The sequence below is a fragment of the Methanoregula sp. genome (genome assembly GCF_041663825.1).
Taxonomy (GTDB): domain Archaea; phylum Halobacteriota; class Methanomicrobia; order Methanomicrobiales; family Methanospirillaceae; genus Methanoregula.
The window spans coordinates 1-55,799 of sequence record NZ_JBAYLY010000012.1; the positions used below are offsets into that span (position 1 = coordinate 1).

At 54.1% G+C, this 55,799-nt stretch carries 59 protein-coding genes (1 of these 59 running past the window's edge); 25 read left to right on the top strand and 34 right to left on the bottom strand.

What is annotated here, in order from left to right; genetic code table 11:
* Nucleotides 1–278: 278 nt before the first annotated feature.
* Nucleotides 279–431 (bottom strand): hypothetical protein, encoded by a 153-nt coding sequence (locus tag WCX19_RS07165; RefSeq protein WP_373006601.1) that lies wholly within the window; start codon nt 429–431, stop codon nt 279–281.
* Between the two features lie 138 nt (nt 432–569).
* On the bottom strand, nt 570–701 hold the full coding sequence (locus tag WCX19_RS07170) for a hypothetical protein (protein ID WP_373006603.1): 132 nt from the start codon (nt 699–701) through the stop codon (nt 570–572).
* A 447-nt stretch (nt 702–1,148) separates the two neighbouring features.
* Here WCX19_RS07170 and WCX19_RS07175 point away from each other — a divergent pair, with 447 nt between their 5' ends.
* A complete protein-coding gene (locus WCX19_RS07175; protein WP_373006605.1) occupies nt 1,149–2,291 on the top strand; it encodes a Fic family protein in 1,143 nt (380 codons plus the stop codon).
* 39 nt (nt 2,292–2,330) lie between these two features.
* Here WCX19_RS07175 and WCX19_RS07180 read toward each other — a convergent pair whose 3' ends face one another.
* The 3 genes from WCX19_RS07180 to WCX19_RS07190 form a co-directional block, all read right to left on the bottom strand.
* Entirely contained in the window at nt 2,331–2,468 is a 138-nt protein-coding gene (locus WCX19_RS07180; RefSeq protein WP_373006607.1) for a hypothetical protein, read from the bottom strand.
* A 96-nt stretch (nt 2,469–2,564) separates the two neighbouring features.
* Complete coding sequence (locus WCX19_RS07185) at nt 2,565–2,690, bottom strand: hypothetical protein (protein ID WP_373006609.1); 126 nt, start codon at nt 2,688–2,690, stop codon at nt 2,565–2,567.
* A 371-nt stretch (nt 2,691–3,061) separates the two neighbouring features.
* On the bottom strand, nt 3,062–4,105 hold the full coding sequence (locus WCX19_RS07190; RefSeq protein ID WP_373006611.1) for a CPBP family intramembrane glutamic endopeptidase: 1,044 nt from the start codon (nt 4,103–4,105) through the stop codon (nt 3,062–3,064).
* Nucleotides 4,106–4,191: 86 nt separating this feature from the next.
* Between WCX19_RS07190 and WCX19_RS07195 the strand changes: the two genes are divergently transcribed.
* Nucleotides 4,192–4,776, top strand: coding sequence for a TspO/MBR family protein (locus WCX19_RS07195; protein ID WP_373006613.1), 585 nt, complete (start codon nt 4,192–4,194; stop codon nt 4,774–4,776).
* Nucleotides 4,777–4,928: 152 nt separating this feature from the next.
* Here WCX19_RS07195 and WCX19_RS07200 read toward each other — a convergent pair whose 3' ends face one another.
* The 3 genes from WCX19_RS07200 to eif1A form a co-directional block, all read right to left on the bottom strand.
* Nucleotides 4,929–5,105 (bottom strand): CxxC-x17-CxxC domain-containing protein, encoded by a 177-nt coding sequence (locus WCX19_RS07200; RefSeq protein WP_292427250.1) that lies wholly within the window; start codon nt 5,103–5,105, stop codon nt 4,929–4,931.
* Between the two features lie 158 nt (nt 5,106–5,263).
* A complete protein-coding gene (locus WCX19_RS07205) occupies nt 5,264–5,425 on the bottom strand; it encodes a hypothetical protein (protein ID WP_373006615.1) in 162 nt (53 codons plus the stop codon).
* Between the two features lie 95 nt (nt 5,426–5,520).
* Nucleotides 5,521–5,913: a translation initiation factor eIF-1A gene (gene eif1A, locus WCX19_RS07210; protein ID WP_373006617.1), complete on the bottom strand. Its 393-nt coding sequence runs from the start codon at nt 5,911–5,913 to the stop codon at nt 5,521–5,523.
* 111 nt (nt 5,914–6,024) lie between these two features.
* Between eif1A and WCX19_RS07215 the strand changes: the two genes are divergently transcribed.
* Nucleotides 6,025–6,804 carry a hypothetical protein gene (locus WCX19_RS07215; protein WP_373006619.1) on the top strand — a complete coding sequence of 260 codons (780 nt, stop codon included), beginning with the start codon at nt 6,025–6,027 and terminating at the stop codon, nt 6,802–6,804.
* A gap of 91 nt (nt 6,805–6,895) precedes the next feature.
* Here the strand turns inward: WCX19_RS07215 and dinB are convergent, their stop codons facing one another.
* Together dinB and WCX19_RS07225 are read right to left on the bottom strand one after the other, a co-directional pair.
* Entirely contained in the window at nt 6,896–8,059 is a 1,164-nt protein-coding gene (gene dinB / locus WCX19_RS07220; RefSeq protein WP_373006621.1) for a DNA polymerase IV, read from the bottom strand.
* On the bottom strand, nt 8,037–9,251 hold the full coding sequence (locus tag WCX19_RS07225; protein WP_373006623.1) for a hypothetical protein: 1,215 nt from the start codon (nt 9,249–9,251) through the stop codon (nt 8,037–8,039). The genes dinB and WCX19_RS07225 overlap by 23 nt, the downstream gene beginning before the upstream one ends.
* Nucleotides 9,252–9,412: 161 nt before the next feature.
* Here WCX19_RS07225 and WCX19_RS07230 point away from each other — a divergent pair, with 161 nt between their 5' ends.
* Nucleotides 9,413–9,937 carry a YeeE/YedE thiosulfate transporter family protein gene (locus tag WCX19_RS07230; protein WP_373006625.1) on the top strand — a complete coding sequence of 175 codons (525 nt, stop codon included), beginning with the start codon at nt 9,413–9,415 and terminating at the stop codon, nt 9,935–9,937.
* 7 nt (nt 9,938–9,944) lie between these two features.
* Nucleotides 9,945–10,508: a YeeE/YedE thiosulfate transporter family protein gene (locus tag WCX19_RS07235; protein ID WP_373006627.1), complete on the top strand. Its 564-nt coding sequence runs from the start codon at nt 9,945–9,947 to the stop codon at nt 10,506–10,508.
* Between the two features lie 39 nt (nt 10,509–10,547).
* On the opposite strand, the gene WCX19_RS07240 is transcribed toward WCX19_RS07235, so the two are convergent.
* Nucleotides 10,548–11,132, bottom strand: coding sequence for a hypothetical protein (locus WCX19_RS07240; protein ID WP_373006629.1), 585 nt, complete (start codon nt 11,130–11,132; stop codon nt 10,548–10,550).
* A 101-nt stretch (nt 11,133–11,233) separates the two neighbouring features.
* On the opposite strand from WCX19_RS07240, the gene WCX19_RS07245 reads away from it, so the two are divergent.
* From WCX19_RS07245 to WCX19_RS07255, 3 genes are all read left to right on the top strand, one after another.
* Nucleotides 11,234–11,527, top strand: a complete 294-nt coding sequence (locus tag WCX19_RS07245; protein WP_373006631.1) for a DUF1294 domain-containing protein — start codon at nt 11,234–11,236, stop codon at nt 11,525–11,527.
* 64 nt (nt 11,528–11,591) lie between these two features.
* On the top strand, nt 11,592–12,080 hold the full coding sequence (locus WCX19_RS07250; protein ID WP_373006633.1) for a cytidine/deoxycytidylate deaminase family protein: 489 nt from the start codon (nt 11,592–11,594) through the stop codon (nt 12,078–12,080).
* Between the two features lie 121 nt (nt 12,081–12,201).
* Nucleotides 12,202–13,020 carry an esterase/lipase family protein gene (locus tag WCX19_RS07255; RefSeq protein WP_373006635.1) on the top strand — a complete coding sequence of 273 codons (819 nt, stop codon included), beginning with the start codon at nt 12,202–12,204 and terminating at the stop codon, nt 13,018–13,020.
* A gap of 5 nt (nt 13,021–13,025) precedes the next feature.
* Here WCX19_RS07255 and WCX19_RS07260 read toward each other — a convergent pair whose 3' ends face one another.
* The 6 genes from WCX19_RS07260 to WCX19_RS07285 all read right to left on the bottom strand — a co-directional run bounded on the left by WCX19_RS07260 (nt 13,026) and on the right by WCX19_RS07285 (nt 18,926).
* Entirely contained in the window at nt 13,026–13,541 is a 516-nt protein-coding gene (locus tag WCX19_RS07260) for a hypothetical protein (RefSeq protein WP_373006636.1), read from the bottom strand.
* A 22-nt stretch (nt 13,542–13,563) separates the two neighbouring features.
* The gene (locus tag WCX19_RS07265; protein WP_373006638.1) at nt 13,564–14,307 is read right to left on the bottom strand and encodes a hypothetical protein; all 744 of its coding nucleotides are present in this window, start codon (nt 14,305–14,307) and stop codon (nt 13,564–13,566) included.
* 698 nt (nt 14,308–15,005) lie between these two features.
* On the bottom strand, nt 15,006–15,332 hold the full coding sequence (locus tag WCX19_RS07270; RefSeq protein ID WP_373006640.1) for a hypothetical protein: 327 nt from the start codon (nt 15,330–15,332) through the stop codon (nt 15,006–15,008).
* A 162-nt stretch (nt 15,333–15,494) separates the two neighbouring features.
* Nucleotides 15,495–17,477, bottom strand: a complete 1,983-nt coding sequence (locus WCX19_RS07275; RefSeq protein ID WP_373006642.1) for a helix-hairpin-helix domain-containing protein — start codon at nt 17,475–17,477, stop codon at nt 15,495–15,497.
* Nucleotides 17,478–17,484: 7 nt separating this feature from the next.
* Nucleotides 17,485–18,255 carry a PP2C family serine/threonine-protein phosphatase gene (locus WCX19_RS07280; RefSeq protein WP_373006644.1) on the bottom strand — a complete coding sequence of 257 codons (771 nt, stop codon included), beginning with the start codon at nt 18,253–18,255 and terminating at the stop codon, nt 17,485–17,487.
* Nucleotides 18,252–18,926, bottom strand: coding sequence for a VWA domain-containing protein (locus WCX19_RS07285; protein ID WP_373006646.1), 675 nt, complete (start codon nt 18,924–18,926; stop codon nt 18,252–18,254). The genes WCX19_RS07280 and WCX19_RS07285 overlap by 4 nt, the downstream gene beginning before the upstream one ends.
* A 275-nt stretch (nt 18,927–19,201) precedes the next feature.
* Between WCX19_RS07285 and WCX19_RS07290 the strand changes: the two genes are divergently transcribed.
* The 3 genes from WCX19_RS07290 (at nt 19,202) to WCX19_RS07300 (ending at nt 21,695) form a co-directional block, all read left to right on the top strand.
* A complete protein-coding gene (locus tag WCX19_RS07290; protein WP_373006648.1) occupies nt 19,202–19,618 on the top strand; it encodes a protease inhibitor I42 family protein in 417 nt (138 codons plus the stop codon).
* 733 nt (nt 19,619–20,351) lie between these two features.
* A complete protein-coding gene (locus WCX19_RS07295; RefSeq protein WP_373006650.1) occupies nt 20,352–21,191 on the top strand; it encodes an N-formylglutamate amidohydrolase in 840 nt (279 codons plus the stop codon).
* A 42-nt stretch (nt 21,192–21,233) separates the two neighbouring features.
* Nucleotides 21,234–21,695, top strand: coding sequence for a GNAT family N-acetyltransferase (locus WCX19_RS07300; protein ID WP_373006652.1), 462 nt, complete (start codon nt 21,234–21,236; stop codon nt 21,693–21,695).
* Nucleotides 21,696–21,705: 10 nt separating this feature from the next.
* Here WCX19_RS07300 and WCX19_RS07305 read toward each other — a convergent pair whose 3' ends face one another.
* Together WCX19_RS07305 and WCX19_RS07310 are read right to left on the bottom strand one after the other, a co-directional pair.
* Complete coding sequence (locus tag WCX19_RS07305) at nt 21,706–22,476, bottom strand: DUF169 domain-containing protein (RefSeq protein ID WP_373006654.1); 771 nt, start codon at nt 22,474–22,476, stop codon at nt 21,706–21,708.
* Between the two features lie 117 nt (nt 22,477–22,593).
* On the bottom strand, nt 22,594–23,907 hold the full coding sequence (locus tag WCX19_RS07310; protein WP_373006656.1) for a hypothetical protein: 1,314 nt from the start codon (nt 23,905–23,907) through the stop codon (nt 22,594–22,596).
* A 199-nt stretch (nt 23,908–24,106) separates the two neighbouring features.
* Here WCX19_RS07310 and WCX19_RS07315 point away from each other — a divergent pair, with 199 nt between their 5' ends.
* From WCX19_RS07315 to WCX19_RS07330, 4 genes are all read left to right on the top strand, one after another.
* On the top strand, nt 24,107–25,000 hold the full coding sequence (locus WCX19_RS07315) for an alpha/beta hydrolase (RefSeq protein WP_373006658.1): 894 nt from the start codon (nt 24,107–24,109) through the stop codon (nt 24,998–25,000).
* Between the two features lie 669 nt (nt 25,001–25,669).
* Nucleotides 25,670–26,524: a DUF6159 family protein gene (locus tag WCX19_RS07320; RefSeq protein WP_373006660.1), complete on the top strand. Its 855-nt coding sequence runs from the start codon at nt 25,670–25,672 to the stop codon at nt 26,522–26,524.
* Nucleotides 26,525–26,697: 173 nt separating this feature from the next.
* A complete protein-coding gene (locus tag WCX19_RS07325; protein WP_373006662.1) occupies nt 26,698–28,833 on the top strand; it encodes a SpoIIE family protein phosphatase in 2,136 nt (711 codons plus the stop codon).
* 89 nt (nt 28,834–28,922) lie between these two features.
* Nucleotides 28,923–30,683 carry a CHASE4 domain-containing protein gene (locus tag WCX19_RS07330; protein ID WP_373006664.1) on the top strand — a complete coding sequence of 587 codons (1,761 nt, stop codon included), beginning with the start codon at nt 28,923–28,925 and terminating at the stop codon, nt 30,681–30,683.
* A 2-nt stretch (nt 30,684–30,685) separates the two neighbouring features.
* On the opposite strand, the gene WCX19_RS07335 is transcribed toward WCX19_RS07330, so the two are convergent.
* From WCX19_RS07335 to WCX19_RS07345, 3 genes are all read right to left on the bottom strand, one after another.
* Complete coding sequence (locus tag WCX19_RS07335; RefSeq protein WP_373006666.1) at nt 30,686–31,411, bottom strand: YkgJ family cysteine cluster protein; 726 nt, start codon at nt 31,409–31,411, stop codon at nt 30,686–30,688.
* 256 nt (nt 31,412–31,667) lie between these two features.
* Nucleotides 31,668–31,955, bottom strand: a complete 288-nt coding sequence (locus tag WCX19_RS07340) for a hypothetical protein (protein WP_373006668.1) — start codon at nt 31,953–31,955, stop codon at nt 31,668–31,670.
* A gap of 229 nt (nt 31,956–32,184) precedes the next feature.
* On the bottom strand, nt 32,185–32,664 hold the full coding sequence (locus WCX19_RS07345) for a hypothetical protein (protein WP_373006670.1): 480 nt from the start codon (nt 32,662–32,664) through the stop codon (nt 32,185–32,187).
* A 221-nt stretch (nt 32,665–32,885) separates the two neighbouring features.
* Here WCX19_RS07345 and WCX19_RS07350 point away from each other — a divergent pair, with 221 nt between their 5' ends.
* Nucleotides 32,886–33,341, top strand: coding sequence for a Holliday junction resolvase-like protein (locus WCX19_RS07350; RefSeq protein WP_373006672.1), 456 nt, complete (start codon nt 32,886–32,888; stop codon nt 33,339–33,341).
* A gap of 220 nt (nt 33,342–33,561) precedes the next feature.
* Nucleotides 33,562–34,308 carry a TrkA C-terminal domain-containing protein gene (locus WCX19_RS07355; protein WP_373006674.1) on the top strand — a complete coding sequence of 249 codons (747 nt, stop codon included), beginning with the start codon at nt 33,562–33,564 and terminating at the stop codon, nt 34,306–34,308.
* A gap of 211 nt (nt 34,309–34,519) precedes the next feature.
* On the opposite strand, the gene WCX19_RS07360 is transcribed toward WCX19_RS07355, so the two are convergent.
* Nucleotides 34,520–35,023 carry a hypothetical protein gene (locus tag WCX19_RS07360; RefSeq protein WP_373006676.1) on the bottom strand — a complete coding sequence of 168 codons (504 nt, stop codon included), beginning with the start codon at nt 35,021–35,023 and terminating at the stop codon, nt 34,520–34,522.
* A gap of 378 nt (nt 35,024–35,401) precedes the next feature.
* Complete coding sequence (locus WCX19_RS07365; protein WP_373006678.1) at nt 35,402–37,000, bottom strand: DEAD/DEAH box helicase; 1,599 nt, start codon at nt 36,998–37,000, stop codon at nt 35,402–35,404.
* Between the two features lie 196 nt (nt 37,001–37,196).
* Here WCX19_RS07365 and WCX19_RS07370 point away from each other — a divergent pair, with 196 nt between their 5' ends.
* The gene (locus tag WCX19_RS07370; RefSeq protein WP_373006741.1) at nt 37,197–37,769 is read left to right on the top strand and encodes a flavodoxin family protein; all 573 of its coding nucleotides are present in this window, start codon (nt 37,197–37,199) and stop codon (nt 37,767–37,769) included.
* Between the two features lie 104 nt (nt 37,770–37,873).
* Here WCX19_RS07370 and WCX19_RS07375 read toward each other — a convergent pair whose 3' ends face one another.
* The 4 genes from WCX19_RS07375 to WCX19_RS07390 form a co-directional block, all read right to left on the bottom strand.
* Complete coding sequence (locus tag WCX19_RS07375) at nt 37,874–39,874, bottom strand: DUF4118 domain-containing protein (protein WP_373006680.1); 2,001 nt, start codon at nt 39,872–39,874, stop codon at nt 37,874–37,876.
* Nucleotides 39,875–39,883: 9 nt separating this feature from the next.
* The gene (gene kdpB, locus WCX19_RS07380; RefSeq protein WP_373006682.1) at nt 39,884–41,983 is read right to left on the bottom strand and encodes a potassium-transporting ATPase subunit KdpB; all 2,100 of its coding nucleotides are present in this window, start codon (nt 41,981–41,983) and stop codon (nt 39,884–39,886) included.
* Complete coding sequence (gene kdpA / locus WCX19_RS07385; protein WP_373006684.1) at nt 41,976–44,402, bottom strand: potassium-transporting ATPase subunit KdpA; 2,427 nt, start codon at nt 44,400–44,402, stop codon at nt 41,976–41,978. Before kdpA ends, kdpB begins: the two co-directional genes overlap by 8 nt.
* A gap of 248 nt (nt 44,403–44,650) precedes the next feature.
* A complete protein-coding gene (locus tag WCX19_RS07390) occupies nt 44,651–45,019 on the bottom strand; it encodes a hypothetical protein (protein WP_373006686.1) in 369 nt (122 codons plus the stop codon).
* 267 nt (nt 45,020–45,286) lie between these two features.
* Between WCX19_RS07390 and WCX19_RS07395 the strand changes: the two genes are divergently transcribed.
* Entirely contained in the window at nt 45,287–45,478 is a 192-nt protein-coding gene (locus WCX19_RS07395; RefSeq protein ID WP_373006688.1) for an ATP-binding protein, read from the top strand.
* Nucleotides 45,479–45,546: 68 nt separating this feature from the next.
* Here the strand turns inward: WCX19_RS07395 and WCX19_RS07400 are convergent, their stop codons facing one another.
* The 3 genes from WCX19_RS07400 to tuf are packed head-to-tail and all read right to left on the bottom strand — an operon-like array spanning nt 45,547 to nt 48,797.
* Complete coding sequence (locus WCX19_RS07400; RefSeq protein ID WP_373006743.1) at nt 45,547–47,187, bottom strand: flippase activity-associated protein Agl23; 1,641 nt, start codon at nt 47,185–47,187, stop codon at nt 45,547–45,549.
* A gap of 2 nt (nt 47,188–47,189) precedes the next feature.
* Entirely contained in the window at nt 47,190–47,498 is a 309-nt protein-coding gene (gene rpsJ, locus WCX19_RS07405) for a 30S ribosomal protein S10 (protein WP_373006690.1), read from the bottom strand.
* Nucleotides 47,499–47,516: 18 nt separating this feature from the next.
* On the bottom strand, nt 47,517–48,797 hold the full coding sequence (gene tuf, locus WCX19_RS07410) for a translation elongation factor EF-1 subunit alpha (RefSeq protein ID WP_373006692.1): 1,281 nt from the start codon (nt 48,795–48,797) through the stop codon (nt 47,517–47,519).
* A gap of 163 nt (nt 48,798–48,960) precedes the next feature.
* Between tuf and WCX19_RS07415 the strand changes: the two genes are divergently transcribed.
* Nucleotides 48,961–49,257 (top strand): hypothetical protein, encoded by a 297-nt coding sequence (locus tag WCX19_RS07415; RefSeq protein ID WP_373006693.1) that lies wholly within the window; start codon nt 48,961–48,963, stop codon nt 49,255–49,257.
* A 4-nt stretch (nt 49,258–49,261) separates the two neighbouring features.
* Here WCX19_RS07415 and WCX19_RS07420 read toward each other — a convergent pair whose 3' ends face one another.
* From WCX19_RS07420 to WCX19_RS07430, 3 genes are all read right to left on the bottom strand, one after another.
* Nucleotides 49,262–50,113, bottom strand: coding sequence for a 4Fe-4S binding protein (locus WCX19_RS07420; protein ID WP_373006695.1), 852 nt, complete (start codon nt 50,111–50,113; stop codon nt 49,262–49,264).
* Between the two features lie 89 nt (nt 50,114–50,202).
* Entirely contained in the window at nt 50,203–50,913 is a 711-nt protein-coding gene (gene cobS, locus WCX19_RS07425; protein ID WP_373006697.1) for an adenosylcobinamide-GDP ribazoletransferase, read from the bottom strand.
* Entirely contained in the window at nt 50,910–51,344 is a 435-nt protein-coding gene (locus tag WCX19_RS07430; RefSeq protein WP_373006699.1) for a phosphatidylglycerophosphatase A, read from the bottom strand. Before WCX19_RS07430 ends, cobS begins: the two co-directional genes overlap by 4 nt.
* Nucleotides 51,345–51,446: 102 nt before the next feature.
* On the opposite strand from WCX19_RS07430, the gene cobT reads away from it, so the two are divergent.
* The 5 genes from cobT to WCX19_RS07455 form a co-directional block, all read left to right on the top strand.
* Nucleotides 51,447–52,457 (top strand): nicotinate mononucleotide-dependent phosphoribosyltransferase CobT, encoded by a 1,011-nt coding sequence (cobT, locus tag WCX19_RS07435; protein ID WP_373006701.1) that lies wholly within the window; start codon nt 51,447–51,449, stop codon nt 52,455–52,457.
* 40 nt (nt 52,458–52,497) lie between these two features.
* Nucleotides 52,498–53,052, top strand: a complete 555-nt coding sequence (locus WCX19_RS07440; RefSeq protein WP_373006703.1) for a GMP synthase subunit A — start codon at nt 52,498–52,500, stop codon at nt 53,050–53,052.
* A 554-nt stretch (nt 53,053–53,606) separates the two neighbouring features.
* Entirely contained in the window at nt 53,607–54,566 is a 960-nt protein-coding gene (locus WCX19_RS07445) for a DUF3821 domain-containing protein (RefSeq protein WP_373006705.1), read from the top strand.
* A 55-nt stretch (nt 54,567–54,621) separates the two neighbouring features.
* Complete coding sequence (locus WCX19_RS07450; protein ID WP_373006707.1) at nt 54,622–55,128, top strand: nitroreductase family protein; 507 nt, start codon at nt 54,622–54,624, stop codon at nt 55,126–55,128.
* Nucleotides 55,129–55,368: 240 nt separating this feature from the next.
* A protein-coding gene (locus WCX19_RS07455) for a bifunctional hexulose-6-phosphate synthase/ribonuclease regulator (RefSeq protein WP_373006709.1) crosses the window boundary here: on the top strand, nt 55,369–55,799 show its 5' end (the start). 856 nt of this gene lie beyond the right edge of the window; only the first 431 of its 1,287 coding nucleotides appear in the window; the start codon lies at nt 55,369–55,371; its stop codon lies off the right edge, out of view.

The following is a 55,799-nucleotide window of genomic DNA, read 5'->3' on the forward strand; positions in this document are numbered from 1 at the left end:
ATTTAGCCTCCTCCCTGCGTGCGAATGCACGAGAGTATTCAAAATGCAATGCCACGCACATCGAGTTAAAACTCTTTGTGGTTAGTGTAAAATTAGTGAGATCTTGATTAAAAGGTTTCGAAACAGCATTCGGAAAATCTGGGTATTTAAAGCCCGAATTATAGAACCGGGGCTCATTGTGGATTATTTCACATGTGAGGTTGTGTTAATGAAAGATTGGTTGTGTTGGGGGCAAGCGGTCTTGTGCTGGCCGGGGTGAATCGGCGGCGCTCATCGCATTACATCATTCGTGCCGGGAAATCCCGGGGGTTAATCCGGTAGTTGTACGTGGCACCGGATACCCTCGCGCCCGGTGCAATCACGTCCTCGTGGGTTGTTCTTGTGTCTTCCCTACGGTGCTTTACTTCCTCTGAAATTCTGGCATTTGTCATGCGATGCGGGGAAGAGCGCATCCGCTTATCTGTAAAACGTTTCAAACGCCGGGCCGGAAAAGAGATCGACAGCCCCGGCCCCTTACCAGAAACCATCACCCGTTAATCAAAGCGGTGCGCGATCAGTTTTCGCACTATCTAATACATGCACGTACCAGCCACGACCGGACCGGCGGTCACCGACATATACAAGAAGAGGCGGGCGATCTTCTTCTCGTACCCGGGCTTCGCGATCTGTCTCGTTGTCCGTGTGCAGAAATCCCGGGTCATTTGGGATTATTATCAGGGATATTTCATGGTGTATGCTCTGCGGTGGATTCGAAAAATCTGGAGGTTATTGGGGGAATTGGGGGCTTGTGTGGGGCCGGAGGGGTATAATCTGCGAGTTATCTGATTGACCCGCGGAGGGGTGGGTGGGAGACGGGATGAGCACGACCATTTTGTTGACTCCAACAAAATAATCTAAAATCGGGCCGTTTACATTTTCGCATGATTTTAGGGGTTTTTTAACAATTGCGAAAAGACTCTGACGGGTATTGATACTCCCGGCTCTTGATTACGTCCCGGGTTACTTACGCAAAGAAACCTCTTCTAAGTATCTACATCGTATACGCAGAGCATTTTGTGCACGATTGAGTAAACCCCAGTTAACTTAGAACCGTGGTTTTATTGTAGATGAACCAAGTGTATAGTTAGTTGTAGGAACTTGGGTGAATTATGGGAAGAAAAGCCGGGGAACTTGTCCGATCTGATCGAGGGTATGATGTATTCATCCCGAATCCTTTGCCGCCGGAGATTGTATACGATGACGAGCTGCATTTCCTCCTTTCAAAAGCCGATGCGGCCCTGGCCCGTCTTGACGGGGTTACCGAAGTTCTCCCGAATCCCGATATCTTTGTTGCAATGTACGTGAAGAAGGAAGCGCTGCTCTCTGCCCAGATTGAAGGGACGCAGGTTTCGCTTCAGGGCGTGCTGGAGTTCGAGGCGAACCTCAAGCCAAAGGAGGATATCCGGGATATACGGGAAGTTATCAACTATATCCGGGCGATGAATTTTGGTATTGAACAACTTCGGAAAGACGACCTGAATCTTGTATTGATCAACGAGTCCCATAAGACGCTCATTACCGGGACACGGGGTTCGGATAAGAATCCCGGGAAATTCAAAGACAAACAGAATTTTCTGGGAACTCCGGGAGGGTCGATTTTTCAGGCGGCTTTTATTCCTCCACCTCCGGAAAAGATCGAAGAGCTCATGCGTGAACTCGAAGCGTTCATCCAGGAAAAAGACAGACTGCCGGTCCTTATCAAAACGGCACTGATCCATGCACAGTTTGAAACCATTCACCCGTACCTTGACGGCAACGGGAGGATGGGCCGGCTTCTCATCACCTACTATCTCTACTGGACAAAATCGCTGTCGCGACCCCTGCTGTACCTGAGTTTCTATCTCAAGAAATACAAACCCGAATATGCGGAGCACCTCAACAGGGTACGGTTCCATGATGACTGGGAAGCCTGGCTAAAATTTTTCTTAAAAGGGGTCATCGAAGTATCAGAGAATGCGATCCAGTCGGCACGGGAGATTATCGCGTTAAAGGAGAATTCGATTAAAAAACTCATCGAGAATAAGGTGGGTGGCACACATGCGATCCAGTTACTCGATCTGTTATTCGATAATCCGACCGTTTCGATTCGGGAAGTGGCGGATAAACTGAAGATCAGTCCGGTTGCCGCAAACAAGCTGGTCAACAGAATGGTTGTGTTGGGAATCCTGCAGGAAATTACCGGAAAAGAGCGCTACCAGATGTTTGCATTCGTGGATTTTATCAGGATCATTGAGAAAGGGACAAGAGTGTGATCCTCTCCCACCCACTCCTTCATCCCGCCACCTGCATCACTACCGCCCCGGCACCACCGCCCGCTCTTTGAGCCGTGCCTCCGGTTCATCGCATAACGCCATCAGAGCATCTACGCGGAGCCGTTTTTTCACAATCTGTGACAGGCACATACCAGCCACGACCGGACCGGCGGTCACCGATGTATACGAGAAGAGGCGGGCGATACGCTCCCGGCACGGGCGCCCGCAGTATGCATCCCAAAACCGGCGATCAGGTGAATCGGTGCTTTCTCTCTAAAAAAAGAGCCCGAAGATCCCGCACGTAAATGTCATGGCGAGGTCGCAGTACTTTACGAGGCGGCGGGCGATCTTCTTCTCGTACCCGGGCAGGGGGGATACCCCCCACTTGCTCCGGCACATGGGGGGGAGGGTGACCCCCACTTTGAACGAAAGAAGGGGAGGGGGGTGGGGGAGTACCCCCTCCCCCTCCTTGTCCGCATCCGGCACCTTTTCTGCATGGCCGTATCCTGTGGTTCGCGTGGAACCCCCGACGAGCGGGTGGTGTTGTGCGGTTTTTTTGTGAACTGTCGCGGATTGCCCGGCCGGAACCGGAGGGGGAGGGGGTGCCCCCCTGTTGCCCGGACAGATGGGGGGGAGGGTGACCCCCACTTTGAATGAAAGAAGGGGAGGGGGGTGGGGGAGTACCCCCTCCCCCCCATGTGCGATCCGGTCTAAAAAAAAAGCGAAAAATAAAATCAGTGATTCTTTCCGGAACCGGGCCGGTTTCCTGTTCAGCTCTTCCCCGCGTCCCCTCCCTCCGATCCCAGGGGGAGGACGGCCGGATCGGTCGTCCAGACCTTTGAACGCAGGAGCACGAGGGCAAATATCCCTAAAATCACGATCCCGAAAAGACCCGTGCCAAAACTCAGGAGCGGCTCGGTTGTTGACGAGAGGTAGGATACGGCCAGCGGATCGGTAAAATCCACAATCATATGGAGAAGGACGGCAATCCAGATGCTCCCGGTCTTTAAGACCGCGTAACTGAAGATAATCCCCATGACGACGGTAAAGAGGATCATCATCGCATTCCCGAGAACCGGCTGCCCCGGGTAATTATACCCGAGTGCAATGAGGAGACTATGCCACAAGCCCCAGATCACACCAAGGACGAGCACCCCCTTATATCCCCCAAACAGGGGAAAGAGCCGGTCCTGGAGATACCCCCGCCACCCAAACTCCTCCCCGAAAAATGCCGGCCAGCCGATAAAAAAACTCATGGCAAGGCCCGGGAGGAAGATCGCCATGAACAGTCCCGGGCTATACTCTATTGCCGGGGCCCCAAAGCCGGCCCCGTAATTCAGGCTGTACGAAAGGATAAGCACGAGGAGGAGAAGCAGCGGAACGATCAAGTAGTACCGGAAATTTTTCCCAAACGAGAGTTTTGCGGCCACAAGGCCCTTTCGCCACTCCTTTTTTACGTTCAGGGCGATGATCGCCAGCATCCCGAGCGGGCCGATATACAGGAGGGCGTTAACCGAATACACAACCCCGAGGATATACGCGGCAACACCCAGCACGAAGAACCCGAAGACAACAAGGGTCTCCCGGGTCACCGCCTTTGACTTAAACCAGATCATACACACGATGGCGGACAGTGCAGGGATGAGCATCCCCATGGGAAGCGTCGGGTTCCATACGTTTGCAGAGGTCTGTGTGTACGGGCCTGCGATACAATACACCCCAAATTCAAACAGGTACGTCACGGCAAACGTGAGGATCAGGAAAGCGATCAGTTCTTTTTTGATCTGTGATCGTTCAGGAAGAGTATCAGTCAATCGGCAACAGTCCCGGTGAGAGATGAAGGGTAATCCTATATCGTTTTTACGTAATCACCGGGACATTCCCGCTAAATGGGCCTGTCATGGTCGGGTCAGTATGCCATTCCCCCGACATTTCCCGGCCGGCCTCCACCATCACCTTCATCACCCGGGGACGCCCCGGTACACTCATGGACATCTCCCGGTACCGCACCCGGCTCCTGCCCGTCCTCTGCATCGCCATCCCCCTTATCATAGGGGGCATTGGCTCGTACTTCACGGCAGGAAGCATCCCCGGCTGGTATGCCGGGCTCACCAAACCCGCGATCAACCCGCCGGGCTGGATCTTTGCTCCGGTCTGGACCCTCCTCTACATCCTGATGGGGATCTCGCTCTACCTTGTCCTCAGAGAGGGCACAGAACACCCCCCGGTCCGGCAGGGTGCCCTGCTCTTTCTCGCCCAGCTCGCCCTCAACCTCCTCTGGTCGGTCGTCTTCTTCGGCCTCCACGCAATAGCCGCCGCCCTCGTCGTGCTCCTGCTCCTCATTCTCCTCATCGCAGCAATCGCGATCTCGTTCCGGCGCATCTCCGCGCCGGCGGCATGGCTCCTTGTGCCGTACTTCTTGTGGTGCTGTTTTGCCGCCCTGCTCAATGCGCAGATCTGGCTCCTCAACGGGATCCAGGTATGACCGGGAAGGCACTCTTCAGGTAAAAACAGCCCTCAAAACAAACAGGACCCGACCCTGCGGTGTGCAAAGAAGGGCACTATCCACATCAGCAGATTACCAATGATCTGACAGGAAACGTCTTAAAAAAAAGAAAAAATTATACGTTTATGTAATTAGAACCGGGGCTTGCGGTGTTTTGGCAGGCATTCCTGGCAATACACTGGGCGACCTTCGGTTGGCTTAAACGGTACTTCGCACTCTTTTCCACAATCGGAACAGGTGACCTTTGTCATTTCACGTGGGCCGGAGTCTCTGGGACCGCGACCGCCAAAATTGGATGATCCATACATAGCTTTCACATACAGTCAAAAAACTGTGATAGTTAACATGCTGTCCCTGCTTAAGTACTTCTGGATGGTCACACAGGAAAAACCGGTAAATTTGAGCGCAGGGAATGCATAAGGACATTCCCAAAAAGGGGGTCTTTTAGAAAAAATCAGCGTGAGCGTCAGGCCTGAGGTTGTCGGGGTTTCTGGACACTGCAGAGCTGGCCGATGTTATTGATACTGTATGATGCGAGAATCATATCATCGCTCATGCACCGCTCCCCGATTCCGATTCGGGTCAACCGGTCGCGGATCAACCGGATCTTCTTCTCGTTTGTCAGCATAGATGAGAAGATAGTTAGTCGTCCATGACCATGAAGCAATGTTTTGCCGGCACTTTTTGCCAGCGACTACAAAAATCCCTGAAAAAAGCGGCGGATTAGAGATACCGGTTCTTCCGCAGCCAGTCCACCTGGGGCGGCAGGTACCGGTAGATAATATCGCACTTGTCGTCCTGGAAACTCCACGGGACAACAATCAGGGTATCCCCTTCCCGGATCCAGACACGCTTTTTTATTTTTCCTTTAATCCTCCCCATACGCGTGACCCCATCGAAACAGCGCACCCGGATATGGTTTGCCCCCATCATCAGGTCGGCGGAACCAAACATCTCGTTGTTCCATTTCTTGGGCAGCCTGACCCGGACAAATGGGGTCCCGTCAGGATTTACTGCATTGGGATCGAACTCGTTGTTCCCTTTTCTCTGGTTATTATCGGTTATACCAACAACTCCCCATATATTAACGGCGTCAGGAATCATTAACATATCCATCAGGGGCCTTCAGTTACACCGTTCGGAGTTCTTTTCCCGGGACCGGATAACCTGTGCAGGTTCCCGGTAAGTCCCGTATATTTTTCCCGTTATACACCCTATAAAAAAAGCATGCCCGCACAAGCTACGCCCACTTCTGCCCCTTTTCAATCCCCCACAATATCCATCCTTTCCGGGCTTTTTTTGGTCTTCCTCGGGATTGCCGCTGCCCTTGCTCTCGCGTTTTTCATCGTCCCCGCCAGCCAGTACCTGTCGTTGAGCAATTATCTCCAGATTATCACGGCATTTACCGGGTCGGCCGTATTCCTCTGGCTCTATTTCAGGCACGGTCGTGGGACCGGCCTGCTCTACGCTACCGGGGCGTTTGCTCTCTGGGGCGTTGCAGACATTGCATGGTATGCAGCTGTGCTCCTCGGTGTAGGAACCATTACCTTTCCCAGCCTCATCGATATGGGTTTTGTCGCTGCGATCCTGCTGCTCTCCTCGGCTTACAATCGCATCTACCCGAGAAAGCAGGTCCGGGGACAGATCCTGCTCGCAGTCCTGCTCCTGATGCTTGTCGTGCCGCTTGCCATCCTTGCCACGGGAGGCATCACCGATAAGGCGCTGATGATTCTGCTCTACTTCTTTGCCTGCGGCTCGCTCATCATCACGGGACTCAACCACTCGCTTCCCGAGCACCCGATGGCCCTTGCCGGGACGCTCCTCTTTGCCATCTCGTTTATGATCTATCCCCTGCGGGAGACGTTCTTTTCCGGCAACCCGTATCTTTCCGTCATCGGGACGTTCGTGGCAGCCGGGTTCTCCCTGATTGTCCTCGGGATCCTTCCAACGAAACAGGGCCCCACCCGGACTGAACCTGTACCGGCAGAACCGCCCCGCGCACCCTGAAAAGAACGTGGGGCCGGACAGGTAACCCCTCTGAAAATCCCCTTTTTAATTCAGGCTTATCCTATAGTCCCTTGCACCATTCCTCTCGCCATCAGTCGCAAAAAAGTGTCTGCTGCCGGGCATCCTGTTTTTTGAGTCCCGAGAGCCGGAGGCCGAGCCGCCGGATCTTCCTGCCGCAATAGAGTTCCCGGAGCAGCCCCTGTGCACAGGCCCGGATCGTGGCCTCGTCGTTATGGTAATGGGGCAGGGACTTTGCCTTTGTGATTGTCACAAACTCTTCGTTCCGGACCCTGACCGTGACGGTCTTAAAATACAGGTTTTCTGCGGTAAGCGACCGGTGTACTTCCCCGATGAGTGCCTCCATGGTGGCGACAATTTCACCCGTATCGCTGGTGTCCTGCCCGAAGGTCGTCTCCTTTGAGATGGATTTTATCCCGTCGCTCTCCACGACCTCGCTTTCGTCAATGCCATGGGCTGCCTCGTGCAGCACCACCGAGGAACGCCCGAAGTGCGCGATCAGGGCCTGCACGTCGTATGCGGCAAGGTCGCCGATGGTCTGTATCCCCAGCGCATGCAGTTCCGTCTCTGTTTTGCCCCCAATCCCCGGGATCCTGCGGACCGGAAGCGGTGCGAGAAACGCCGGTACCTCCCCGGGTCCGACAACGGTCAGGCCATCGGGCTTGTGGAAATCCGAGGCGATCTTTGCAACGATCTTTGTCGGGGCGATACCAAGCGAACAGGTAATCCCGCATTGGGTGCGGATCTGGTGTTTCAGCTCTTCTGCCCGTTTCTGCGCCGCACAAAAACTGCCGGTGGGGCTGACATCGAGAAACGCTTCGTCGATACTGACCTGCTGGAACCGGAACCCTGACGACCGGAGGATCTCCATAATATCTTCGGATGCCTGCACGTACCGGGCCATATCGGGGCGAACGAAGATCGCATCCGGGCAGAGCCGGTACGCCTGCGATATGGGCATCGCGGACCGCACCCCGAACGCCCGGGCCTCATACGAGCAGGTGGAGACCACCCCCCGGCCCGTTTCCCCCTGCGGGTCGGCTCCGACAACGACCGGTTTTCCGGCATACTGCGGGTGGTCGTGCATCTCGACTGCTGCATAGAAACAGTCCATATCCGCATGCAGGATGATCCGCTGACCTGTGACGTCCGGGTTTTCGCTCACTGTCTCCTCCCGTTCGCGGTTGTCATCATTGTCCGGCACCGATACGGGGTCAGGCCGTCCCCGCCGCACCATCTGTTCTTTCCTGCGGGGAGCGGGGCAGGGCAAAATCGCTTAAGGTACACTGGCGCTGCCGGAGACTGTCTTTTAAGAGCGTGGTCTCGGTGATGAACCGCTGGACGGGTAGGGTAAAGGTCCCGGAGATATGCGCAAGTGCAGACCGGATATCCTCGAACTCGGTTGCCGGTTCGCGCATCGCGCTCCTGACATTCTCCCGGACATTGAACACGCCCATCGGCACATACCCGGGCAGCGCCTCCCGGAGGATGATGGCACCGGCCTGCCGGTGTTCCTGTGCGAGTGCTTCGAGCACCGCCATCTTGCAGGAATAATAGCACCCGCCAAGCGGCGAGTAGCCGGTTTTCCTCTTGTGCCCCTCGAAATCCGAGAAGACGTACTCCTCGCTCCCGAGCACGTGCAGGAACGCCTCGGTCCACTCGTACTGCCATGCAGTCGGCATCAGGAGCACCGCGTACCGGTTGTGGAGGCTGGAAAATTCATGCAGCCGCCAGGTATCGATCACCGGGCACTTTTTCACTTCGGAGAGCAGGTTGTCGCCGATCATCGTGTCGCAGGCCGTAATCGACCACCGTGTCGGGACAAGATGCCGGTTTTCGCCCCGCCCCATGGTCCCGGCCGAGAACGCCTTCTGGATCGTGGAAAACGGCGTCCCTGTCCGGTGGAGGCCGAGGACTGCCTCCCGGGAGAGGAGGTCGGTATCGTAGTAGACCTTCTCAAGGGAGCGGTCCCAGCGCTGTGCCGTAATCTCGAAGCGTTCGAGCGGGGCGCTCGGCCCAAACGGGGTGTGCTCCTCGGAAAATGAGAACCCTGCGGGGGCGCTTTCAAACGCCGCTTCGCTCTCGATGGAACTATCGGCAAGGACGATCTCCTGGAGCTTGTCGACAAACCGGTTGTCGAGGTCATAGGCATTGGTCAGGCGCTTGCCCCGGACAAGGTTCATCCGGTACCCGATGATCTCTTCCTGGGTCCGGTGACAGGCGATCCAGTCCTCGGGCCGGTCCATGATGCCGGTATCGCCGTGCATGGGGGTGATCATCGGCCCGGCGTAGATGTCCGGGTAGTTATAACTCCCGATAAAGACCGAGGGCGGGGAGCTGCCGGTCATCTCTTTTCCCACCTCCACCGACTTCATCTGCATCGTTGCCGCAGTCAGCTGCTTGAGATACGCCCCTTTCCCCAGGATCATATGCAATGAATTCATCGGAGCCGGGGTATTAAAGGAGCAGGGTGCGCGGGGAGAAAGTGAACGATTCTCCTGATGTCACCTGACAAACCTTTATGTGCGCTGCGTACGGGATATCTTGTATCCTGTCCCGGGCAGTCCGGGACATTTTAAGAGGCCCCCGTATGTCAGGTATCCTTTTCCCGGCGACATGGTCGCCCTATGCAGCCGGCGCCGGTATCGGCGTGCTTGTCTGCATCTCGTTTCTGCTGTGCAACCGGCCCCTCGGGGCATCCTCGGCCTACGTGAAGGCACGGGGGCTGCTGGAAAAAGCCGTCGATCCCCATCTCGAAGAGAAGAAGGAATATTACCGCGAGATCCCGCCCCGGGTCGACGGGGTGCTGATGCTCCTGCCCGGTATCATCATCGGTGCATTCATCGCGGCTATCATCTCCGGCCAGTTCCATCTCTCATGGGTGCCCGGCCTCTGGTCGACCACATTCGGCGACAACGTTATCGTCCGGCTTCTCGCCGCGTTTGCCGGCGGTATCATTCTCGCGTTCGGGGCCCGGTGGGCAGGCGGGTGTACGAGCGGCCACGGCATCAGCGGTACGAGCCAGCTCTCGCTCGCAAGTATCGTATCCGCCGCCTGTTTTTTTATCGGGGGTATTGTTGCCGCGTTTGTAATATTCCATGTCGCAGGGGTGTGATGCGGCCATGCCTCTTCTGACCCGGCTGCACCGGAACGGGAAGGCCCAGATCGCGCTCGGTCTTGGTATCGGCATCGCGTTTGGTTTCCTTCTCCAGAAGGGCGGGGTGACGGATTACAACGTGATTATCGGCCAGCTGCTGCTTGAAAATTTCATCGTGGTAAAAGTGATGCTCTCCGCGGTCATCGTCGCCATGATCGGCGTCCACCTGCTGGTTCATTTCGGGTATGCCGAACTGCACGTCTCCCCGGGGTCTCTCGGGTCGAACATGATCGGCGGGCTCATCTTCGGCGCCGGGTTTGCCCTGCTCGGGCTCTGCCCGGGGACGGTCGCAGGAGCGGCCGGGACGGGAGCGCTCGATGCGCTCTTTGGCGGGATCATCGGGATGCTTGTCGGCGCCGGGCTTTTCGCGGATTTCTACCCGAAGATAAAAGCCCGTTTCCTATCCCTTGCCCCGCTTCCGGCCGTGACGCTCTACGGTTTTCTGCACCTGGACCGGTGGGTGGTGATCGGCATCGCGGAGGCCGTTATGATCGGCATCCTGCTCCTGCTCGCATATCACGGCTGGTGAACAGGCCCGGCATCTGCGGGTACGTACCGGATCCCCGGTTTACCCCACTATCTTCGCCTTTTTTATGGTGGATTTCTGGTAATTCCCGTAATACGTGAGGATGTCTGTCGTGGTCCTGTTGAGGGTGCAGGCCGTGGTAACCTCGGTGCCGGTCGAGATATCCGTCCACTGCGTTCCCGGCGCAAGGGCAATCGTCTGGTTATGATACGTAAGATACATCGTGCCTTCAGAGGTAAACCCGTTCATTGTAATGTCCCCTGCAGTGTGCGGCAGGGCATACACCCCGTCAAGTATCCCCGAACCCCCGGTTCCGTAGTCACCAGACAGGGTCGTGCTCTCCCCGTAGATGAGGAGGAGGGTGTCGTTTATCTCAAAGAGTACAAGTCCTTCGAGGCTCCCGGTGTCTGTTGCGAGGTGGTACGTGGAGAAGTTTATCGCTGACGGGGGGCATGTTCCGCTTACCAGCATCCCGTTATAGTATCTCTGGTGGTCGAGGAACGCATACTCGCCCGCCTGCGGCATCCCGGCCGTCCGCTGCTGGGACTGGATACAGCCGGAAATCCCGACAAAAGCCAGTGCGATAACCATGACCCATACAACCGGCCGGACCGGGCTGCTCTTCATATCCACACATTATACCGTATTCCACTTCTCTCTTTTGCGCGGTAGCAGGCGCACCGCCTTTATCAAAACCTAAATCCCGATAAAACGGAAAGAATAACCAGATGATCCCGGTTTCCGACGGCCTGCTTCTCATCGCAGTCTACGTGCTCGTCAATATCGCCGTGTTCTGCCTGTACGGGTACGATAAGCACATGGCCCGCACCGACGGTTGGCGGATCCCTGAGCGTATCCTCCTAGTAACTGCACTGTTCGGCCCGTTTGGCGCGTACGGGGCGATGCGCCTGTTCCGGCACAAGACCCAGAAGATCAAATTTTATCTCGTGCCGTTCCTCCTCATCCTGCATATCGCAGGAATCCTGTATATCGCAGCCTGCCTGCTCCACTTGATTTCCTAAAAGTAACCTGTGTCGGGAACCGGGACCATGCCCCTTTAATACCGGGCTTTGCCATAATTCTTTGATGCGGACTAACAGGCACCAGTATTTTCTTGATCTTGCGCAGCGGTGTGCCAACCAGGGCACCTGCCTGCGGAGGAACTTCGGCGCGATCATCGTGGATGAATACAATACGATTGTGTCCACCGGCTATACCGGCGCCCCGCGCAAGCAGATGGACTGTACGGAACTCAACCGCTGCTGGAGAAAAGAGCACAATATCCCCTCGGGCTCCAACTACGAGCGGTGCCGGAGCGTGCATGCGGAGATGAACGCGATGCTCCAGGCAGGAAAACTCGCCCGGGGCTGCACGCTCTACCTTGCAGGGTTCGATGTCACCACCGGCGAACTCACCCAGATCTGGCCGTGCTTTTTGTGCTCGAAGATGATCGTGAACAGCGGGATCACCAATGTCATCATGCGGACGACCCCGGAAGAGTATAAAGAGATGGACCCGATGGTGCTCTACCAGATGCGGAGCCGGGAATCGCTCGGGGATGATCCCCGGTCGTAATCTCCCCTTGGCGGCCTCCCCGTCTGCCCGGATACAGGGAGCGGCGATCAGCCTCTCATTTGTTGACCTGAATGAGCCCCCAATCCCACAAAAATTATGCTCCTTCTCACCCCATAGTTTCATGACAATGCACTCTCAACCCACCCCCGTTCTCCTCGTTCATGGCTGGAAGAGCCATCCCGGCATCTGGAACCGGCTCACCCCGCGCCTTAACGAGGAGGGCATCCCCTTCTGGAGCTTTGATTACACGTCCCTGAATGGCGCATCCATGGAAAAGATCGCCGGTGCCCTGCGGGACTATACCGCCACGCAGCGGGAAGAGCAGGGATATGTCGGCAGCATCGACGTGGTGTGCCACTCTATCGGCTCCTGTATCACCCGTTACCTGCTCGAAGTGATGGATGGCAGCGCCCGGCATGAGTCGGTGCGCCAGCTCATCGCGATCGGCCCGCCCAACAACGGCTCGTCTCTCGCTGAACTCTTTTGCGATCCCGTGATCGGGCCGGGGATCACCGACAGGTTGTGCGGCACCTTTGTTCCCCGCAACTTCGATCCGGCAGCCGATGTCATTGTTCAGGCTTGCCGGCCGGGGAGTGCGACAATGACGTCTCTCCGGGAGGTCGGCATCCGCCCTGATATCAGGTACCGGCTTCTCTGCGCGGAAAACATCACCCATACCCCCGCATTTTTTCCCTGCTTTGAGGGAAAGACCTGTGAATTGCAGCCGAACGGCAGTTGGAGTATGACATATAACGGTGATGGCATCGTGCCGCTTGCCGATTCTCTTCTTCCTGGTGCGGACATTGAGATCCTGCCTGCCGATCCTGAGACGCTTGAAGGGGATGCCGGCCAGTACTGCCATATCAGGTTGCCCCGGGCACCTGAGGTTGTGGAACGGGTCGTCGATTGCCTGTGCCATGGCCCCGCCAATACCGGATAATGTGTTCAGGCAGCCCTTTTTGCCTCGTTGTAGAGCGACACAAGCGAGATGCTGATCAGGTTGAGCGTGGTTGCCGCGTACCACAGGTAGGCTTCCAAGTGCGTCAGCTGCAGGATCCAGCCGGACCAGAGCATGAGACAGATAATCGAAAAGGAGAGCAGCGTATCCGCCGCGAGAAAGACCATCGGGCGGCGCACGAGCCGTCCAATCTCGGCAAGTGTGCAGTACTCAAGCGGGGTGGGGATATGCAGGAGGTCACCTGTTGCACGTACAGCGTTCATGATAAAATCAACAGATGCCCATGCAACCACGCACCACCCAAAACCTGCGATAAACGGATTTGACGGCGTTCCTACCCGGATGGCGGCGAGACCAAAAAGGCCCTTGAACATGCAGAACGGGATGCCAATCGTCAGCGTGAGAAAGAACGGCCGGATAAAGAATTTCTGGATTCGGTCGGCTGGATGGATGCCGGGGCAGGTTTCCCTGCGATCCTGATCCGGGTCCTGTTCTGGTGGCATGAGTGTGGAAAAAGGAGAGAACTTACCGGTACCGTGCTGCGCAGAGCGTTGCCCCGAGTGCGATTATGACGACAGCGGTTTCCACCGGTACCGTGCGGGTTGTGGCGGGTGCAGTGACCGGTACAGTTGCTGTGGTCGTTTCTGGTGATGTGGGGACCGGGCTTGGTGTCGGCGTCGCGACGGTTGTTGCTGTGGTCTCCGGCTTTGTCGGGCGGGTGGCAACAGTATCGATCGATAGCGAACCCTGGGTCACCTTCGTATCCCCGCGCTGAACCAGGAGTGTGTCATTGTTTACCGATGTGGGGTTCTCGACCCGGACGGAATACGAGCGCAGGGCCGTGTTCATGGACGTCCCGAACGCTATAACCGCCTGTCCCGATGCATCGGTTGTGACCAGCGCGTAATAACTGGTATTGGACAGAAGTGACGATGACGGCGCTACGTCATTAAGGATCGTCCGCCCGTTGCCATTATAGTAATGATACGAGCCGATTGTGTATGGTCCATCTTCAGGATCCTGCTTCACATTCCACTGGTTGGCGACAACCCCCGGTGGCTGGTCTCGCGCCTCCCCCGACAGGAACGAGGTGCTGGGCAGCCAGACGTAATATGCTGTATTGGGCCTTCCCGTGATATCGATGGTGAACTGGTGACCCCTCACCAGCGAGCCCCCGATGTCTGAAGTTGTATAGATTGCCAGCACGGGTGCTGCAAGCAGACATATACAACAGGCAGACAGGATAAGGATAACAACAGATCTCGACATTTCTTTACCCCGAGGTAGATTTTTTCCGGTGAGATGACGTTCTACCCTGTGCGGGATAAACATATGCGTTGTGTTTTTTAAAAGGGGGGTCTGTCTTGCGAACGATCATTTGCAGGTTTTTCCTGCCGGACCAACAGGACGATCTTTAAACGTCTCTCGCACTCATTTGGAATCATACGTACACAATAGAGTTTTCACATCTGACCATGAGGTTCGGCGCCCTGACCTCGTAAAACGATGTGAGTTTATCGGTGGATGTGGAGAAAAACAGGTGGATTTTCCAGAGCCTGGGGGATAACGAGCCGTCTATGCGTACGGCAGGTGTTGCACGATGGTCTGGAGGATCGCGATTACCAGATTCAGGAACCAGGACCAGTCAAACATCTTGTCACCTCCTTTGTGATATGGCGGAGAGTGTTGAATAATAATATATATGCTTGCCGTTTTAATCCGAGCCCAATACACTCGATTTTAAAAAATTTGCAATTATAATGCCGGACAAATAGGCATTTGTCCGGTTACTGAAGAAGTGCTCCTTCGGACTGGGGTATATTTAAGGATTTGCAGGATGTCCTAAAAAAGGCATACAACTACGGTATACCTTAAGCCCTTGTCGTCGGAGCATAAAAAGACGGAGTCTGACAGATCCGAATGGGGAGGAGCGTCGCAACGAATAAAAAAGTGGACCGGTGGTACTGTCACATCTTCGACTGATCAAAGGTAATATTTGCCCCCGCGGGGACTTTCTTCTTTCCCTTGGCGTCCGGGAAGAACTCCTTGGATTTTTCCTTGTGGGATTTCCGGTGGGGGTCATCCCGCTTTGCGGCTTCCTCTTCTGCATGGATGCCAAGGAAACAGTCCACCGGGTTTTTCCCGCCCTGGCAGAGATCATTCTTCTTGTCCTCACATTCATCGCATCCGGGGACATGGGACGGGAGAAGATGGGGGAAGTGGATCTGCCAGAGGTCAGGATCGATCTTCCCCTCGTCGAGGAATTTTTTTATGTGCCGTGGCGTATACTTCATGGTTCGTACTTATTGTATTAGGGGTATTTTATCTGTATCTCAAAAGTCGGATGCCGAAAACCAGGTTTGCTTGTTATTATGATATGGTTTGCAGTACCGATCCAGGGGGTTTTGAGTGTCCCCGTTGTTTTTTGGTTTTTACCATTTCCTCCTGCAAAAAATTCAGAAGAGTTTTCCGGTCAGCGTAAAGACCGAGAGATCTGCATGAGCCTGGGCAAGATCCCGCGCACTCTTCTCGATGACAGGCTGGAACTTGACACGATTCTTGAAGATCTTCTGCTGGATTGCGTGCAGTTTTTCGATACCCATTAAAAGTTCGCGCTCCACCGGCCGGATCTTTGGCTGGAACGTATGGATCAGACCCTGGACATCGGACGCGGAGACGCCTATTTGCTCGTCAAAGACAAACCTGCTCTCCTGCTGCTTTCGCCAGTTCATCAGCCCTGTGGCGAGGGCGGTATCAAAGCCCGGGATGCTCATGATCTTATAGGGGGCGATGTCTGCTGCGGTCTCGATACCAAATGACCGTAGTGCGGCCTTCCGGTTCTCGCCAAGTTTTGGGGATGTGCAGGAGTCGATAAAACAGTTCTCCAGGAATTTCTTTTCCTGGCGCTCCCGTGACGTGTGCTGGAGGGTAACAAGTGCGTTCTTGTATTCCCGCTCGATCGCCTCGTACCTGCCTTTGAGGGCGGTGAGCGCCCCCAACTGGGCGGTAAATTCCGCGTCGCCGGCCTCGGCTTTCCATTTCTTCTCCCAGAGCCGCCAGCTGTACCGGGTGTCTTCAAACTCTTTTTTCCGGCGTTTCCTCTCGCCTGTGTCCCGTCCCGGGTACATCAGGAGTAGACCGGCAAGAACTGCCGGGACAAGGCCTGCAAAGTCTTTGGTACTAAACGATCCGGACCACAACCACAGCGTGAGACCGGCACTTATGACGAGGAGAAGGGCAGCAGCAGCCTGCCGTACCTTCCTGAACCTGAGTGCCCGTGCGATATCCGGGGAGAGCGGCGCCGGCAGACACCGGTACTTCCTCGGATCGATCACGGGGATGGATCCCGGCGGTTTAATCACCAGGACTTTCTGCCATTCTGCGGCAACATCGATCCTGGAAATGGTATCAGAACTTAAGAAAAGCAGGATGCCGGAACTGTTTTCGAGAGTGCACCACGGGCAGGTGGCAAGGCCGGTGTAATAGGTGTGCATGGATTCCGTGGGGCATTTTTTGAGCCGTTTTTCCAGCACATCGAGCACATTCCACCAGTCGTTTGCGCTTGGGCGCCCCAGGGACTGGATACCGGATTCAGTAAAGGCCTGCTCAAAGAGGCTGGCTACTTCACCTGGCACAACGGAGAGCCCGACGGAATTTGGCGGCGGTGCCATCGCCTTGAGTGCGGCACTCCTGCCAAACGCAAACCGGTGCTCGGCTATCGCCCGTTCGATGGGCATATCGTCGGTTCCCTTGTAGACCCCCGAGAAGGGATGTCTCCCCATAAAGAGCAGCAGGAAGATCAGGATGGCAAGCCCGAAGTTGTCGTGGTTCTGCGTGCGCAGCATCTTAAAATCCTTTGACTTCTGGAGTTCTGGCGGCGTGAACTGGGCGACCCCTACTTCACAGTGGTAGATCGTGTCCCGGGTCTGTACCTGGAACGAGTCGCAGTCGATCAGCCGCACGCATGCCTTTTTTGTGACGAGAATGTTTCCCTCGTTGACGTCCCCGACCACGTACCCATACTTGTGGATGATGTAGAACGCAGCGGCGAGGTTTTTAGCGGTTCGTACAAGGAATTTCCAGTCGGCGTTCGGGAAGGACTCTTTCCGGTGCGAGGGGCCGTACACCTTGTGGATCGGTTCGCAATCGGTGATCCTCGGCATGACAAAACCGCAGACCGGGCCGTTCTTGCCAGTATGGAGCAGGTCGAGCGGCCATGCGGCAAATTCCTTTAAGTCATCGTTGCAGCCGCTCACCATCAGCCGGAGTTTTTCCTGCCTTTCCGTGGTAAGCGGCTTGTGGTAGATCTTGGCGAGTACATCCATGCGATGGGGTGCAATCTCGTAGACGTCCCCTTCGCCGCCGCTCCCCACTTTTTTTCCGAGACCCACAGGGTTGCCCCGGCTGTCAAAGAGGTTGTGGTGCGGTGGCGGGCTCATTGTTATTTCAGCTCACTTGGACATTTACGGCGAGGATCAGGGTCTTGTCATCGTCGCTTCGTGCATTTACGTCATCACGGGAGAGTAGTGCGGTCAGGTGGGTCGTGAGGTCAGCAAACCCGTTGTTTGGTTTTTTCCTGAGCGCGGCAAACAGGGGCCGGAAGAATCCGTCGTGCACGGTCCGGGTGGAAAACGAGAGCACGAGGTTCTGGAGGCCATCGGTGAAGAGCGCGATCTCGTCAGGTGCGACCTCGTGACGTTCGATCTTTACATGCGTAAGAAACGTGTCATCAGAAACAAAATAGGTCGTGTTCGCGTATTCGCCCTGCTCCGGCCAGAAAATGGTGCGGTACCCGGTACCGTCGCTGGTCACGATGCAGCCATCCCCGATCTGGAAATAGAGCGCCTGGTCGCTTGTGGCAACAACGCCGATGAGGGTGCAGGCGTAATCTTTTATCCGCTTTCCGTCGGCCTGTGTCCGCGTGGCAATCGCTTCCCGGGCAGCGGTGACCCATGCCCTGATGTCATCATCTGTGACGGAAGAGATATTGTCTCCTTCGCGGATCACGGAGAGGATTTTGAGGTACAGTGTTTCGCAGGCGATCTCCGCGCCCACGCCCCCGTGAGTAGTGCTCCCCGCCCCGTCGGCAGCAAGGCCAATAAAAAAATCACGATCCGAGAACCGGAGTGCGCCGGTACGACAATAATCCTGGCCCGGCTCGTTCCTGTCACTGTGCGATTTTCCCGTGACCGACAAAGAGAGGTGTTTCCAGGTCATATCTCGCTCCACCCTGACGGTGGAGAGAGCAGGATCCTGTCCCCCGGGTTGCTGCGGGAGGCAGATTTCATGGAATTGGAGAGCCACTGGAAGAATTCGCGGAACCGGAGACCCTGGAGCTTGAGCGGCTGCCGTACCGTGATCTGCCGGAGGACTGACATGTCCGCGTTCTGGACGCCAACGGCAAAGAAGGCAAATGACTTCGAACTCTCGCCCTCCCGGACTGCCATTGCCGCACGCTGCCACTCGTCGGTTGGTGAACCATCGGTGATTAAAAAGATCCAAGGGCGGTAAAAGGAGATCCCGTTTGCCCGGTACTCGTCTTTACGTTTCCTTACCAGATCGATTCCCTGGAGAATGGCCTCGCCAAGGGGGGTGTCGCCTTCGGCTTCGAGCGTGGGGTCAAGGAAGAAATCAGCGGTGTTGAACTCTGAGATGACCCTGACCGGGCCAAAGGAGACGAGCGCCACCTCGACCCGTTTTACCGCGAGCGAATCCCCTTGGAGTTCCTCGTAAAAAGATCGCAGGCCTGCGTTGAGCTCTGCGATTGGCTTACCCGACATGGAACCGGAAGTATCCAGCAGCAGGAGGCAGGGGCACCGGGGTTCGGGGTTTTCTGCGAAAGTAACGGGTCCCAGCGGTTGCTGGTCAAACATGGTGTCGTCGCTCATCTGGTGTCTCCTGGTTGTGTACTCATCATATCAACGATTAACTGTATATCTTTGTTGAGGCATTCTGGCTTGCCGGGACGGTCTTTAATGAGCGTAAGCCACCTCACTCTACCGTTGGATGATAGTGAATCTCCTTGTTATCCGATCCGTTGAAATTTCCCCGTTCCTTCGTGCAGCCCTATTTTATGATGACTGCGGGAATTTTTGCAGTTAAATAAAACCATATATAATCAAGGGTCGCACAATGAACCAGAGATTTGTCTGGAGTGAATCGTATGAATTACCCCCTCACGTTTATGGGCATGGGCATCATCTGCCTTGCCGCACTTGTTGTTGCCGGATGTATTGGCACCGGGCCGCAGAATCTATCAGGACATATTGTTGCCAATGAGAGCCAGAACGGATCTACGGTATATGTGAACCGGACCGCAGATATCACGCTTAATCTTAAAGAGAACCCGACTACCGGCTACCAGTGGAACCTGACTCTAACCCCCGGTCTTGTGATCACCAATGACACCTTCATACCTTCGGACACCACCGGCAAACTGGTGGGATCGGGAGGCACCCGTGTCTGGGAGATAAACGCAGCCGGCACCGGAACACAGATGATCAAGGCAGTGTACATGCGATCATGGGAACCGGTCACCGGTAATGAAACCGCGTTTTCTATGACGGTGATTGTGCAATAGGCATTATCTCTGGTTGCCTGAGACCCTTTAAGAGAGGATCCCCTGGAGTTCATCTCATACTTATTTTTCGAAGTTTGCCGATTACCGGTATCCCTGTGGGGCGGGTCTTGCCATGGACACCATGTGAGGATTTGCAGGTTTTTCACAGGAATTTTTTCCCAAACATTTCGTAAGGGGGGTCGCGACTTCCTGTAGTCCCGGTTCAGAAAGAACAATCCGGCCCGGTGCGCGCCCGGCACCCTGCGTTCGCATGTGCCGGCCAAATTTCATTTATGCAGGCTGTTTTTTCAATTTTATATTTGTATATTGAATATTATGCCAATCCGGCAAATTGATCATCCTTTTATACCCCTTTATTTCCACTGGAGATTGTGGCAAATCTTACATTGTTTTATTTATAAAGCCCAAATCTTCGTTTCTTTAAATAGGGTTTAATCAGGATACTGCCTTATGATACGGGCCGTGTTTTGTGCGCGTTCAGGTTCGCGCGATCGTATCCGGTTGTACTTATAAATATTTTCGTGTTAATGAAAGTAGCAGTGATAACCCGGTCAGATCGCAAGTGTCGTTGAACACCCGCGCACCCTTTTTAGGCTGTACGTGAATATTCGTCCTTCCGTGTGGATCCATTGGGGTAATACCACCATCCATGGGTACCTGCATGCCTGCGATCCCCCATCCAAACATTAACAAAAATGCCCGACACAGTTTCTCTTACCGGAGAGCGGCACCTGTGAAATATCCCTTTCTCATTTCTATCCCCCACGGTGGCGTTGAGGTCCCGGCAGAGGTTGCCGACCGGATCGCTCTTTCTGATCAGGAACTCCACTGGTACTGCGATCCCGCGACACGGTCGCTCTTTGATTTTAGCCAATCCGTGGAAGCCACGCTCGATACTCCTGTATCAAGGATGGTTATCGATCTCAACCGCCCGCCGTTGCCGCTTCCTCCAAAAGACCCGGATGGTATCATCAAGGTACGGACTATTGACGGGAGGAAGGTTTACCTGCCCGGCAACCTGCCGGATCTCCCGTTTATCCATCGGCTGATGATGAAGTGGTATTTTCCGTATCACCAGCGTATCGACGAGCTCATCGACCGGTACCCCGTCCGTATCGCCTTCGACTGCCACTCGATGCTGCCGTACGGATCGCCAGAACAGAGCGATGCCGGGAAACGCCGGCCCCTAATCTGCCTGGGAAACTACGGTGACCTGAACGGACATGCAAAACCCGGGAGCATTACCACGTGCCCTGCTGACTGGATCGTTCGTCTCGCAGGGGAATTCAGGGAAGAATTTCCCGGGGCGGACGCTGTGGCGATCAATACCCCGTTCTCCGGAGGGTTTATCTCGAACGCCCATTACTGGCGTAAAGGCATCCCGTGGATCCAGATCGAGGTGAACCGGGCGCTCTATGAACACTGCGGCTCGCCGACCGGTCCTCATGACCTGATGGAGGGACAGATCCCGGTGTTGCGCAGCAGGATATGGTCGGTACTGACCCGGTTCTGGGATGGGATCGCCGCTGATGCAACTGGTGATGGCAAAGAGCCTGCTGGACCGTATGAATGACGATATAACCGCTGGAATTTTATCATTTTGAAAGGGATCACGATGACCGCACTTGCCATGGAAAAGGTCAGCGATACGAACTTTGGCGTATTTGTAAACCTCATTGAAAAACTGGCTGAATATGAAAAACTCTTGCCGCCCGATGCCGATGCGAGAGAGCGGCTCGCGGCCGATGCTCTGGGAGAACACCCGAAATACGAAGCGTACCTGGGAAAAACCGGTGATACTGCATTCGGGTACGTGACCTTTTATTTTACGTATTCCACGTTTCTTGCGCGGCCAACCCTGTACCTTGAGGATATTTTCGTATGCGAGGAGTACCGGGGACAGGGTCTGGGCCGGGCGATGCTGGAGTTCTGCCGGAAGGTGGCACGGGACCGGGGGTGTGGGCGGATGGAATGGATGGTCCTTGACTGGAACCTCCCTGCGATCCGGTTCTACGAGAAGACCGGGGCCCGGCGTCTTCCCTGGTACGTATACCGGCTCGACCACGATCAGCTGTGACCCGGGTCACTCAAGTCCGTTTTTCCGGGAATGCCACATCCGGGCGTTTTGCAACAAATGACAGCCCGATATTGTCTGCCATCCTTCGTGCAACTGAAAGCGGCACGCCCAGCGCCATGGTATCGATAGGGAGAGCATAATTGGTCGTCGGATCCTGCGGCCCCATAAATGCGGTGTCAACCGGGGCATGTGCTGCCATGCCGGCCGGGTACGTGATCAGCGTCGAGCAGGTCGGGCCGTACGGCACGATCACCGGGAAAAACGGCTCGTCCCGGTCGAAGTGGACAAGGGCGGCAAGGTTCCGTACCTGCTCCGCGTTCCCGAACAGGCACAGCGAGCGGGCATCGGTTACTGCATCCGGCAGCGCCTCGCAGGCCTGGACGACCACGTACTTCCCTGGAGGAGTGATCGTTCCTGCAGCCCTGAAGCACCGTTCGACGATCTCCGGGTTTGCCTTGAGGTATTCAGCCTCACCATTCCGGTACTCCTTCTTCCCCGTTGACACAAAATATTTGATCGCCGGTGGGTACTGGATAAATCCGAGGTGCGTAAGACCGCCGGGACAGCAGCCGGCCTGTGCCTCGCCACCTACATAGAGTGCGAAGTTATCCCCGCTGGTTGCCAGGTGATACATCGCTGCTGCAAGACAGCGGTTGACCGATGTCACCGGCGCCCCGCCTTCCGGTACAACCTCTGCGCCGTACACGGCAAGTGGTCTTGCCTTAAGGTGAAATGCCTCTCTTATCGCCATACCGATCCTGCGGACAGGTGAGGGTGCCATATACCCGTGTGTGGTCTACGGCTCGGTAAATGCTTTCTGCACGTAAAAACGCGGTCTTACCGGAACCTGCATGTGTCCCTACTGGGGGCGCTCCTGTACCACCTGGGGTAGAGCACCTTACCGTTGGTACCGGTCTACCTGTTCCCCGGGCAGGAAACTAACAAGTGTATCCATGAACTGTTCCATGGCTATGTGCGGGATCGCCGGAGTCCCGTAGCCGATTACAAACGTGAGCCGGTCCTTAAATGTGGTCACCCCCAGCGCAACTCCGGGGGGATCGATCACGATACCGGCCACAAAAGCATTTGTGACGGGAATGTCCTGCGAGAATGCCACAATCTCTTCAGGTATAATACCAATGTTCCCCAGGAACGGTGGGTTTGCGTGGCAGGCAGCGTATGTTGCTTTCATTGTCTGCACCCGTTCGCGGATGCGGGAGAACCCGGCATACCCGAACGTTTCCGTGTCGATAGCAGAGGCAATGCCCGGATTATGGGCCTTGTGCGCCTGCATGGCATCGCGGGCACATGCGATCATCCCGTCCCGTGACTGTATGTCCGGGGTCATCATGACCGGGAAGGCGACCGATTGGTTGCAGATCGTGGTATTCAGGGAAACGGGTTGGGAACCGTTGAGATACCGTCTGAGGTCAATGGAGACCATGACGGGCACTGGGCAGCCCGGTAGGGGGTCGATCGTAATGCAGAGCGCCTGAAAATATGCGGCAAGAAGGACGTCGTTTACCGTGGCCCCCTGCAATTTTCCGGCACGTTTTACCGCGTCGAGACGGGATGCAGGAAGCGTCCGTATCGCAAAATCACGGGTAAGGTAGTCCCCGGGCCCGATGGGAAAAGCCCATCCGGCCGGTGGATCTTCAGGAGCGGGCCGATCGCAGAGGAGTCCCGTCTCCGGGAACTGTGCAAGTACTGCTGCAAGGGAGCGATCTGTTATTTCTGTCACCGGGGGAGTTTTACAGTCGGGGTTCCGGTAGCACTCTGCCAGCAGTCGGGTACAGGCAAGCAGTCCGTGGGCGTCCATTGCTGCGTGGTGTACGGTGATACAGAGTGTATCGCTGCTTTTGGTACGGAGAATGTGAAGGCAGATCTGCGGGCCGGCTGCCGGGTCAACCGGTATGGCAAGAACCCCCGGGAGATCCCGGTGTGGATCCGCGGAGAGATGGATACGGATGAGTGTTTCGGGGTCAGTTTTGGGCAGGCGTTCCCAGTACGGTGCGCCGCAGTCGACAAACCGTGAACCAAGCACCGGTACTTCGGCAATCACCGTTGCTGTAGCCGCCTGCAGGCGCCTCACATCGAGCATCCCCTCGAATGCGATCACCATGTGCATAGACTGATCTCCGAAGGTCTGAAGCGCGTAGTTGAACTGGTCCATCGGAGGTGCGGGAATGCAGCAGGGGGAGTGGTCGTTCATGGGTATAATCTTCCTTTAGCAATCGTGTATGCAAAAAGACCCTGAATACAGTACCCCGCGTGGGTATCCAACATCAGAAGACGTGAAAAGATCTCGATGTCCCGGCTCAAATGCATGGCGGTGATCGCAGTTTTGGGAACCGATCGAAGGATACGTATACCTCATATTTTATCACCCCCACGCACCATAACCAAACATCATGATCCGTGAAACGCCGCAGGAGTTCCTGGATATCCTCAAATCCTATGTTCCCGACCCGCAGAAGCCCGTTGGGGTGGCCCGGCAGGAGTTCTCGGAATTTTTTGCAGAATTCCAGTCCGATGAGCGCCCGGCCGTGGAACCAGTAGCGATCCGGGATGATCTGCGGGGAGTGTGGTGTTCGGTGCCCGAGTCAGTGCAGGATCGGACCCTCCTCTTTTTCCACGGCGGTGGGTTCTCTGTAGGGTCAACGGCGGATCATCTGGGACTCTGCGCAGCGCTCGCACGGGCCTCGCAGTCCCGGGTTTTCTCGGTCGATTACCGGCTGGCACCGGAGCATACCTTCCCGGATCAGGTTGAGGATGCGCTTGCCGCGTACCGCTACCTTGCCAGCCACGGATACCCGCCGCACCGGATTATCCCGGTCGGCATATCTGCGGGTGGCACGCTCGCGCTTGACCTGCTGATTTCGCTTCGCGATCAGCACCTGCTGATGCCCCCGGCAGTCGTCTGTATGTCGCCGATTGTAGATCTGGCGTTTGGCGGGGCCTCGGTTACAACAAACCGGGACAGCGACTGGCTCACGGCAGCCCGGCTCACGGTCATCCGAACTCTGTATCTCGCTGGCAGGGAACCGGGCGATCCGCTTGCCTCGCCGGTCCATGCAAACCTGTCAGGGCTCCCCCGCATTTATATCCAGACCGGGTCAGGCGAACTCATGTATGACGATATTTCGGCATTTGCAAAGAAGGCAAAGTGGGCAGGAGTGCAGGTCAGGTTTGAGATCTGGGAGGGCATGTTCCACTTCTGGCAGATCTTTGGCAAACAGGTGCCTGAAGCCCGGGATGCGGTCGCCCGTGTTGGAGCATTTGTACGGGAAACATTTGGTCGGTAATGCGGGCTGGCCCCGGCGTTTTTTGGTAGCCACCCCCTCACTTTATGGCAGGAAGGGGTACCCCCCCATTTGTACAAAAGTGGCACCCCCCACTCCCGGGCCACAAGAGGGGGGTGGGGGTACGGCTTTAAAAAAAATTGGTCGGGGGTCAGGGTACCCCTCCTTTTTGGGAGCGGGGGGTACCCCCTTGCAAGAAAAGAGGCCCCTACCCCCACTAAGCCATCGGCCGGCAAAATATACCTTCAGACGATAACTCCACGCGAAGCACAGGTTCTGGAAATGCAGGGAAGGGGGGGTAGGCCTCCTCTTATGCCCGGAGAGGGGGGTGGGGGTATCCTGCTAAAAAAAACTGGTCGGGGGGTCAGGGTACCTCTCCTTTTGGGGAGAGGGGGGTGCCACCCCGGGCTGGCAGGAGGGGATCCCCCCCAATGGACCGGGAATCACTCCGGGAAGTCCTGTTAAAAAAAATCTGATGTTTGTAAAGGAAAATTTAGAGAAGTACTGGATCTCCTGTTGTATCCGAGAGTGTCAGGGTGGTGCTCCGGCGCGCGATGAGCGTGTTATGATCAGTGCCGGTTTTTTCGAGTGTATTTTTGCTTGTCGGTGAACCCCCGGCCGGCCAATCCTTTTTGAAATACATTCATACCATGAAACTGCCAACAAAAAACTATGTTCGAACGGATTATGCGGAGTCTCGAGCTGGTAAAGGCGAGCTGGCGGATCCTGATGGAGGACAAAAAACTCCTCGCATTCCCGATCCTGTCCGGTATCGTCACCCTGCTTGTGATCGCAACCTTTGTCGTGCCGCTGATATTTACCAACGGTGCGTACTCGCTTGCCACGAACAGCGTCGCAGGAATTATCCTTTTATTCCTGTTCTACCTGGTCAGCTACTTTGTCGTTATCTTCTTTAACGTGGGACTGATCAGCTGCGTGCATGCAAAACTGAACGGGAAGAGCATGACGGTCGGGGAGGGTCTCTCTGCCGCAGGCCGCCACATCGGCTCCATCTTTGCCTGGGCGATTGTCGCTGCGACCGTCGGCCTGATCCTGCACATGATAGAAGACCGGGCCGGGTTCCTTGGCCAGATTGCCGCCTCGATTGTCGGCGGGGTCTGGAGCCTGGTCACCCTGTTTGTGGTGCCGGTGCTTGCGTTCGAGGACAAGGGCGTATTTTCCGCGATGAAAGAATCGGTGGAACTCTTTAAGAAGACCTGGGGAGAGAGCGTTGTCGGAACGATCTCGATCACCCTTATCTTTGCCGCGATCGGTATCGTCGGCCTGCTCCTTGTGCTCGGCACGCTCTTTATCGGCAACTCCACGCTCTTTATGGTTGCGCTTGCGCTCTTTATCGTGCTGATTGCCGTCCTTGCGATCCTTTCCTCTGCCATGCAGGGAATCTTCACCGTGGCACTGTACACCTATGCAAAGACCGGCTCGGCACCGGGCATCTTTGGCCCCGGTGTAGTCGAGGGTGCATTTGCCCCCACCCAGCAGCAGCAGTTTGGCCCGGGAAACATCTAAAAAGAAAAATCACTTTTTTCCACGCATTTACAAAAGAGATCGCTTCACTGCCGGCTCTTGTGGCGTTGGATAACAATTGCGTCATCCCGTTTGGTATAAAAAACAAAAAGCATGCGGTCAAAAAAACCTGACAAAATAACAACAATTTTCCCTCAATCTTTACAAACACGGTCATGATGAGCACCCCGCGTCCGTGGCAAAAGATGACGGTCAGGGCAAAGATCCTGATTGTCTTTCTGTCGTTATCTATGGTGGCGCTTGGGGTCGTCGGATACGCTGCGTTCTCGACCATGAGTGACATGGGTGCGTATGCCCTTACCAGCAGCGGGCAGCTGGGCGACCGTGCGGTTTCTGAAAGTTCGACGGCCCTTGAAGCAAATGCCGAGGCCTCCCTCTTGCGGCTTGCCACTGATCAGGCAGATATCAGCAACGTGGTCTTCCTTCAGGTCGAAAGTGAGATGAACACACTTGCCGGGTACGCCACCACGGTGCGGGCCCGGTCCGGTGCATCCTCTCCCCGCCCGCTCTACTCGCAGTCTGAACATCCGCAGGATCCAAACGCTTCATCGGTGTATATCCTCGCACCCGGTGTTACCCGTAAGGATGTTCAGGACGAGCTCTTCTCCCTTGCCTCTATGGATGACGTGATGCGCCCGGTGCTTGCGTCGGATCCCCGTATCACGCAGGTCTACCTTGGTACGGGAAGCGGCATCCAGTATGTCCATCCCTGGGTCACCGGTATCTCCCCCTCGTATGATCCCCGTACCCGGGACTGGTACGTCCGGGCCATAAAGACCGGCACCCTGTCGTGGTCGGACCCGTATATCGATGCCGCCGGCAAGGGACTCATGGTGACCTGCTCGCGGCCGGTCACAGGGATAAGTGACGGGAAGACCTGGGTAGTTGGGTCCGATGTCACACTTTCGACCATTAATACACAGATCATCAATACACAGATCGGTGATCGGGGCTACGCGCTTCTCATTGACCGCCGTGGCAACGTAGTCGCGCGCCCTGGTATCACCGCCGGTGAGAAGGGGTGGGACAAGTCGTTTGCAACCGAGAACCTTCTTTTGAGCAACAACTCCGCTCTTGCCGCTGTCGCCCGGGATATGGTTGCCGGTAAGAACGGGACTGCCCGGGTGCCGTTTAGCGACGGCGAAAAATACGTCGCATACGCACCCTTGAACAGTGTCAACTGGAGTGTTGCCATTGTTGTGCCGGTTGACGATGTGATCGCGCCTGCCGAGAAGACCCGGGCCCAGATCGTGAATGCCACCGGTGAGACTGGAATACAGTTAAACCAGAAAATGGACGCGGCAAAGACCCTTTTTGTCGTGCTCTTCATCCTGCTCTTCATCCTTGTGACCGTGCTCTCTATCCTCTTTGCACAGGTAATCACCCGCCCAATCGCTGCGCTCAAGAGCGGCTCTGAAGCAATCGGGGCCGGTGACCTTGGGTTCCGGGTGCAGATTACAACCGGAGACGAGTTTGAGGACCTTGCGCATTCCTTCAATACAATGGCCGCTGATCTCAAGGATCACATCGATGAACTCCAGCGGACGACTGCCGAGAAAGAGCGATATGCAAAGGAACTCGAAATTGCAAAAGGGATTCAGCAGAGTTTCCTTCCCGATACCGCGCCGACAATTACCGGTGTTGAAATTGCTGCAAAGAATGTTCCAGCGCTTGAGGTCGGGGGGGATTTTTACGATTTCATTCCGCTCGGGAAAGACCAATGGGGCCTTGTGATCGCTGACGTCTCCGGCAAAGGAGTACCGGCTGCACTCTTTATGGCACTCTCGCGCACGCTGATCCGGGCCAGTACCCTTGCAAATGCGGATCCTGCGGTTGCGATCGGGCACGCGAACCAGTTGATCTGTGAGGATTCAAAGACGAGCATGTTTGTCACGCTCTTCTATGCGATCCTCGATTCAAAGGAGATGACGCTTAACTACGTGAACGCCGGGCACAACCCGCCCCTGCTCCTGAAGGGCACATCATCGGATGTCGTCCTTCTCAAGGCTAAGGGCATCGCGCTTGGAGTGACTGAAGATGTCAATCTCCAGTCGGTCAGGGTCGATCTGCGACCCGGTGACGTCCTTGTGCTCTATACCGACGGGGTAACCGAAGCGATCAACGATCGTGAAGAGGAGTTTGGCGAAGAGAGGCTTCTTCGTGTGATCACGGAGAACCGTGCCCTTACAGCCGATGAAATCCTTGCAAATATTCTTGCTGCCATTACCGCATTTGCCGGAGACCGGCCGCAGCACGACGATATCACTCTCATGGTGCTTCGCGCTGTGTAATGCCGATCCTCCTCTTTGTTCTGAAACATCACCGGTATAAAACAACACGTATTTTAATAGAAGAGTAGATGAAGATCAATTAAACTATCATGAAAATACAGGTGCGCACGCTTCTGATCCTGGGTATAACCATCTGTATTATGATCATTGCGATGACCCTCATCGCCCAGTTTTTTACCCTGTCCTCCTACCAGCAGATTGAGCAGGGTGTATCTGCCACCGATGTAAACCGGGTGACCGACCAGCTCTCCTTTGAGACCATGCAGCTTTCCAACAGTGCCCGTGACTGGGCGATTTGGGACCAGCCCTATCAGTTCATGGATGATCATAACCCGTCATTTATTGCATCTGATATCGAACCCGGCGCAACGTACAAAAATCTCCAGATCAATGGGATTCTCTTGTACGATACCGGGGGAAATCCCGTGATCACGGAGTGGTATGATCCGCAGCTCGGAACGGTCACACGCGTTCCGCAAAGCCTGATTGTCTATATCGACAATAATCGTGCACTCCTGCCTGACGGCAAACAACAGGTTGAACGTTCCGGGCTTATCACCCTGCCCGAGGGCCCTATGCTCGTCTCAATGCACACGATCTTACCGAGTAATGATGAGGGCCCGGGTCACGGGACGCTGGTCATGGTCCGGTCATATGACGAGGATCAGATCGCATCGCTGCAGATCCGTTCTGCGGTAACGGTTCATCTTATCCCGGTTGAAGAAGCACCACCGGTTCCCGGCTTGGATCTCCGTCCCCCGGAACAGACGGTTACCCCTGCTATTGTCAGCTGCCCTCAGAATGCCTCGATCATCAGCGGATATACCGTGATTCGGGACATCTCCGGCAGCCCGGCACTTCTTCTCCAGGTTGATAGTCCCCGCACTATGTACCCGCAGATCATGGCAACGCTGAAATTTATGGTGATCTCATCGATAGCCATTGGTATTATCAGTCTCCTTGTGATTATCCTCTTCCTGCGCCGGCATATCGTCATGCCACTCGTTGAACTAAACACCTCTGTGAAGCAGATCACAGAGACCCATAATCTTTCCCGGCGCCTGCCGGTAACAGGTGACGATGAGATCGCTTCCCTGAACGGATCGTTCAATACCCTGCTGCAGGATCTTCAGGAAAAGGAGACTGCACTGGCACAGCGCAGTGGGGAACTGGCCGAGGCACACCGGAAGGCAACCCTGTACCTGGACATCTATCTCGATGTCCTCACGTACGAGATCAGGAATTCAACGCTTGCGATACGGGGATTTGCCGATCTCATCAAAGAGGGAGCTGGAGACCAAGAGAAGATCTATGCCCGGCGCATTACCGAGATCATCATCCAGGATCAGGAGGTCATCCGCAACATCGAGATGATCTCAAAGATTTTCAAGCACCCTCCAGCAAAGGTCCCGGTCACGCTCCACGATGCGTTTAAACAGGCTGCTGACCATTTCCCGGCACTTACTATCCCCTGCGAGGGTTGTGATATATCCGTTCTTGCAGATGAGAACCTCTCACTGGTCTTTTACAACCTGTTCTCAAACAGCGTCAAATTCGGAAAACCTGATGTCAGGATTACCGTGAGCGCACGGGACAATAATGACGGTACTGTCGAAGTGTCGGTAACTGATAACGGGCCAGGGATCGCCGATCGATCAAAACCGGTTATATTTGAACGGTTCCTCAAAGGGACGGACAAGCGCAGCAGTTACGGCCTGGGTCTCCATATCGTCAAGCTGCTCATAGAGGCATATGGTGGCAGGGTATGGGCCGATAACCGCGTGGCAGGTCACCCGAAAGAGGGCGCGGCAATCCGGTTCACGCTCACAAAGTACATACCGCCACGGTAGGATTAACGGGGCACATCACCTTTCACAATCCGTTGTTTTTCCAGTTGCCCGTCAGAATAAACCATGATCGTGATTGGCGCCCCCTTCCTGTACTGCCGCATGCGGTCATCATAGATTTTCTGGACGTGCCGGAGCTGGTGTCGGGTAAAGCAGTCATGGAGACACTCAAGAAACGCAATCTGGTGGGCGAGGAATGCGTGCTCGTATTCCATGGTTTCGCGGGCGATGGTAAGGCATTCATCATCCGTAATCTTTGCGTCGTATTCTCCGTGCTGGTCAAGACCGGATATCTGGCGCCAGTCCACTTTTCCCTTGTCATCGGGTTCACGGTGGAGCATGTACGGGTAGATGCGGCAGATGGCAAACCGCCGGTTATAAATCCGGCACCTGCCGTTTTCAAGAAACCAACACGATCCCTCCGAGTCGTCTTTTACCCGAAGTGCATAACCGGAGACATAGAATGTACCGTTCTGGTCGCAGAACTCAGGATTCGGGGCCGGCTCCAGTGCCGTAGGATCAATCTCCCGTACTGCGGCTACATCCCGGTCAAGCAGGAAGACATGTCCGTTGAACGCCCGGGTGCAGCACTTCGCGCAGGCTGTGCACCGGAACCCGACGTCCCTGATCACCCCAGAGAGACGTTCTATGGGGTACTCATAAAGGGCGTGCTCTTCATGCGTGAGGGCGGCGATGCGGTACGGGATGGGAATGAGGGAAACAATGACCACCGGTGTGTACAAATGGGTGGGGCGGCACGGGATATTGTTTTTGTGCCATCGTTCCGTTTTCAAGGGGATTGTCGGTTTATTCCGGTGCGGGTTAACTCCCACCGTGTGCACAAAATTACAGTCCCCCTTGTGAAGTATCTCAAGAAAACAACGGGAATTAGAAAAACACTGTGCCAGAAAAAGGTACAAACACAGGTGTATAAATTATTCCTAGGATCCAGAAAATTTTCCCGGCAAAATTTTTTTAATCAGGTTTTTAGATCACGGTACGTAACGCAGCGATATTCTTTTCCAGTTTTGCAAGGATCTTCTCGCCAGACTTATTCCTGGGAGCCGGAGTTTCTACGGTGACGCTTTTATTCAGTCCGTATTTCACAAAAACTTCGCCTTCAGTGCTGACATAAATATTATTGAGGATCTGAGGATCACGCAGGCGTTCAAAATCCGTGATCCCTTTCTGGGTCAGAACCTCACGTATTCGTTTTACTTTTCCGCGTTCATACGCACTCAGGTTCCGTGAGCCTTTTGGTCGTCCTCGTGGCATATACAAAAAATGTTATCTGGATCTATATATAAGAATGGGGTTCTTTGAGGCGTAAATGCTCCATTCCGTATTAAATTTAGTAAATATCCGGGATTCTGATTGTCTTTTCCCAGCCCCCACGCACGCAATTCCTTAAAACAGTGGGTAAATTTTGGGTTTTTGCCTGGAATATGATCGTAAAAAAAAGATGTGCGCGGGGGATTATTAAAATAAAAAAACTGGTGCAGCGCTATGATCCGACCAGAATCGGGGTCTGCTTTTCAGGGGCTTTCTTCTGAACCGGCGGTTTTTGGGGCGGAGCGGAATGCACACGCTCGGCAGGATGCCCGGGCTCTTTTGGTTTTTCTTCATGCCCGGTCAGGATCCTGTTCTGGTGTGCAAGTGCCGAAAGGATCTGCCGGCTCACTTCAAGGTTCTCCTTTGTAAGTGCTGCCATCTCGCTCATGATCTTTGTCTGCTCGGCGATCAGTGCCTGGATCTCGCGGGAGGTCTTCGTGCCGGTTTCTGCTTGAGGCATGGCCTCGGGCCGTTTTTTTGCAAACTCGCTTCGGCGCTTCCAGATCTTGCTGATACTGTCGAGACCTTTCTTCGTATCCGGGAAGACTTTGAGGTACCGCTCATAAAATTCGTGACTGTCCCTGCACTTGAGGACGAGGTCGATCTCTGCCTCCTCGACTACCTGGTATTTACGGGTTGAAGTTTTCTGCATAACTATACCTTCCTAAGTCTACCATGCATGAAAAAAGAATTGCGGTTCACTCTGGCCACATGGCTCACCGGATTAACGGCGACAGGAACCGGCATGTGGCAAAAAGAAACAGTTCCTTTATTGTGTGCCTTCCTGGTTTTAGTGTGGCAAGTTTTATGGCGCACCGATCATTTTCACCCTGCACGCCGTCCGAATAAAAGGCCGGCACTGCACCACTCATTATGGCGTTTGAAGAGATGCTCGTTTATATTGTCGTCGCACTCATGATCGGGTTTGCGCTTGGCTGGTTTTTTGTGAAAGCACAGATCACCGCGATCGAGGCACGGTACCGGGCGGAACTTGAGCGGTGGAAAGTTGAGGCTGCCGGGGAGATCCGGAAAGATTCGGTGAACCGGTCCCGTTCTACCCTGAAAGGAAAGATTGCCGAACAGATGGCACCCCTGCTCCCCTCGTTTGAGTATCTTCCAGCCGACGCCCGGTTCATTGGGGCGCCGGTTGATTATATCATCTTCGATGGCCTTTCGGCAGTTGCCGATGAGAAGGGTTCCAGCATCAGGATTGTGTTCATGGATGTGAAGCACGGCAGTGCCACGCTCACCCGGACACAGCGGGTGATAAAAAAAGCCGTGGAAGAACGAGCAGTCACGTGGCAGACCCTCCATCTTGCGGACGAGTGAGATTTAAAAAACCGTTGGTATAGTGAAGACGGATAAGTGTTAATTCTCACACTCCCGGCAGGGGATTCTATAAGGGAATGGCAGAGTGCCCGGGGGACAAACCAAAAACAAGCGGATCTGCTCTTTTTTTCCCCGTTTAATTTGCGTGCAATTTTTTGGTATACTCCGTCTGTCCTGCCTCCGGAAACCTTATTGCGGCCGGGGTTGATCCTGTGATATCATGGAAGATTTTACACTTACCATCCAGAAACGGGCATTTCCCAGCCAGGGCCGCGCACGCATGAATGGGGTTACCCTTAAAAAAATCGGGATTGACGAACGCGAAGACCTTGACATAGGAACGACTGGAAAAGACCGGTGGATCACGGTTGCGGCATTCAGCGACTCGACTGTCAGAGAGGACACGATCCGGCTCTCTACAGACGATATCGCAGCACTTGGCGTTGAGGAAGGCACCGCTGTTATCGTGAAAAAGGCGGTACCGCTTTCCGATCAGGTCCGGGAGACCGCCCAGGCAGCCGCCGGCCAAGTGGCGGGTGGAATCGAGGGGATCCGGGGCCGGATCTCCCAAACATTAGAACCGGTCGCCGCAAAGGCACAGGTCGCAGTACAGGACATGTACAACCGGGTCTCGAAGGAACTGCCCACAAAAGACGAGATCAGCAGGACGATTGATACGGCAAAGAAGAAGATCGCCCCAAATTTTGCTCCTGATGATTCAGGGGCACTCCTTATCCTGCTCTACGAGAACGGCGGAGCGATCCGGGCCGTTACGATCCCCCCCGGAAAGGAAACGACCGTTGCAGCGCTTGGCCTGCCGTCTGGTATTGTGGCCATTGCGTTCCGGCGCGGTGAAAGCGGGATTGTTGTTCCCGCAAATGACAGCACGATCAAATCGGGAGACCAACTCTTCCTGATCGGGGACGAGAACCTGCTTGCCCCGGCTATCCGGAAACTCGGGGAATAACGTCGGGAAGTCCTGCCTGTCAGGACTGGCCAGCTCTTTTTTGGTATACCCTGATCCTGATTTGAGGGTGTCATGGATGTCGGGATATATTGTTCCCCGACGATAAACAACAATAAAAGATCAACCCGGTAACCCGGGGGTTATAGGTTAAACTGGGCCCGGTAAGGAATTCGGAAGGTGTGCTGCCGGATAATCGGGTACCCAAAAAAAGTTAGTTGTAGGATCGGAAGGGAACATACTGGTCAATGACCTTGACCTTGTCGCCGGCCGGGGTATAGACCCAGACTTCTGCCCGGTCATTGTTGCCGGTCGATCCTGCGAGGCTGACAGTCTTACCGACATACAATGGCTGGACCATCTTGTCGCTGAGCACCGTGCCGTCGGAACGGGTGAGCGTGATATCGATTTCAGGGATTACATTCATACCCTTGCCGCCCCGGAAGGTGAGGATCACCTGCGGGTCGATAGACTTCCCGTTGCTTGCAACCTGGACATCAACAGCCCAGTTGCTTTGCAGCGTCTGGACAGGGCCGGGTGTGGTGGATGCAAGGGTGGTAGGTACAGCCGTGGCTGTTTCCGTGGTTACTGGTACTTCAATAGTCGGTGCAGCCGTCGGAGTCGGGGTTGCCTGCTGGGCTGCGGGTTGCGAGCAGCCGGCAACGACCAGGAGAAGCATCAGGAACGCGATGCCGCCAAAGACAAATTTCATATTCATACTGGAAGTTGTGACCTTCGAGATATTTAGGATTGTGTGTGGGCCGGGGAAATGAAAACCTGCCCGGTTCATGCAGACCCTTTAGAATTATCCCTGATAACAATCGCAGCTGATATTTCCTGCAGGCAAGGCAAGAGCACTGCGCCCCACATGGATGCGACCTCAAAAACCTGTGGCATGTGTGCCGGGACAGGTCCCTTGTGTCGCACGTAGGGTCATGATACTTTGTCGAATCGAGCAATGCCACGAAGATCACAAAATATGATGATAAAAAGAACGAGCCTTGTGCCGCGAGCTGTCAGGAGAGGGTGTCGGCTCATGATATGCGATTTTTTCGGGCAGAAAAAGGGTTTTATTTGAATTTCCTCAATGGCAGGGTTATTCCCGCCTGCCCTGCGCCGGCTCAATTCCGGTGGGCTGGCCCCGGATCGTGCGCTCCTTCATGATCGTGTAGACCTCTTCAGCGCAGTCACGAGGGACCTCGACAAAGGAATAGGTATCGAGGATCCGGATCGCCCCGATGGATTTACCGGGGATGCCGGTCTCATTTGCGATGGCGCCCACGATATCCTTTGGAGCGACGTTGTGGTCGCGGCCAAGGCCTAAAAAGAACCGTACCATCCCGGCCTCTGCCCCGGTATCTCCGAAATCGGTCGGGACAGCGCGTTCCTTCTTTGCATCTGCACCCGGTTCCATGCGAATTTTCAGGAGAGCAGCGGCGATCTCAAGCGTCGTGAGTTCCCCATCGCTTTCCTGTTCGACCATCCGGGCGTACGGTTCGATGCCGCCCTTCTGGACGGTCTCGCGCACCTCTTCGAGGATCGTCTTTGTCTTTGACTCGACCACGTCATTGGCGGTCGGGAGAGGTTTTCTTGGGATCTGGATTTTTATGTATTTCTGGATCTCGCGGAGCTTCGTAAAGTCCCGGGGCGTGACAAAAGTGATCGCCCGGCCGCTTTTCCCTGCCCGCCCCGTCCGGCCAATACGGTGGACGTAGTACTCAACGTCCTGCGGGACATCATAGTTGATCACAATGTCCACATCCTCGACATCGATCCCGCGTGCCGCAACGTCAGTTGCGATCAGGATGTCGATGGAGCCTTTCCGGAATCCGCCCATGACCCGGTCACGCTGGGACTGTTTCATGTCGCCGTGGAGTTCCTCGGCGCGGTAACCCCGTGCCCGGACACGGCCGGCGAGATCTTCTGCACCTCTCTTTGTGTTGCAGAAGATGATCGCAAGATGCGGGTCAACGACATCGATCACCCGGCAGAGGGACTCGAGCTTGTCCCGGTCCCGTACTTCGACATAGGATTGCTCAGTGGCAGGGACGGTGATTTCCTGGTACTCTACCCGGACAAACTCGGGCTTGTTCAGGAACCTTTTCGAGATTTCGATAATGGGCTGGGGCATTGTCGCGGAGAAAAGGAGCGTCTGCCTCTTCTGCGGGATGCGCTTTAAGATACGCTCGATGTCGTCCCTAAAGCCCATGTCGAGCATCTGGTCGGCTTCGTCAAGCACCACCATCGAGACGTTGTCAAGGGAAAGGGTGCGGCGCTTCATGTGGTCCATTACGCGTCCGGGGGTACCAATCACGATGTGGACGCCATGGGCAAGAGCCCTGAGCTGGCGTTCGATAGGTTGGCCGCCATAGACCGGGAGGACAGTAATTTTCGGGAGGTACGCGAGGAGATGAGAGAATTCCTCTGCGATCTGGATGGCGAGTTCCCGGGTCGGGCACAGGACGATGGCCTGCACAACCCGCTGCGATGCGTCGATTTTCTCTATGACTGGGATGCCAAACGCTGATGTCTTGCCGGTGCCGGTTTGTGCCTGTGCGGTCACGTCACGGCCGGCCTGGATGAGGGGGATGGCGAGTGCCTGGATGGGGGTGGGCTCTTCAAAGCCCATAGTTTCTATGGCTTTCGCGATCTCTTTTGAGAGTGAGAGATCGGAAAACTGCAACCTTGAGTTCATGTCGCACGACTATTTGGCGCGCAGGTTCATAAGATGGTACCCCAGTTTTCCCGGATCCGGCCGCTCACAGGATGTCTTTTCGGTACTGCCCGTTTATCCCACCCGGATGTCCGCGCGCACCCATGGTATCCCCGGGTCTACTGACAGTATTATTGCAGGAGCGATACTAACGGGAATTATTCACAAGGGAAAATTTATGAAAGTCGTCGCATTCAACGGAAGCGCACGCAAGGACGGCAACACCGCGATCCTTGTACGGACACTGTTTAAGGAACTTGAGAAGGCAGGCATCGAGACCGAGCTCGTACAGCTGGCCGGGAAAAAGATGCACGGGTGCCTCGGCTGCGGGAAGTGCCAGGAGAAGAAAGACCGGCACTGCATTATTCCCGATTTTGCAAACGAATGCATCGAAAAGATGGATGAGGCAGACGGGATCATCCTCGCGTCTCCGACGTATTTCTCGGACGTGACCTCGGAGATGAAGGCGCTGATCGACCGGTCGGGCTATGTTGCCCTGGGAAACGATCATATGTTCCGGCGCAAGGTCGGGGCGGCGGTTGTTGCCGTGCGCCGGGGCGGGGCGATCCATACCTTCGATACGATCAACCATTTCTTTTTTATTAACCAGATGGTGGTGCCGGGCTCGAACTACTGGAATGTGGGGATCGGGCTTGCGCCGGGCGATGTGGAAAAGGACGAGGAAGGCCTTGCCACGATGAAGGTGCTGGGCGAGAACATGGCATGGGTAATGAAGAAACTCAAAAAATAATCTGTTTTTATGTTTTTCTGGCTACGGGGCAGGTAATACGGAAAATACTGATGAGGGGGGAGCGTCAGGTCGCGCCCGCAGGATCACAGATACTACCTGAGCGTTCAGGCCGGCCCCGGGTTAACGTTTCCCGTCTCTTTTTCCGGGTTTACCCGTTCGAGGGCAAGTGCGGCCTGGTTTGCAAATGCGGTAAGGATACGGGATTGCTCATAGGTGATGACACCATTTGGCTCTGCCGGTTGCACACCCATAATTCCAAGCACTCCCCGGGAACTCTGGAGAGGGATATACCGGAGCTTCGAACCATGCAGCGTATCGGTATCGTAACCGGCAATGGTACCGTGAGAAAAAGCCCAGGTTGCCACAGCAACATCGTCTGAATCCAGGGTGAGTCCCGGGCTTTGTGCATGCGCCACGAGCCCGCCGTTTTCCGGAAGAAAAAATGCACTTTCCCACTGGAAAATTGCCCGAATGTTCTGTGCAACGGCGGCAACGATCGTATCTGTATCTACAGCCCCTGCAAGATCCTGCGAGAGTGCGTAGAGCGTGCTGGTCTCCTTCTCGCGGATCTGCGCTGCATCTGCATGCCTGCGTGCCTGAGCAACAAGCAGGCTGATAACAGCACCAACGATTATCATGCCCAGGAATGTGATGAGATACTCGGTATCGGTGATGCGGAACGACAGGTAGGGCGGCACAAAGAAGAAATCGAACGCGATGACACCGATAACCGAAGTAAAAATCGCAGGCTTGAGGCCCCGCCTGAACGCTATGACGACAACGGCAAGCAGGTAGAGCATCGCCACGTTGACCGGGGAAATAACTGAATGAATCAACCAGCTAATGATAGTGACCGCAACGACAAGCACCACGCTTTCCATATAATCCCGGGGGAGCGTAGCGGGCAGCAGGGGTTCCAGATCCGCCGGTGATTTGGGAGTTTCCGTACCGCTGCTGATCACGTATACATCAATGGGCCCGCTGTTATGGATGAGCTGGTCGACCACCGAGCCAAAGACAAATTCCTGCCACCGGGGACGCAGGGTCTTCCCTATAATGATCCGGGTCACATTGTGCTGTCGTGCGTACTCAAGAGCCGTGTTTGCCACGTTGAGCCCGAATACGCTTGCGGTAGTCGCACCCAGTTTTTCTGCAAGCTGGAGCGACCGGTCGACCTGCTCCTTTGCCTTCTGCGAGAGCCGGTGATGGGTGGGCGTTTCAACATAAATTGCGCACCAGTGGGCATTGATCCGGTCGGCCTGCCGGCGGGCTGTGCGTATGAGCCTTTCCGCAAGCGGGCCCGGGCCGATACAGACCAGCAGGTATTCGCCGACCGGCCAGGGACCGGGGATCGAACGCGTCTGCATATACGCAAGCATCTGGTTGTCGACGCGATCTGCTGCCCGGCGCAGCGCAAGCTCGCGGAGGGCATAGAGGTTACCCTCGTTAAAGAACTGCTCTATCGCCCGGGCCGCCATGTCGGGTACATACACTTTTCCCTCACGGAGACGCTGGAGAAGTTCGGGCGGCGTAAGATCGACGACCTCGATCTCGGATGCCTCGTCAATTACCCGGTCGGGGATCTTCTCCTGCATGATGACGCCGGTAATTTGGGCCACCACATCGTTCAGGCTCTCAATGTGCTGGACGTTTAGCGTGGTATAGACATCAATTCCTGCAGCAAGCAGTTCTTCCACGTCCTGGTACCGTTTCGGGTGCCGGGTGCCGGGAGCATTGGTGTGAGCGAGCTCATCGACGAGTACCAATTGAGGGTGTGCGGCAAGGATTGCATCGAGATCCATCTCGGAAAGGTGTACGCCATGGTATTCGATCTGCTGCACGGGAATGGCGGGGAGTCCCAGAATGAGCGCTTCGGTCTCGCGCCTCCCGTGGTGCTCGATGTACCCGATCCTGACATCGATACCTTCGTCTTTCCTGAGATGCGCTGCCATGAGCATCTCGTACGTTTTCCCGACTCCTGCGATATACCCAAGGAAAATCTTGAGTTTGCCCCGATGCTTCTGCTGTTCTTCTTTTTGTACCCGTGCAAGAAGTGCATCGGGATCAGGGCGTTGATCCTGACGATGACTGGGGGAAACCGGCATAGGTCAGGTTCACACTCCAAGGAACACAAGCAGCATATCAATGATCTTTATTCCGATGAAGGGGGCAATAAGCCCGCCGACTCCGTAGATCAAAATGTTGTTCCGCAATGCCTCTCCTGCCGACATTGCCTGGTACTTCACGCCCCGCAGCGCAAGCGGGATGAGTGCGACGATAATAAGCGCGTTGAAGATCACCGCGGCAAGAATCCCGTCGTGAAGACCGAGAATGTTGAGCGCACCAAGCGACGGGTATGTCGAGGCAAACGCGACCGGGATGATGGCGAAATACTTGGCGATATCGTTTGCAATGGAGAATGTGGTCAGCGCCCCCCGGGTCATGAGGAGCTGCTTACCTATCTCCACGATCTCGATAAGTTTGGTCGGGTTGGAATCGAGATCGATCATGTTTGCCGCTTCCCGGGCCGGCTGGGTGCCGGTGTTCATCGCGACCGCGACATCGGCCTGCGCCAGTGCCGGGGCGTCGTTTGTCCCGTCGCCGGTCATCGCGACCATCCGTCCGCCGGCCTGGTACTCCCGGATCAGTTTGAGTTTGCTCTCGGGCGTTGCTTCGGCCAGGAAATCGTCGACGCCGGCTTCTGCCGCAATGGTCGCGGCCGTGAGCCGGTTGTCCCCGGTGATCATGACGGTCTTGATGCCCATCTTCCGGAGCTGGACAAAGCGCTCCTTGATCCCACCTTTGACGATATCTTTTAAGTGGATGACGCCGAGCGCCTTTCCGTTCCGTGCGACGACAAGCGGCGTGCCGCCGGCCCGTGAGATGGTATCTACGGTCTGTATGAGTTCATCGGATACCGTATTACCGCTCGTTTCGATATACCGGAACAGCGCATCGGCTGCGCCTTTCCGGATATGGAGTTCGCCCTGGTCGACACCGCTCATCCGGGTCTGGCTTGAGAACGGGACAAACTGCATCCCGATGTCGGGTCCCGAAGCGCCGACCGTCCGGCCCCGGAGGTCGTACTTCTCTTTTGCAAGGACGACAATACTGCGGCCCTCGGGTGTTTCATCGGCAAGCGACGCCAGCTGTGCGGTCTCTGCCAGATCGTTAATGTCAGTCCCGTCAACCGGGATAAACTCAACCGCCTGCCGGTTCCCGAGCGTGATGGTGCCTGTCTTGTCGAGCAGGAGGACATCCACATCCCCGGCCGCCTCGATCGCACGGCCAGATATCGTGATCACGTTTCTCTGGATCAACCGGTCCATTCCTGCAATACCAATTGCGGAGAGGAGGCCGCCGATCGTAGTCGGTGCAAGACAGACAAAGAGCGCCACAAGCACCGTAATGGTGACCGTTGTGCCGGCCCCGGCGGACTGGACGCTGTACGCGGAGAAGGCATAGAGCGCTGCTGCCACGACGATAAAGATCGTGGTCAGGCCGAGTAAAAGGAGGTTGAGTGCGATCTCGTTCGGGGTCTTCTGGCGCTTTGCACCCTCAATGAGACTGATCATGTGATCGAGGAATCCTTCCCCCGGATTTGCACTCACACGGACGATCAGCCAGTCAGAGAGAATGACCGTGCCACCCGTGACTGCACTCCGGTCCCCGCCGGATTCGCGGATGACCGGGGCACTCTCCCCGGTGATTGCGCTCTCGTTTACTGAAGCGATGCCTTCGAGAATTTCCCCGTCCACCGGGATCGTGTCCCCGGCCTTTACATAGAACAGGTCTGACTTGCGGAGTAGCGATGAGGACACCTGTTCGAAGTCGGTTGCTTTCGGTTCACCGCCTTTTGCGATCCGGTAATTGTCTCGAAGCCGTTTTGCGGTTGTGTCCTGCCGCATCTTCCTGAGGGATTCGGCCTGGGCTTTTCCCCGGCCTTCGGCAAGTGCCTCGGCAAAGTTAGCAAAGAGGACGGTAAACCAGAGCCACGCGGAGATTGCGCCGATGAACCCGGCTGGCGCCTCGCCATTCCCGAGAACGGCAAGGACAAAGAGGATGGTGGTGAGCGCACTTCCGACTTCGACACAGAACATGACCGGGTTTGCAATCAGGGTCCGTGGGTCGAGTTTTATGACCGCGTCAAGTCCTGCCCTGCGGTACAGGCCCGGGATCTTCTGGACGGCCCGGGTGTCTGTTGTTTCAGACATGGATGACACCTCCTATCATCCCCATGTATTCAGCGATGGGGCCAAGAGAGAGTGCCGGGAGGTAACTTAACGCACCGATCACTATGATGACAAACACAAGCCAGATGATGAAGAGCGGTCGGTGATCGCGGAGCGTTCCTTCTCCTGCAGGGACGATCTTCTTTGCGACAAGCGATCCCGCGAGCGCGAGCGTAAGGATGATTGTCGCAAAGCGCCCGACAAACATACAGATTGCGGTCGCAAGGTTGTAGAACAGGCTGTTTGCCGAGAGCCCGGCAAAGGCGCTGCCGTTATTCTGCGTGGCCGAGGTAAATGCGTACAGGATCTCTGAGAACCCGTGCGGCCCCGGGTTAAAGATTCCGGCCTGTCCTGCGGGCGTGAGTACGGCAAGCGAGGTGAAGGCAAGGATCAGGATGATCGGGATGAGGATAATGATCGTCGCCATCTTCATCTCGAACTGCTCGATCTTCTTACCGTAGAGCTCCGGCGTCCGTCCTACCATGAGGCCGGCAATGAACATCGCGATGATGGCAAAGACAAGCATGCAGTAGAGTCCCGAGCCGACGCCACCGAATACCACTTCGCCCAGCTGCATGTCAAAGAGCATGACCCCACCGGCCACCGGCATGAAGGAATCGTGCATGGCATCGACTGCACCGCATGAGGTGACCGTTGTCACGACTGCAAAGAGGGCGGTGGGAACGATCCCGAACCTGACCTCTTTTCCTTCCATATTCCCTCCTGACTGAAGGTGGGACGGGGTCTGGTCGATACCAAGCGATGAAAACGCCGGGTTGCCGCCCTGCTCCGACCAGATGGTAAGACCGACCAGTGGCAGGAAGATCAGGGACATGGCGATGAGGAGCGCGACCCCTTTACGCCGCGATCCGATCATGCCCCCGAACATCATGCAGAGCGCTGCGGGGATGATGATGATCGCAAAGGTCTCGACAAGGTTTGAGAACGGTGTGGGATTTTCGAGAGGGTGGGCCGAGTTGGCATTATAGAACCCCCCGCCGTTTGTGCCGAGATGCTTGATAGCGACCTGCGAGGCGACGGGCCCAAGCGGGATCGTCTGGGTGGTGACAAGAGCGCCGGTACTGTCTTTTACCGGGTCAAGGAGCGGTACGGTTACCGCACCGGAGAATGTCTGGGGTGTTCCCTGCGAGACAAGCACCAGGGAGATGACCAGGCAGATGGGAATCAGGATGAGGGTGCTTTTCACAAGAAGCGACCAGAAGTTTCCGATCGTTGTCCCGGATTTCCGGGTGAACGCGTAGATGAGCGCGACAAGAACCGCAAGAGCGACCGCGGCCGAGAGGAAATTCTGGACTGCCAGGCCCACCATCTGGGTGAAGTAACTCATGGTGACTTCGGGGACATAGGCCTGCCAGTTGGTATTTGTTGCAAAACTTACTGCCGTGTTAAGCGAGAGGTCCCAGGGGACGGCACCAAGGCCGGCGGGGTTCAAGGGGAGGAACTGCTGGACGAGCTGGAGGAAAAAGACGACCGCGATGCAGGGGATGGTGAAGACCATGACTGCTACCGCAAACTGCTTCCAGTCCATCTCCTCCCCGGGGTCGACGCCGCTTATGGCAAGGATCTTCTGTTCTGTCCAGTCAAAGACCGGGGAGAAGAAGTTTGGCTTGCCGGTAAAAACTTTTGCCATCCATGCCCCAAGGGGGATACAGAGGAGTGCAACAAGGCCGATGAAGAGGAGCACCTGGATCCAGTCCGCGATCCTCATGCCAAAGACCGAATCCGAAGGGCTGGCATGGGTATTTGATCCGGAAGACTGCGGTACGGAGATTTTCCCGGCACTCAGGTCATCGAGTGCGAGGTTTAATGAGAGGACATTTACCCGGGGCTCGCCGAATATTCCGAACTCGCGGGGCTCGATCTGCGATGCGACAAGCGCGGAGACCTCATATTCTGGGAGGTTGCGTTCCCGGGCAATGCGGGGTACCTGGTAGTACGCAGCGGCAACCGAGATGTCCGGGTCAAGGCCGCTTCCCGATGCAGTGACAAGATCGACCGGGATCTCTTTGGTGTTGGTCGGATCCACGGCATGGAGGGCATCAACCCGGGCCTGGGATTGGTTCACGAGCGCCGGGTTATTGGACCCGAGATTGGATCCGCCCGATGCACCGGCATTGTACGGGATCGGCGATGTCGCGGAGAGACGGCCCCAGAAATACTGTGGCGATGAAAATGGCTGCCCGATCTGGGACGAACCGGCGACCTTCCCGTTATGTATGAGGAGATCCCCGTTTGACTGGACCGGGAATGCCACCTGTGCGACACCTGTGACAACGAGCGGGTAAAGAATGCCCACGATAAGGGTGAGCAGGAAAAAGATCATTACCGCAGGCTTTGCCTGTTTTCGGATTGAGGATCCTATGGATCCCGTGGTAGTCATAAAGACCGCCTCGTACGCTTGCCGGTCCGGATGTTTTTCACGAGACCGGTAGTTGCGTGTACGACGCTTCAAAAGTGATTGTATAAATGCATGTCAGTCCGATGACCTCGGAAAAGTTTGTTAAAAAATCCTTTTTGTAATAATAATCGGACAATTATGTATCAGTGCCACGCACCTGTCCGGTCCCGCTGCCGGTGTGCCGGTATTCTCTGAAAAGATCATAATGGTGCCGGGCAATGAGGAGCTCGCTATCCTTTGTACCTGGTGTACCGGAAGAGCGGCATACCGTTGATGTGCAGTGAGTCATCCGAGGAATCATAGACCCAGGACGTAGCATTCCCTGTCCGAGAATGCGCGATATATCTCCCGATGCTGGTCTTTGTCCAGTTCCCTTGTTCGATCTGCTCCCCGCGTTCAAGGTAATACGTGGAGTACAGGTACGTCTGGTTCTCAAAAAATATCATGTGGAAATCGGTCTGGGGCGGCTCACCCCTTACCCACTGGCCGACAACCGGATCCGGTGAGGATCCCCTCCAGTGGAAGCCCGGCATCTGGATGCATCCCGCTGCCAGCATTGATATGAGAATAATGGCGGGAACAAGAAAACCGGTACGCATAATTACTGGTAATCCCCGGCCGATCTGATGAAATTTTCGGCAGCGGGGGGAAATACTGCCGGGCAGCATCGGATGGCGCCGTTGCATGGTCTCCCTGATAAAGAGATATCATGAGAGTGGGCAAGGTAACATCTTTTTTGTGTTCACAGGATAGCGATATTCCACTTTGCCGCGTTTTCCCCCCAGAGCAGGGCTGGCAAATAGTGCAAATAGTGCAGAGAGCGTGGGGCCGGTGAACCCGAAACCCTCCCAAAAGAAGGTAAAAGAGTGCTCTCTGAACTGAAGTCTTTTGCATTTGTTCTGGAACACAAGACTGTTCCCCTGTTCGGGAACTCAGGTACGGGAAAAACTCATCTTGCTATTGCTACCGGCATGCATGCCTGCGAACATAATTACCGCGTGATGTTCCGGACTGCTACAAGTCTTGTTCACGAGATGATTGAAGCTTACGACAGATGATGCCAGAGTAAAATTACTCCGACTTTATCCGACACACTTGAAAGTTGATGAGACCATAGAATGGTCTCTCACCGTTGCGGGGTAAAAACATCGATATTGATACTTCCCATCTTGCCGTCCCGGTGAATGTAATAATCAAAGAGCCGGTTATCATTGTCGTAGAATGAGAACCAGTAACTGAGTTTGTAGGTCTTTTTATCGTATCCCGTCAGCGATGGATAACTTTCCGTATCGTGAAGAATGATCACCCCGGGGTGGTTCTCGATCAGGGTCTTTTCATCCTCTATCTGACCATAGAATGTGATCTTATTCCACCGATCGCCCCGGTAATACCAGGGTAACGGCCAGTAATCCTTCGATGCGACGATCACGTGATCTGAAGCGTCAATCAGGTTCATGACAACTCTCATGTCTTCGGAGTTCTGAACCTGAATAATGGGCTCATTGATATCTGCCGGGATAAACGCGACGTGCCATGTCATCAGGAGCAGGAAGAGGCCGCCGATAAGAACAAATGCAATCTTCTGCCAGTTCAGGTTGTACGCAGCGACAAAGCACATGGGAAGCAACTGGTGGATTAAAAGCCAAGGCACTTTCTCCCCGACATACGCATAAAACGCCATGGTCAGAATCATCCAGTAGATACAAAACTGGAAGAAGAACTCGGATTTTTCAGTTGTTATTCGGGGTGTCCTGATTTGGGTAAGGCTTGTTGTGGCGAGGTCCGCTGTTGAAAGTTCAAAGTGGCGGGATTTCAGCCAGTTTTTTATACGCCTGCCCGTAAGGGTCAGGTTAGTACCTTTGAATACAAACTGGAGTGTCCCCAGTATTGCAAGAAGGAATATCGGTAATTCATAGAGGAGATACAAAGGTATGTAGAAATAGAACGGGCCACCAAGACGCTGCTCTTCATGCATGGCCAACCAGTGGTCAGCAGCCTGATACCATCCAGTGGTATTGATTTGGAAATTCTGACCGACGAGCGTCTCCGGATGCATACCGAATGCTGAATACAGGGCGACCAGAAGCCCTGTTGTAAGAAGCAGTCCGATCAACAGATCATTTTTCCATTGTGGTGGGAGGGTAATGCGTTTTTTCCAGAGTGCATATCCGAAAAACGAGATAAATATCAAAAGTATAATCGGCATCTCTTCTTTACAGGAGAGTGCCCCCGCTGTAGCTATTGCAGCGACAATAACATATCGCAACTGCCCCCGCTCAAGGTAATAGAGTAGGGCAACAAGGAGGAGCATGGTGAAAAAAAGCATGAATATATCATGACGGAGGAACCGGGAGAAATAGACCATATCCGGGGAAATGGCAATGAACAGTGCGACAACGAGTGTCTGTGCCTTTGTGATATACCCGAGTCGGTAAATAAAGTAGACCAGTGGTACAAGCAGCGTGCCGAATAATGCCGGAAGCAACCGTGCAACAAGATCTGATGCGCCAAAAAGTGAGAACATCCCGGCAGTGACATAATAAAGGAAGGGACCGTGGTAACTGGGGTCGTAGACCCAGGTTCCTTTTGTCAGGAGATCAAAGGAAAACCATGAATGGATGGCTTCATCATGGTGGAGTAATTTGAGATCCAGATTCCAGAATCTCACGATAATGGTAAGCAATAAAATTAAAAGAAAAACGCGTTCAAAAGTAAAAATATGTTTTATCTTATCGGAAAAAGAAGCGGCTTTTTCCACGTGCCGCACCTTCAACTCTCTAAAACAATTTCAATGCCGATATCTTTTGGTACCTGAATCCGCATCAACTGGCGGAGTGCGCGCTCATCTGCATCGATATCAATGAGTCGCTTATGGATACGCATCTGCCAGCGATCAAATGTTGCGGTTCCTTCCCCATCGGGGCTTTTGCGGATTGGAACAACGAGTCTTTTTGTCGGGAGTGGGATGGGCCCAGCCAGATTCACCCCTGTGCGTTCTGCAATCTCTCGGATCCTGTCACAGACCATCTCTACTTTATTGAAATCTGTCCCTGTCAGGCGAATTCTGGCTTTTTGCATGATGATCACTCCAAAAATTTATTTAATCATCTGTTTTGCTTGAACGGCGATACACATACCGGCTGCGATGGTTGAACCCATATCACGGACAGCGAACCTGCCCAGCTGCGGGAGGTCCTTCACATTCTCAATGACCATGGGCTTTGTCGGCTTAATCTGGACGATTGCCGCATCACCGGTCTTTAAGAATGTGGGGTTCTCTTCCTTGGTCTGGCCAGAGCGCGGGTCAAGTTTCTTCTTGAGCTCAACAAATGTGCATGCGGTCTGGGTTGTGTGGCAGTGGAAGACCGGCGTGTAACCGACGGTGATTGCGCTGGGGTGCTGGAGCACGACAACCTGTGCAGTGAATTCCTCTGCTACGGTTGGGGGTTGCTCAGCGGGTCCACAGACATCGCCACGGCGGATGTCGCCCTTTGCAATACCACGGACGTTAAACCCAACGTTGTCTCCCGGTACTGCCTGGGGGATTTCCTCGTGGTGCATTTCAATGGACTTGATTTCTCCATCTTTGTTTGCCGGCATGAAGGACACTTTCATACCTTTCTTCATGACACCGGTTTCAACACGGCCTACCGGAACGGTTCCGATACCACTGATACTGTATACATCCTGGATCGGAAGCCGAAGTGGCTTGTCAGTTGGTTTTGACGGTTCCTTGAATGTGTCAAGTGCCGCGATTAGCGGGAGCCCTTTGTACCACGGGGTTTCAGGACTGTTTACCTTAATATTGGTGCCCTGAAGCGAGCTGACCGGGATAAAAAGTGTTTCGTCGGGTTTGTACCCGACCATCTTGATGAGCTCCGAAAGATCCTTTTTGACTTCGTTGAAACGCTTCTCATCATATTTTACTGCATCCATCTTGTTGATAGCGATGATGATCTGCGAGATACCGAGCGTTCGTGCAAGGAATACATGTTCCTTGGTCTGTTCCATGACACCATCGGGAGCTGCTACGACAAGGATCGCAGCATCGGCCTGTGATGCGCCGGTGATCATGTTCTTGACAAAGTCTCTGTGCCCGGGGCAGTCTACGACTGTAAAGTAATACTTCGCGGTATCGAATCGCTTGTGCGCGATATCGATGGTGATACCTCTTTCACGCTCTTCCTTGAGGTTATCCATGACCCATGCGAATTCAAAAGTCGCCTTACCCTTCGATTCAGCCTCCTTTCGGTAGGCCTCAATAATGTGTGCAGGTACTGCACCCGTCTCGAACATCATGCGGCCAACGGTAGTTGACTTTCCGTGGTCAATGTGTCCGATAACAGCCAGATTCATGTGGGGCTTATCAGCTGCCATTCAATGTTCCTCCCATGTTGTAATTGTCCGCATACCGTCTGTCTATGCGAGTATTACATATATGAGACGCATCTATTTAAAGTATTTCGATTCTCTCTACCCTTTTTTCAGGAGAAGATCCATACCGATATTCTCATATCTTTGTTTGAATACTCTCTTTGGTATGAAGACACTACCGTTCCAGCGGGACACAACTAAAAACCGGGTGACTGTTGAATGCGCCGGGCGCAATGTATCGGTGTACAGTTCCTGTGCATACTGCAGGCACTGTCAGGGTATCCGTGTAGGAACCCGTCTTGCTCCATCGCCCCAGGTAAAAGCGCTCAATGACATACGACAACGGGGCGCAGCCGATGAAACGCTCATGAGTGCCGCAATGATGTTTAACACGCTGGTACGGGACGGATCGGCTGTCGAATGTGATGATGATAAAAACGAGGGTTTTTTAAAATTATATTGAATCACTATATCTGAACGGCTGGTGTGGAAATCTCTTTTTTTATATCATCTCTGAATGTTTCGAATTGAATATCGTTCATCTGATCCGACAACATCCTTCCGCTCCATGCCCGTCGGTAAACCCAATCAACAATCTTCTCTACTACTTTGATGACGGTCTCTTCATCCGGTACTTTGATGAGTTCACGGCCGATATGCGGGTGCCGCCCCCGCCTTCCCCCGACAATGATCAGGAAATGCCGGTTTTCCGCTTTTAAAAGATCGAACGGACAGGACTGGATACATACTCCGCACTGGACACATTTGTCTTCATTGAGTTCGGATAACCCGTTCCGGATAATAATCGCGTTTTCCTTACAGTATTCAACACAGGTTCCACAGCCCGTGCACTGACCCTTGATACGAAGGGGGTTTACCCGGCCCATGATCCCGATCTCATTGAGCTGGGGACTTGTACATCCATTCGGGCAGCCGGATACTGCAATACGCATTTTAACCGGCATGACTTTACCAAACAATTTCTGATCGATCTTTTTTGCAAGGCTCGCTGTATCGATATTGGCAAATTTGCAGCGCTCGGTGCCCGGGCAGGCAATCACGTTGACAATTTCGTCACGTTCAGATCCAATCGGCGTGCCATTTTTCATCAGCGCTTTTGCCAGCGCCCGGAGTCTTTTTGGTTCGACATGGGGGATTTCCACAGTCTGCCGTGCGGTACAATGGACAAACCCTTTTCCATACCGTTTTGCGATGGTGGCAATTCCGCGCATCTGCTCTACTGAAAATATGCCGGCGGGCAGACGTATGCGGACGGTACAGTACTGTGCGTCCCGCTCGGTGATGACGCCACCTTTCATGTGTACGCCTAGATCCTTAAACATCGATCAAGAGTGCGAGCAGAACAAATATTAAAGATGGTGTTGGGGCACGAAAGAACATCAAAGGTTCAGGTCAGTGCCAGCGCAACAATTACGAGGGCCCGGGTAATCTCGTTTGCTGCCCCGACTACATCCCCATTGATCCCTCTGAATAGTTTTTCGGATACTACGAGGAGACTGAGGGGGCACAGGATCATGACTATCGCTGCTGTTACCAGTTGGAACGGGGTTACTGGAAGGAAAACGAGGGGTATGCACAGAAGTATCGAGAGGAACGGGAACCAGGGCCGGGCATACTGGTGGAGGTAGCTATGCATCCCCTCTTTGAATGGTGTCCCATACGCTGTAAGAAATGCCATGGAAAATTTTGCACAGACCTCACCAATGATGAGTGCGGAAATAATGGACGTGGCTGCATGGAGACCGGCAAAGAGAAGGAGGGTGATAACAAGCCCGACAGCAATACCCCCGGCACCGACATATTTGTCAGTGAGGGCCAGGGTTCTTTTCTCATGATCGCCATGCGCCATCAGTCCGTCGCCAAAATCAAGAAGGCCGTCAAAGTGATGTGCACCTGAAAGGAGGATCACTCCCGCTACGGCAACAGCGGCAGCGAGCGTTCGATCGGTAATAAAAAATACCGGTACCGCAACCAGAAGCGCAATTACATACCCTGCAACCGGGTAGAGCCATGAATGGCGTGCAAATTGATCAAACTCCTGTGGTTTTCCCAAAGGAAGTATGGTGGTGAACTGTAAGAGTGACAGAAACGATCTCATACACATTCACTGTAAAGACGGGAGGTGCATCCAGCTATCAGACCTGCCACGGCATCGTCAGGGAATGGACCCCGGGTGGCAAGGATGCCGGGCTTTTTCTGGTCATACCGGGGGAACTCGAACTGTGCATATGTTCCGCCTATGCATTCTGCAATGGCAATCCCGATGATCTCGTCGCTCAATAAAAAGACCAGTTCTTCGGCAATCTCAGAATTTTTGCGTTTTTCGTAGAGTTCTTCTTCGAGAAGCACCGCACCAATGAGCAGGTAGGAGACGTTCGGATCCTTCAGGTATTTCTGTATTTTTGCTTTTATATTCATGGACGCCTGTTCTTCCGGCATTCCATGGGAGACGTAGAGCCCCATGGCCGCATCGACAATGGCATCGAGAGTAATTCCCTTATTTTCCAGCCGTTCTTCGATCTCAAACATTTCAAAAAGGTAATGGGGTTACCCTCCTATTATAGGGTTATGACACGATATGCCGATATGTTCAAACATAATGGGTAAAAAATGATCATACGTTGATTCGCTATGCCTTTCCTTTCTATATCTCCCAATATCCCCTATAAAAAGCCAATTTTTTGTGTAATCTTAGGGAACACCTTGGTCTCAACGATCCCCGGTATCTCCGGAGCGGGTCCGACACCGGAAAAAACCCTTCTGACCCCCAATCTTGATGCCGAACTGGTAACGAGTGGCAGTATCACCAGTTTCCCGCTCAAACCTAATACTCCGTCGGGCTGCCCAACCCCGGCATCCATTACACGTGCGATGATAGAACTGACTGGTGTTCCCCCGCTTTTTATCAATGCAGGGCTGAAATATCCTCTGACCGTTCCGTATCTTGATGCGCTTGGACAAATGGGAGAAGATCCGCGGAAATGTGATGCAGTTCCTGTTGCAAAACAACTTTTTTGCCATGGACAAGAGATCGGGAGGCTCCTTTCGTGGTCAGGTGACCTGCTCGTTCTGGGTGAATGTGTGCCGGGTGGTACAACGACTGCACTCTGTGTGCTTCGCGCTCTTGGGTATCCTGCCACGGTCAGCAGCAGTTTTGTAGAGAACCCAATAAACCAGAAAGAGATGATCTGCGAGGAGGTTGTAAAGAAAATTGCAGCGGATAATATTACAGATCCCCTCGAAATAATCAAACGTGTCGGAGACCCGATGATCCCGGTTGCGGCAGGTATTGCCCATACTTATAAGGGAACTCTGGTGCTTGCCGGGGGAACCCAGATGCTTGCAGTCTGCGGTGTGATTAAGGCAATGAACGGTCCCATGCCTATGATCGCAACGACGGTATATGTCCGCGATGACCGAACCGCCAATGTGGAGAAACTTGCGGCGATGATGGGGATATCCGTATATTATGTCGATCCCGGATTTGGCGAACTGGGGCATGAGGGTCTTGCCCGGTACTGTAACGGGGAGGTCAAGGAAGGAACCGGCGCCGGGGGAGCGATGTTTATGGCATGCATTATGGGATTTACTCCGGATCAGATCCAGAAAAAGATCTTCAAGACTGTTCAGGCATACAGCTGAACAGGCTTAATACCCATTTTATCATAGATATACAAGGATAATGCTTCCAATCTGTGTGGTCAATAATTATGGGCAGTTCAACCATCTGATACACCGTGCCCTGAGGGATCTGGATATTGATGTGGCACTGATTCCCAATACGACCCCAAAAGAGGAGGTCGCAGCAGGGTACCGGGGGATTATTCTCGGCGGAGGCCCGGCAATCGAACGTGCAGGAATATGTGCCGAATATTTGGATCTGGGACTTCCTGTTCTTGGGATCTGTCTTGGTCTTCATATCATTGCAAAAAAATTCGGTGGAGATGTTCATTCGGGTAAATGCGGGGGATACGGTTCGGTCGAAGTCCGCATTATCGACCCTGATGATATCCTTGCAGGGTATCCTGAAAAAATTCCAGTCTGGGCCTCCCATGCGGATGAAGTCTGCCGGGTGCCGAAAGGATTTACGTTGCTTGCCCGTTCTGACATCTGCGATGTAGAGGCCATTGCATGTCCCCAAAAAAGGATTTACGGACTCCAGTGGCATCCCGAGGTAAGCCACACGCTGGATGGGAATAGAGTGTACGAGAATTTCGATGCGATTTGCAAGGAATAATACTGATAATATGAACTATTCTTTTTGATGCATGATCTCTCCTGATCTTCTGGCAGCCAAAATACGCACCATTGGTTTTTGTTGTACCGGTTGTGGTTCCTGTTGCAGAGATGAGTCTCTGTACTTCTCTAAATTTTCCTTTACAAACATCAGAATTTTTTAACAGGACTTGCCGAAGTGATTCCCGGTTCATTGGGGGTACCCCCTCCTGCCAGCCCGGGGTGGCACCCCCCACTCCCAAAAATGAGAGGTACCCCCACCCCCCGACCGATTTTTTAAAGCATGATACCCCCACCCCCCTCTTGTGGCCCGGGGGTGGGGGGGTGTAGTGAAAAATGATGATATGGGGGGCGTTCCGGTTTTTACGTGACCAGCACCAATTTTTGGAAATTATTGATCCGGTCTGTAATTTGTGAAATACAGTTCCCTCATTCTCTTTACCGGATGAAAATTCCGTGAGCGTCAGATTTTTTAAGACAAAAACAGAATGGGTGTCTATGGTACCCGGAATAACCAGACTATGTTTGATCCTCAGTATGGTTTTGTGTTTACTGATGATCCTTCCCGTGACCGCGGGATATACACAAATCTATCAGGGTAATACTGTGTTTATTGGAGAGCAGGGACTTGACATTACTTCTGCAATGGGGAACGATACGCAGATTGGCTGGTGGGCATCGGGTGCAGCTATAGCCACGAGTTCTCCAGAATCCCGTATGCCGGTTACAACACCCTCCAATTTCTATGTCTCTCCTACAACGTTCGGTCCGTACCCCGGCTCGTGGTACCGCCTAAATGCGCAAGATAAACCGGATGGAGTTGCATTCCTCGTTGCTGATCCTAATCTGGATATCCGGGTGGCGGATACAACGGTCAATGTTGATGTGACGGATAAATGGGTGCCCCGGGGCGATCAGGTCTCATTCAGGATCGATACAAACCTGAATCAGGTATTTTTGCGAGGTAGTTCATCATCAGAGGGTATTACCATAAAGGTTCGATCTCCGGATGGTGGAATATACTCCGCGCTTGTCGATAGTTCGGGAAATGCGCATCCTATTGAAAATCTCGTTGTTTCAATACCAACCTATGAAACAGGTTCGATATGGGATACCGGCAATTCTCTCTACCCCACCGGTACTTATTCCATCTGGGCGGAATGCAATGTGAACCGTATGAAGGATAATTATGGTGTAACCGGTAAGACGATAAGCGAGGAAACCAGTCTGCTCGATCAGGATCAGAATCCGTTAATCTCGGTGAATGTCCCTACAACAAGTCCGACGGCCCAGATTGCCACTACATCCACAACACAAAAACCTGTAACTTTACTAACGACCGTAATCACCACCGTGCCGGCAACTGCTCAAACAACAGTAACTGTGCCTGCCGTCACTACCTCACTCACCCCTGTAGAAACAACCCCCACGAAATCCTCCGGGTTTAGTACGGTCCTGGCACTGCTTTCTGTTTGTGCACTTACCGCAGTTGTTATCCTGAAAAAACAGCAATAACCGGTTTTTCAGAGGTACATAACATTTTTATCAGTTGTTTCTCTATATCCAATCTATGAATGTTATTACTGCGACTATCAAAGGACGACACAGTGTCAGGAAATTCAAATCAGATCCTGTGGAGGATACGCTCATTCATGATGTAATAGAATGCGCGGTTCATGCACCAACAGCTATGAACATCCAGCCGTGGCTGATTGGCGTGATACGTACAAAAGAACAGTTAAAAAAAATTGCAGATTTTACCGATCATGGGAAATTTATCGCTGATGCAGCGGTCTGTTTTGCGGTTTTTGGAGAACGCAATACAAAATATTACCTGGAAGACTGTTGCGCCGCGACTGAAAATCTGATACTTGGGCTGCATGCCTATGGTGTAGGTTCATGCTGGGTTGCGGGTGCTAAAAAAGAATATGCCGAAGATGTTCGTAAGCTTTTAAATGTCCCGGAAAAGTATGCCCTTGTCTCACTGGTTCCCGCAGGATTCCCCCAGGAAATTTCTCTTGCCTCAAAGAAAGATACAAAGAAAATGGTATTTTTTGACAGGTTCGTGCAGGAATAATCTCAGCAAAACCCCATTTTGCCAGACCTTTTTTTGTTTGTTGCTCACAGGATATCGCGCTGGTTTTAAGGTCAAGCGCTTTTCTATTTTCAGGTTAAAAAAAACGAGATCCCTTCCCCTCATGAGCCTGGGATCACTTCAGGAAGTCCCGTTAAAATCCTGGCATGTTCATGGAGAAAAATCAAGAGGATTACCGAGGTCTCGCAATCCTTAAGCATCCCCCACAACCCATCTGTATTTATGACAAAGGTTGTCCTGCAGGTTGCACTGGACCTTCTCGAACTCAACCGGGCCGTGCAAATCGCCAAAGAAGCACTCGCCGGTGGAGCGGACTGGATTGAAGCCGGCACACCGCTTATCAAGAGCGAGGGAATGCAGGCTATCCGTACCTTACGCGAGCAGTTCCCCAATGCTGTCATCGTGGCAGATATGAAAATTGCAGATACCGGAACAATGGAAGTTGAGATGGCTGCAAAAGCCGGTGCCAGTATTGTTTGTATTCTTGCCGATGCAGATGATACCGTAATTAAAGAAGCTGTGCGGGCGAGCCGGCTATACGGGACCAGACTTATGGCAGATCTCATTAATGTCAAAAATCCCGTAGACCGTACCCGCGTCCTAGAATCTCTGGGTGTAGATATTATTGGTGCTCACGTCGGCATCGATCAACA

Bases quoted from the DNA above. Each gene is read 5' to 3' on its own strand.
- WCX19_RS07165 (WP_373006601.1), bottom strand. From the start codon at position 431: ATGACAAATGCCAGAATTTCAGAGGAAGTAAAGCACCGTAGGGAAGAC.
- WCX19_RS07170 (WP_373006603.1), bottom strand. From the start codon at position 701: ATGACCCGGGATTTCTGCACACGGACAACGAGACAGATCGCGAAGCCC.
- WCX19_RS07175 (WP_373006605.1), top strand. From the start codon at position 1,149: ATGGGAAGAAAAGCCGGGGAACTTGTCCGATCTGATCGAGGGTATGAT.
- WCX19_RS07185 (WP_373006609.1), bottom strand. From the start codon at position 2,690: ATGTGCCGGAGCAAGTGGGGGGTATCCCCCCTGCCCGGGTACGAGAAG.
- WCX19_RS07195 (WP_373006613.1), top strand. From the start codon at position 4,192: ATGGTCGGGTCAGTATGCCATTCCCCCGACATTTCCCGGCCGGCCTCC.
- WCX19_RS07200 (WP_292427250.1), bottom strand. From the start codon at position 5,105: ATGTATGGATCATCCAATTTTGGCGGTCGCGGTCCCAGAGACTCCGGC.
- WCX19_RS07205 (WP_373006615.1), bottom strand. From the start codon at position 5,425: ATGCTGACAAACGAGAAGAAGATCCGGTTGATCCGCGACCGGTTGACC.
- eif1A (WP_373006617.1), bottom strand. From the start codon at position 5,913: ATGGATATGTTAATGATTCCTGACGCCGTTAATATATGGGGAGTTGTT.
- WCX19_RS07215 (WP_373006619.1), top strand. From the start codon at position 6,025: ATGCCCGCACAAGCTACGCCCACTTCTGCCCCTTTTCAATCCCCCACA.
- dinB (WP_373006621.1), bottom strand. From the start codon at position 8,059: ATGGTGCGGCGGGGACGGCCTGACCCCGTATCGGTGCCGGACAATGAT.
- WCX19_RS07225 (WP_373006623.1), bottom strand. From the start codon at position 9,251: ATGATCCTGGGGAAAGGGGCGTATCTCAAGCAGCTGACTGCGGCAACG.
- WCX19_RS07230 (WP_373006625.1), top strand. From the start codon at position 9,413: ATGTCAGGTATCCTTTTCCCGGCGACATGGTCGCCCTATGCAGCCGGC.
- WCX19_RS07235 (WP_373006627.1), top strand. From the start codon at position 9,945: ATGCCTCTTCTGACCCGGCTGCACCGGAACGGGAAGGCCCAGATCGCG.
- WCX19_RS07240 (WP_373006629.1), bottom strand. From the start codon at position 11,132: ATGAAGAGCAGCCCGGTCCGGCCGGTTGTATGGGTCATGGTTATCGCA.
- WCX19_RS07245 (WP_373006631.1), top strand. From the start codon at position 11,234: ATGATCCCGGTTTCCGACGGCCTGCTTCTCATCGCAGTCTACGTGCTC.
- WCX19_RS07250 (WP_373006633.1), top strand. From the start codon at position 11,592: ATGCGGACTAACAGGCACCAGTATTTTCTTGATCTTGCGCAGCGGTGT.
- WCX19_RS07255 (WP_373006635.1), top strand. From the start codon at position 12,202: ATGACAATGCACTCTCAACCCACCCCCGTTCTCCTCGTTCATGGCTGG.
- WCX19_RS07260 (WP_373006636.1), bottom strand. From the start codon at position 13,541: ATGCCACCAGAACAGGACCCGGATCAGGATCGCAGGGAAACCTGCCCC.
- WCX19_RS07265 (WP_373006638.1), bottom strand. From the start codon at position 14,307: ATGTCGAGATCTGTTGTTATCCTTATCCTGTCTGCCTGTTGTATATGT.
- WCX19_RS07270 (WP_373006640.1), bottom strand. From the start codon at position 15,332: ATGAAGTATACGCCACGGCACATAAAAAAATTCCTCGACGAGGGGAAG.
- WCX19_RS07275 (WP_373006642.1), bottom strand. From the start codon at position 17,477: ATGAGCCCGCCACCGCACCACAACCTCTTTGACAGCCGGGGCAACCCT.
- WCX19_RS07280 (WP_373006644.1), bottom strand. From the start codon at position 18,255: ATGACCTGGAAACACCTCTCTTTGTCGGTCACGGGAAAATCGCACAGT.
- WCX19_RS07285 (WP_373006646.1), bottom strand. From the start codon at position 18,926: ATGAGCGACGACACCATGTTTGACCAGCAACCGCTGGGACCCGTTACT.
- WCX19_RS07290 (WP_373006648.1), top strand. From the start codon at position 19,202: ATGAATTACCCCCTCACGTTTATGGGCATGGGCATCATCTGCCTTGCC.
- WCX19_RS07300 (WP_373006652.1), top strand. From the start codon at position 21,234: ATGACCGCACTTGCCATGGAAAAGGTCAGCGATACGAACTTTGGCGTA.
- WCX19_RS07305 (WP_373006654.1), bottom strand. From the start codon at position 22,476: ATGGCACCCTCACCTGTCCGCAGGATCGGTATGGCGATAAGAGAGGCA.
- WCX19_RS07310 (WP_373006656.1), bottom strand. From the start codon at position 23,907: ATGAACGACCACTCCCCCTGCTGCATTCCCGCACCTCCGATGGACCAG.
- WCX19_RS07315 (WP_373006658.1), top strand. From the start codon at position 24,107: ATGATCCGTGAAACGCCGCAGGAGTTCCTGGATATCCTCAAATCCTAT.
- WCX19_RS07320 (WP_373006660.1), top strand. From the start codon at position 25,670: ATGTTCGAACGGATTATGCGGAGTCTCGAGCTGGTAAAGGCGAGCTGG.
- WCX19_RS07325 (WP_373006662.1), top strand. From the start codon at position 26,698: ATGATGAGCACCCCGCGTCCGTGGCAAAAGATGACGGTCAGGGCAAAG.
- WCX19_RS07330 (WP_373006664.1), top strand. From the start codon at position 28,923: ATGAAAATACAGGTGCGCACGCTTCTGATCCTGGGTATAACCATCTGT.
- WCX19_RS07340 (WP_373006668.1), bottom strand. From the start codon at position 31,955: ATGCCACGAGGACGACCAAAAGGCTCACGGAACCTGAGTGCGTATGAA.
- WCX19_RS07345 (WP_373006670.1), bottom strand. From the start codon at position 32,664: ATGCAGAAAACTTCAACCCGTAAATACCAGGTAGTCGAGGAGGCAGAG.
- WCX19_RS07350 (WP_373006672.1), top strand. From the start codon at position 32,886: ATGGCGTTTGAAGAGATGCTCGTTTATATTGTCGTCGCACTCATGATC.
- WCX19_RS07355 (WP_373006674.1), top strand. From the start codon at position 33,562: ATGGAAGATTTTACACTTACCATCCAGAAACGGGCATTTCCCAGCCAG.
- WCX19_RS07360 (WP_373006676.1), bottom strand. From the start codon at position 35,023: ATGAATATGAAATTTGTCTTTGGCGGCATCGCGTTCCTGATGCTTCTC.
- WCX19_RS07365 (WP_373006678.1), bottom strand. From the start codon at position 37,000: ATGAACTCAAGGTTGCAGTTTTCCGATCTCTCACTCTCAAAAGAGATC.
- WCX19_RS07370 (WP_373006741.1), top strand. From the start codon at position 37,197: ATGAAAGTCGTCGCATTCAACGGAAGCGCACGCAAGGACGGCAACACC.
- WCX19_RS07375 (WP_373006680.1), bottom strand. From the start codon at position 39,874: ATGCCGGTTTCCCCCAGTCATCGTCAGGATCAACGCCCTGATCCCGAT.
- kdpB (WP_373006682.1), bottom strand. From the start codon at position 41,983: ATGTCTGAAACAACAGACACCCGGGCCGTCCAGAAGATCCCGGGCCTG.
- kdpA (WP_373006684.1), bottom strand. From the start codon at position 44,402: ATGACTACCACGGGATCCATAGGATCCTCAATCCGAAAACAGGCAAAG.
- WCX19_RS07390 (WP_373006686.1), bottom strand. From the start codon at position 45,019: ATGCGTACCGGTTTTCTTGTTCCCGCCATTATTCTCATATCAATGCTG.
- rpsJ (WP_373006690.1), bottom strand. From the start codon at position 47,498: ATGCAAAAAGCCAGAATTCGCCTGACAGGGACAGATTTCAATAAAGTA.
- tuf (WP_373006692.1), bottom strand. From the start codon at position 48,797: ATGGCAGCTGATAAGCCCCACATGAATCTGGCTGTTATCGGACACATT.
- WCX19_RS07415 (WP_373006693.1), top strand. From the start codon at position 48,961: ATGAAGACACTACCGTTCCAGCGGGACACAACTAAAAACCGGGTGACT.
- WCX19_RS07420 (WP_373006695.1), bottom strand. From the start codon at position 50,113: ATGAAAGGTGGCGTCATCACCGAGCGGGACGCACAGTACTGTACCGTC.
- cobS (WP_373006697.1), bottom strand. From the start codon at position 50,913: ATGAGATCGTTTCTGTCACTCTTACAGTTCACCACCATACTTCCTTTG.
- WCX19_RS07430 (WP_373006699.1), bottom strand. From the start codon at position 51,344: ATGTTTGAGATCGAAGAACGGCTGGAAAATAAGGGAATTACTCTCGAT.
- cobT (WP_373006701.1), top strand. From the start codon at position 51,447: ATGCCTTTCCTTTCTATATCTCCCAATATCCCCTATAAAAAGCCAATT.
- WCX19_RS07440 (WP_373006703.1), top strand. From the start codon at position 52,498: ATGCTTCCAATCTGTGTGGTCAATAATTATGGGCAGTTCAACCATCTG.
- WCX19_RS07445 (WP_373006705.1), top strand. From the start codon at position 53,607: ATGATCCTTCCCGTGACCGCGGGATATACACAAATCTATCAGGGTAAT.
- WCX19_RS07450 (WP_373006707.1), top strand. From the start codon at position 54,622: ATGAATGTTATTACTGCGACTATCAAAGGACGACACAGTGTCAGGAAA.